This window comes from Hyphomicrobiales bacterium (assembly GCA_017642935.1).
In the GTDB taxonomy this organism is placed as follows: domain Bacteria; phylum Pseudomonadota; class Alphaproteobacteria; order Rhizobiales; family MH13; genus MH13.
In genome coordinates this window covers 862875-919383 of record JAEPOK010000001.1, presented here as the reverse complement: position 1 = coordinate 919383, position 56509 = coordinate 862875, and the positions used below count along the sequence as shown (strand labels likewise).

The 56509-nt window shown below is 59.1% G+C and carries 61 protein-coding genes (2 of these 61 only partly in view); 19 read left to right on the top strand and 42 right to left on the bottom strand.

Annotation, left to right across the window (positions count from 1 at the left end; all coding sequences use genetic code 11):
* The 3 genes in view from ntrC to dusB are tightly spaced (at most 17 nt apart) and all read right to left on the bottom strand, a layout consistent with a single transcriptional unit that may run on beyond the window.
* Nucleotides 1-856: the 5' portion of a nitrogen regulation protein NR(I) gene (ntrC, locus tag JJ917_04385; GenBank protein ID MBO6698051.1), read on the bottom strand. The gene continues 602 nt to the left of window position 1, outside the view; the window shows 856 of its 1458 coding nt (coding positions 1-856); it begins with the start codon at nt 854-856; its stop codon lies beyond the left edge, outside the window.
* Between the two features lie 17 nt (nt 857-873).
* Entirely contained in the window at nt 874-2034 is a 1161-nt protein-coding gene (locus JJ917_04380) for a two-component sensor histidine kinase (GenBank protein MBO6698050.1), read from the bottom strand.
* A complete protein-coding gene (gene dusB, locus JJ917_04375) occupies nt 2031-3158 on the bottom strand; it encodes a tRNA dihydrouridine synthase DusB (protein MBO6698049.1) in 1128 nt (375 codons plus the stop codon). Before dusB ends, JJ917_04380 begins: the two co-directional genes overlap by 4 nt.
* A gap of 153 nt (nt 3159-3311) precedes the next feature.
* On the opposite strand from dusB, the gene JJ917_04370 reads away from it, so the two are divergent.
* Both JJ917_04370 and JJ917_04365 read left to right on the top strand, forming a co-directional pair.
* The gene (locus JJ917_04370; protein ID MBO6698048.1) at nt 3312-4568 is read left to right on the top strand and encodes a bifunctional 2-C-methyl-D-erythritol 4-phosphate cytidylyltransferase/2-C-methyl-D-erythritol 2,4-cyclodiphosphate synthase; all 1257 of its coding nucleotides are present in this window, start codon (nt 3312-3314) and stop codon (nt 4566-4568) included.
* A complete protein-coding gene (locus tag JJ917_04365; protein MBO6698047.1) occupies nt 4561-5043 on the top strand; it encodes a CinA family protein in 483 nt (160 codons plus the stop codon). The genes JJ917_04370 and JJ917_04365 overlap by 8 nt, the downstream gene beginning before the upstream one ends.
* On the opposite strand, the gene JJ917_04360 is transcribed toward JJ917_04365, so the two are convergent.
* A complete protein-coding gene (locus JJ917_04360; GenBank protein ID MBO6698046.1) occupies nt 5040-5504 on the bottom strand; it encodes a type II toxin-antitoxin system RatA family toxin in 465 nt (154 codons plus the stop codon). The two genes, JJ917_04365 and JJ917_04360, sit on opposite strands and share 4 nt — an antisense overlap.
* Nucleotides 5505-5702: 198 nt before the next feature.
* Between JJ917_04360 and JJ917_04355 the strand changes: the two genes are divergently transcribed.
* Nucleotides 5703-6560 (top strand): class D beta-lactamase, encoded by an 858-nt coding sequence (locus tag JJ917_04355; GenBank protein MBO6698045.1) that lies wholly within the window; start codon nt 5703-5705, stop codon nt 6558-6560.
* Here the strand turns inward: JJ917_04355 and lipA are convergent.
* From lipA to JJ917_04275, 16 genes are all read right to left on the bottom strand, one after another.
* Nucleotides 6557-7534 carry a lipoyl synthase gene (lipA, locus tag JJ917_04350; GenBank protein ID MBO6698044.1) on the bottom strand — a complete coding sequence of 326 codons (978 nt, stop codon included), beginning with the start codon at nt 7532-7534 and terminating at the stop codon, nt 6557-6559. The two genes, JJ917_04355 and lipA, sit on opposite strands and share 4 nt — an antisense overlap.
* Nucleotides 7535-7563: 29 nt before the next feature.
* Nucleotides 7564-7812, bottom strand: a complete 249-nt coding sequence (locus tag JJ917_04345) for a GlsB/YeaQ/YmgE family stress response membrane protein (protein ID MBO6698043.1) — start codon at nt 7810-7812, stop codon at nt 7564-7566.
* A 65-nt stretch (nt 7813-7877) separates the two neighbouring features.
* Nucleotides 7878-8294: a hypothetical protein gene (locus tag JJ917_04340; protein ID MBO6698042.1), complete on the bottom strand. Its 417-nt coding sequence runs from the start codon at nt 8292-8294 to the stop codon at nt 7878-7880.
* Between the two features lie 41 nt (nt 8295-8335).
* On the bottom strand, nt 8336-9775 hold the full coding sequence (gene lpdA, locus JJ917_04335) for a dihydrolipoyl dehydrogenase (GenBank protein ID MBO6698041.1): 1440 nt from the start codon (nt 9773-9775) through the stop codon (nt 8336-8338).
* Between the two features lie 51 nt (nt 9776-9826).
* Complete coding sequence (locus JJ917_04330; protein ID MBO6698040.1) at nt 9827-10069, bottom strand: YdcH family protein; 243 nt, start codon at nt 10067-10069, stop codon at nt 9827-9829.
* Between the two features lie 108 nt (nt 10070-10177).
* Nucleotides 10178-11521 (bottom strand): pyruvate dehydrogenase complex dihydrolipoamide acetyltransferase, encoded by a 1344-nt coding sequence (locus tag JJ917_04325; GenBank protein ID MBO6698039.1) that lies wholly within the window; start codon nt 11519-11521, stop codon nt 10178-10180.
* A gap of 12 nt (nt 11522-11533) precedes the next feature.
* The gene (locus tag JJ917_04320) at nt 11534-12913 is read right to left on the bottom strand and encodes a pyruvate dehydrogenase complex E1 component subunit beta (protein ID MBO6698038.1); all 1380 of its coding nucleotides are present in this window, start codon (nt 12911-12913) and stop codon (nt 11534-11536) included.
* 15 nt (nt 12914-12928) lie between these two features.
* Nucleotides 12929-13984, bottom strand: a complete 1056-nt coding sequence (gene pdhA, locus JJ917_04315; protein ID MBO6698037.1) for a pyruvate dehydrogenase (acetyl-transferring) E1 component subunit alpha — start codon at nt 13982-13984, stop codon at nt 12929-12931.
* Between the two features lie 239 nt (nt 13985-14223).
* Complete coding sequence (locus tag JJ917_04310; GenBank protein MBO6698036.1) at nt 14224-14532, bottom strand: septum formation initiator family protein; 309 nt, start codon at nt 14530-14532, stop codon at nt 14224-14226.
* A 185-nt stretch (nt 14533-14717) separates the two neighbouring features.
* A complete protein-coding gene (gene eno / locus JJ917_04305) occupies nt 14718-15989 on the bottom strand; it encodes a phosphopyruvate hydratase (protein ID MBO6698035.1) in 1272 nt (423 codons plus the stop codon).
* 109 nt (nt 15990-16098) lie between these two features.
* Nucleotides 16099-16932: a 3-deoxy-8-phosphooctulonate synthase gene (gene kdsA, locus JJ917_04300; protein ID MBO6698034.1), complete on the bottom strand. Its 834-nt coding sequence runs from the start codon at nt 16930-16932 to the stop codon at nt 16099-16101.
* 2 nt (nt 16933-16934) lie between these two features.
* Complete coding sequence (locus tag JJ917_04295; protein MBO6698033.1) at nt 16935-17813, bottom strand: VOC family protein; 879 nt, start codon at nt 17811-17813, stop codon at nt 16935-16937.
* A 45-nt stretch (nt 17814-17858) separates the two neighbouring features.
* Nucleotides 17859-19490: a CTP synthase gene (locus tag JJ917_04290; protein ID MBO6698032.1), complete on the bottom strand. Its 1632-nt coding sequence runs from the start codon at nt 19488-19490 to the stop codon at nt 17859-17861.
* 119 nt (nt 19491-19609) lie between these two features.
* Complete coding sequence (locus JJ917_04285; GenBank protein ID MBO6698031.1) at nt 19610-20497, bottom strand: LysR family transcriptional regulator; 888 nt, start codon at nt 20495-20497, stop codon at nt 19610-19612.
* A gap of 512 nt (nt 20498-21009) precedes the next feature.
* Nucleotides 21010-21384: a preprotein translocase subunit SecG gene (gene secG / locus JJ917_04280; protein MBO6698030.1), complete on the bottom strand. Its 375-nt coding sequence runs from the start codon at nt 21382-21384 to the stop codon at nt 21010-21012.
* A 200-nt stretch (nt 21385-21584) separates the two neighbouring features.
* Nucleotides 21585-22367, bottom strand: coding sequence for a triose-phosphate isomerase (locus tag JJ917_04275; GenBank protein ID MBO6698029.1), 783 nt, complete (start codon nt 22365-22367; stop codon nt 21585-21587).
* A 184-nt stretch (nt 22368-22551) separates the two neighbouring features.
* Here JJ917_04275 and JJ917_04270 point away from each other — a divergent pair, with 184 nt between their 5' ends.
* The 15 genes from JJ917_04270 (at nt 22552) to JJ917_04200 (ending at nt 38423) form a co-directional block, all read left to right on the top strand.
* Nucleotides 22552-24468, top strand: coding sequence for a SurA N-terminal domain-containing protein (locus JJ917_04270; GenBank protein MBO6698028.1), 1917 nt, complete (start codon nt 22552-22554; stop codon nt 24466-24468).
* 23 nt (nt 24469-24491) lie between these two features.
* Nucleotides 24492-26009, top strand: coding sequence for an anthranilate synthase component I (gene trpE / locus JJ917_04265; GenBank protein ID MBO6698027.1), 1518 nt, complete (start codon nt 24492-24494; stop codon nt 26007-26009).
* A gap of 1 nt (nt 26010) precedes the next feature.
* Nucleotides 26011-26628, top strand: a complete 618-nt coding sequence (locus tag JJ917_04260) for an aminodeoxychorismate/anthranilate synthase component II (protein MBO6698026.1) — start codon at nt 26011-26013, stop codon at nt 26626-26628.
* A complete protein-coding gene (gene trpD, locus JJ917_04255) occupies nt 26628-27662 on the top strand; it encodes an anthranilate phosphoribosyltransferase (protein ID MBO6698025.1) in 1035 nt (344 codons plus the stop codon). Before JJ917_04260 ends, trpD begins: the two co-directional genes overlap by 1 nt.
* 3 nt (nt 27663-27665) lie before the next feature.
* Nucleotides 27666-28457, top strand: a complete 792-nt coding sequence (trpC, locus tag JJ917_04250) for an indole-3-glycerol phosphate synthase TrpC (GenBank protein ID MBO6698024.1) — start codon at nt 27666-27668, stop codon at nt 28455-28457.
* Nucleotides 28454-28945, top strand: a complete 492-nt coding sequence (gene moaC, locus JJ917_04245; GenBank protein ID MBO6698023.1) for a cyclic pyranopterin monophosphate synthase MoaC — start codon at nt 28454-28456, stop codon at nt 28943-28945. The genes trpC and moaC overlap by 4 nt, the downstream gene beginning before the upstream one ends.
* Before the next feature lie 5 nt (nt 28946-28950).
* Entirely contained in the window at nt 28951-30132 is a 1182-nt protein-coding gene (locus JJ917_04240; protein ID MBO6698022.1) for a molybdopterin molybdotransferase MoeA, read from the top strand.
* A 116-nt stretch (nt 30133-30248) separates the two neighbouring features.
* A complete protein-coding gene (gene lexA / locus JJ917_04235) occupies nt 30249-30959 on the top strand; it encodes a transcriptional repressor LexA (protein ID MBO6698021.1) in 711 nt (236 codons plus the stop codon).
* A gap of 298 nt (nt 30960-31257) precedes the next feature.
* Nucleotides 31258-32274, top strand: a complete 1017-nt coding sequence (locus JJ917_04230; protein ID MBO6698020.1) for a tripartite tricarboxylate transporter substrate binding protein — start codon at nt 31258-31260, stop codon at nt 32272-32274.
* A gap of 150 nt (nt 32275-32424) precedes the next feature.
* Nucleotides 32425-32976 (top strand): tripartite tricarboxylate transporter TctB family protein, encoded by a 552-nt coding sequence (locus JJ917_04225; GenBank protein ID MBO6698019.1) that lies wholly within the window; start codon nt 32425-32427, stop codon nt 32974-32976.
* On the top strand, nt 32977-34515 hold the full coding sequence (locus tag JJ917_04220) for a tripartite tricarboxylate transporter permease (protein MBO6698018.1): 1539 nt from the start codon (nt 32977-32979) through the stop codon (nt 34513-34515).
* The gene (locus tag JJ917_04215; GenBank protein MBO6698017.1) at nt 34508-35224 is read left to right on the top strand and encodes a TetR family transcriptional regulator; all 717 of its coding nucleotides are present in this window, start codon (nt 34508-34510) and stop codon (nt 35222-35224) included. Before JJ917_04220 ends, JJ917_04215 begins: the two co-directional genes overlap by 8 nt.
* A gap of 46 nt (nt 35225-35270) precedes the next feature.
* On the top strand, nt 35271-36422 hold the full coding sequence (locus JJ917_04210) for a Gfo/Idh/MocA family oxidoreductase (GenBank protein MBO6698016.1): 1152 nt from the start codon (nt 35271-35273) through the stop codon (nt 36420-36422).
* A gap of 3 nt (nt 36423-36425) precedes the next feature.
* Entirely contained in the window at nt 36426-37586 is a 1161-nt protein-coding gene (locus JJ917_04205) for a dihydrodipicolinate synthase family protein (protein MBO6698015.1), read from the top strand.
* 3 nt (nt 37587-37589) lie between these two features.
* Nucleotides 37590-38423: a sugar phosphate isomerase/epimerase gene (locus JJ917_04200; GenBank protein MBO6698014.1), complete on the top strand. Its 834-nt coding sequence runs from the start codon at nt 37590-37592 to the stop codon at nt 38421-38423.
* Nucleotides 38424-38425: 2 nt separating this feature from the next.
* Here the strand turns inward: JJ917_04200 and JJ917_04195 are convergent, their stop codons facing one another.
* Entirely contained in the window at nt 38426-40468 is a 2043-nt protein-coding gene (locus JJ917_04195) for an acetyl/propionyl/methylcrotonyl-CoA carboxylase subunit alpha (protein ID MBO6698013.1), read from the bottom strand.
* Nucleotides 40469-40517: 49 nt separating this feature from the next.
* Here JJ917_04195 and JJ917_04190 point away from each other — a divergent pair, with 49 nt between their 5' ends.
* Nucleotides 40518-41264 carry a DUF1624 domain-containing protein gene (locus JJ917_04190; protein MBO6698012.1) on the top strand — a complete coding sequence of 249 codons (747 nt, stop codon included), beginning with the start codon at nt 40518-40520 and terminating at the stop codon, nt 41262-41264.
* A gap of 5 nt (nt 41265-41269) precedes the next feature.
* Here the strand turns inward: JJ917_04190 and JJ917_04185 are convergent, their stop codons facing one another.
* The 21 genes from JJ917_04185 to rplE form a co-directional block, all read right to left on the bottom strand.
* Nucleotides 41270-42799, bottom strand: coding sequence for an acyl-CoA carboxylase subunit beta (locus JJ917_04185; protein ID MBO6698011.1), 1530 nt, complete (start codon nt 42797-42799; stop codon nt 41270-41272).
* A 111-nt stretch (nt 42800-42910) separates the two neighbouring features.
* Nucleotides 42911-43714, bottom strand: coding sequence for an ATPase (locus tag JJ917_04180; protein ID MBO6698010.1), 804 nt, complete (start codon nt 43712-43714; stop codon nt 42911-42913).
* The gene (locus tag JJ917_04175; GenBank protein MBO6698009.1) at nt 43707-43937 is read right to left on the bottom strand and encodes a hypothetical protein; all 231 of its coding nucleotides are present in this window, start codon (nt 43935-43937) and stop codon (nt 43707-43709) included. The genes JJ917_04180 and JJ917_04175 overlap by 8 nt, the downstream gene beginning before the upstream one ends.
* Nucleotides 43934-44959 (bottom strand): RluA family pseudouridine synthase, encoded by a 1026-nt coding sequence (locus JJ917_04170; protein ID MBO6698008.1) that lies wholly within the window; start codon nt 44957-44959, stop codon nt 43934-43936. Before JJ917_04170 ends, JJ917_04175 begins: the two co-directional genes overlap by 4 nt.
* Nucleotides 44956-45369 (bottom strand): CrcB family protein, encoded by a 414-nt coding sequence (locus tag JJ917_04165; protein MBO6698007.1) that lies wholly within the window; start codon nt 45367-45369, stop codon nt 44956-44958. The genes JJ917_04170 and JJ917_04165 overlap by 4 nt, the downstream gene beginning before the upstream one ends.
* A 5-nt stretch (nt 45370-45374) precedes the next feature.
* Nucleotides 45375-46709 (bottom strand): replication-associated recombination protein A, encoded by a 1335-nt coding sequence (locus tag JJ917_04160; GenBank protein ID MBO6698006.1) that lies wholly within the window; start codon nt 46707-46709, stop codon nt 45375-45377.
* The gene (locus JJ917_04155; protein MBO6698005.1) at nt 46709-48184 is read right to left on the bottom strand and encodes a Do family serine endopeptidase; all 1476 of its coding nucleotides are present in this window, start codon (nt 48182-48184) and stop codon (nt 46709-46711) included. Before JJ917_04155 ends, JJ917_04160 begins: the two co-directional genes overlap by 1 nt.
* 140 nt (nt 48185-48324) lie before the next feature.
* On the bottom strand, nt 48325-48753 hold the full coding sequence (gene rplQ, locus JJ917_04150) for a 50S ribosomal protein L17 (GenBank protein ID MBO6698004.1): 429 nt from the start codon (nt 48751-48753) through the stop codon (nt 48325-48327).
* A 28-nt stretch (nt 48754-48781) separates the two neighbouring features.
* Nucleotides 48782-49798: a DNA-directed RNA polymerase subunit alpha gene (locus JJ917_04145; protein ID MBO6698003.1), complete on the bottom strand. Its 1017-nt coding sequence runs from the start codon at nt 49796-49798 to the stop codon at nt 48782-48784.
* A gap of 135 nt (nt 49799-49933) precedes the next feature.
* Nucleotides 49934-50323, bottom strand: coding sequence for a 30S ribosomal protein S11 (gene rpsK, locus JJ917_04140; protein ID MBO6698002.1), 390 nt, complete (start codon nt 50321-50323; stop codon nt 49934-49936).
* A 112-nt stretch (nt 50324-50435) separates the two neighbouring features.
* Nucleotides 50436-50804, bottom strand: coding sequence for a 30S ribosomal protein S13 (rpsM, locus tag JJ917_04135; GenBank protein ID MBO6698001.1), 369 nt, complete (start codon nt 50802-50804; stop codon nt 50436-50438).
* Between the two features lie 291 nt (nt 50805-51095).
* The gene (locus tag JJ917_04130; protein ID MBO6698000.1) at nt 51096-51680 is read right to left on the bottom strand and encodes an adenylate kinase; all 585 of its coding nucleotides are present in this window, start codon (nt 51678-51680) and stop codon (nt 51096-51098) included.
* Nucleotides 51677-53011, bottom strand: a complete 1335-nt coding sequence (gene secY / locus JJ917_04125; protein ID MBO6697999.1) for a preprotein translocase subunit SecY — start codon at nt 53009-53011, stop codon at nt 51677-51679. The genes JJ917_04130 and secY overlap by 4 nt, the downstream gene beginning before the upstream one ends.
* A 79-nt stretch (nt 53012-53090) precedes the next feature.
* A complete protein-coding gene (locus JJ917_04120; protein MBO6697998.1) occupies nt 53091-53600 on the bottom strand; it encodes a 50S ribosomal protein L15 in 510 nt (169 codons plus the stop codon).
* A 104-nt stretch (nt 53601-53704) separates the two neighbouring features.
* On the bottom strand, nt 53705-53896 hold the full coding sequence (gene rpmD, locus JJ917_04115; protein ID MBO6697997.1) for a 50S ribosomal protein L30: 192 nt from the start codon (nt 53894-53896) through the stop codon (nt 53705-53707).
* A gap of 29 nt (nt 53897-53925) precedes the next feature.
* Nucleotides 53926-54483 (bottom strand): 30S ribosomal protein S5, encoded by a 558-nt coding sequence (gene rpsE / locus JJ917_04110; GenBank protein MBO6697996.1) that lies wholly within the window; start codon nt 54481-54483, stop codon nt 53926-53928.
* A gap of 152 nt (nt 54484-54635) precedes the next feature.
* Nucleotides 54636-54995 carry a 50S ribosomal protein L18 gene (gene rplR, locus JJ917_04105; GenBank protein ID MBO6697995.1) on the bottom strand — a complete coding sequence of 120 codons (360 nt, stop codon included), beginning with the start codon at nt 54993-54995 and terminating at the stop codon, nt 54636-54638.
* A gap of 82 nt (nt 54996-55077) precedes the next feature.
* Nucleotides 55078-55611 carry a 50S ribosomal protein L6 gene (gene rplF, locus JJ917_04100; GenBank protein ID MBO6697994.1) on the bottom strand — a complete coding sequence of 178 codons (534 nt, stop codon included), beginning with the start codon at nt 55609-55611 and terminating at the stop codon, nt 55078-55080.
* A gap of 56 nt (nt 55612-55667) precedes the next feature.
* Complete coding sequence (gene rpsH, locus JJ917_04095) at nt 55668-56066, bottom strand: 30S ribosomal protein S8 (GenBank protein ID MBO6697993.1); 399 nt, start codon at nt 56064-56066, stop codon at nt 55668-55670.
* A gap of 14 nt (nt 56067-56080) precedes the next feature.
* Nucleotides 56081-56386: a 30S ribosomal protein S14 gene (gene rpsN / locus JJ917_04090; GenBank protein MBO6697992.1), complete on the bottom strand. Its 306-nt coding sequence runs from the start codon at nt 56384-56386 to the stop codon at nt 56081-56083.
* Between the two features lie 26 nt (nt 56387-56412).
* A protein-coding gene (gene rplE, locus JJ917_04085; GenBank protein ID MBO6697991.1) for a 50S ribosomal protein L5 crosses the window boundary here: on the bottom strand, nt 56413-56509 show its end. It continues 458 nt past the right edge of the window; 97 of the gene's 555 nt are visible here — the last part of the coding sequence; its start codon lies off the right edge, out of view; it ends in the stop codon at nt 56413-56415.

Here is a 56509-nt window from a genome sequence, read left to right as displayed (position 1 = left end):
CTTTGTTCGTTGCGGCCACGATACGAACATCCGACCGTATCGCCGTGCGTCCGCCAACTGTTGTGTATTCGCCTTGCTGCAAGACGCGCAAAAGACGGGTCTGCGCGTCCATGGGCATGTCGCCGATCTCATCGAGAAAAAGTGTGCCGCCTTCGGCCTGCTCGAAACGGCCGACCACCCGAGTCTGTGCGCCAGTAAACGCACCCTTCTCGTGGCCGAATAGTTCTGTTTCGATCAGATCACGCGGAATGGCCGCCATATTGATAGCGACAAACGGCCCTTTGGCGCGCCGCCCAAACTCGTGCAGTGCCCGCGCCACCAGCTCCTTGCCAGTGCCCGACTCGCCAGAAATCGTGACCGTCAAATCGGTCTGCATCAGCCGGGCGAGGACACGATAAATCTCCTGCATGGCCGCCGAACGCCCGACCAGCGGCATGTTCTCCGCGCCCTCTTCCACCGTCGGAGCACCAATCGCCTTGCGCTTTGGCTCGGCCATGGCGCGTCCGACGATGGCGATCAGCTCTTTCAAGTCAAACGGCTTGGGCAGATAATCATAGGCACCCTTTTCCGAGGCCCGCACGGCGGTCATGAACGTGTTTTGCGCGCTCATCACGATGATCGGCAGGTCCGGCCGTGCCTTTTTCATCCGCGGCAACAGATCAAAGGCGTTCTCATCGGGCATCACCACGTCGGTGATCACCAGATCCCCCTCGCCTTCGCTCACCCAGCGCCATAGCGAGGTGGCATTGGACGTCACGCGAACCGAATACCCTGCTCGAGTCAGCGCCTGGTTGAGGACGGTGCGGATGGCCGCATCATCGTCGGCAATCAAAACCGTCTGGCTTCTTTGAGGCATTGGGGCTTCCTAGTCGATCAGGCGTTTAAGTCTTGGGATAGGTACTGTGCGGCTTCGTCGGTCGGCCGGTAGATCGGCATCATCACCTTGAAGGTCGCGCCGCGTTCGTGGTTCTCGCATTCCACTACGCCGCCATGGTCACGGATAATCTTCGCGACCAGCGCCAGACCCAAGCCGCTGCCATTGGATTTAGTGGTTACAAAGGGATCAAAAAGATTGGGGACCAGGTCGCGCGGGATGCCGCCGCCATTGTCGTGAACCGCAAATTCCAATGGTAAGGTAAGACGTTTGGCGCTTCCCGGCACCGACAGGCGGATGCCCGGCTTGAACCCGGTTGAAAGCACAATTTCGCCATTGGACGCGGAACCGATGGCCTCGCAGGCGTTCTTCACCAGGTTGAGAAAAACCTGCACCATCTGGTCACGATTGGCGAAGATCGCCGGCAGCGACGGATCATAGCGCTCAACGAAATGAATGTGGCTGCCGAACCCGCTTTCCGCCAGCCGCTTCACATGTTCCAGCACCGTATGAATGTTGACCGGTCCGCGCTCCACCGGACGTTCATCGGAAAAGACTTCCATCCGATCGACCAGTTTGACGATCCGATCCGCCTCGTCCGTGATGAGCTGTGTCAAGGCGCGATCATCATCCTCGACACTGCCCTCTAACAATTGGGCGGCACCACGGATGCCTGACAGTGGGTTTTTGATTTCGTGCGCCAACATGGCAGCCAACCCACTGACCGATCGCGCCGAAGACTGCGATGTCAATTGCCGATCCAGTTTGCGCGTGCGCGCTTGCGGGTGGAGTGTCAGCGCAATGGCCGAGACCGGACCGCCTTCGCCGTGCGCGTCGGCCGGCGCATCGACAATCGGCACGGCATAGACATCAACAAGCATGTCATCAGGCTGGCGAGGGCTGGAAAGGTCCACCCCATAGGCAGTCAGCGGAGCACCATCGGCCACGACTTGATCGATAGTGGCGAACACCGGGCTGCCGAAGGGCACAAAATGCTTCAGGCCTTCGCGCTGCATGATCGCGAGCGAGGTGCGAAAAAAGACTTCAGCCGCATTGTTCGCTTCGAGGATGTTGAAACCCTCATTGACCAAAAGCGCCGCATGCGGCAACGCGTTAAGCAGTTGAACCTGCCGACCACTGTCCGGCTCTTGGACCGTCATGCTGCCCGCGCCTTGTACATGTCGCCGGATAGATCGATGTTGGCGCCGGACTCCCGTCCCACGGGGCGCTGCCAAACCGCGTCGGCCCAAACCTCCTGGATGGCACGGCTCACCTGACCGGGATCGTCGCTGCCGAACAGCACATCGCGTTGATCCATCGGGAGCGGACGCTGCAAATCGGTCGTGTCGAGATACCAGCCGAAATGTTTGCGCGCGATGCGCACGCCGAGCGGAACGCCCTTATGGACGGCATGGTGGGACACCAGCGCTGCGTAGTGTTCTGCAATGAGATCAACTGGCGCAGGCAGGTTTGCTAAAAACCGGTCGGGATCAGCGCTCGCCAAATAACCAGGCAGCCAGGGACGCCCATAGGCGCCGCGCCCGGCCATCACAGCATCGCAGCCGCTTTCTTGCAAGATGCGCCGCGCATCAGCGATAGAGACGACATCACCGTTGGCGACCACCGGGACGTGAACGGCCTGTTTGACGGCGGCGATAGCCGGCCAATCCGCCAAACCCTTGTAGAACTGGCAGCGAGTGCGTCCATGCACGGTAATCATCTGAACACCTGCGTCGCAGGCCCGCCGCGCCAACTCCGGCGCATTGATGCTGGTTTCATCCCACCCTAGGCGCATTTTCAGCGTTACGGGTACAGAAGAGGCCGCGACGGTTACTTCGACCAAAGTGAGAGCGTGATCAAGGTCGCGCATCAGCGCCGAGCCGGAATAGCCCGACGTCACTTTTTTGGCCGGGCAGCCCATATTGATGTCGATGATACTGGCGCCCGCCCCTTCGGCGATTTTGGCCGCTTCGCCCATCCAATTGGCCTCGCGACCAGCCAGTTGCACCACGGACGTCTCCAACCCACTGACATCCATCCGCAAGCGGGAATCGGGATTATCGACCACCAGTTCCTGACTTGCGACCATCTCGCTCACCACCAGGCCAGCGCCAAAACGATTGGCCAGGCGCCGAAACGGCAGATCCGTCACGCCGGACATCGGCGCCAAGATGACGCGGTTGCGCGCCGATGCCTCAGCGATAGGCAACGGCACGCCGATTTCCGCTGTCGGAGGCTCACTGGACGGGTCGTTGGCGACAACTTGTGGCGCGAAATTGATCATAATCCATGCATGGCTAATATTTCATCATAATGCAATGCTCTTGATGGCCAAAGCCGCCTGGAAAAGCGCCAGAGTTAACAAGCCAGCCCTTGTGCGAGCCTAGATCGCAGGTCGCCCTTTTCGCTCGACCGGCATCGGGATAAGGCTGCGGTCATGACCAAAACATGGCCAACGCCGCACCTTTCCCCAAACACCTGCGCCATCCTTTTGGCGGCCGGGATAGGGACCCGCGCGCGCCGGGCAGGCCAACCCGATAAAGCTGCCAAACAGTTCGTGAACCTTCGCGGCAAACCGCTGCTCGCTTGGAGTTTGGAAACCCTTTCTTCACACCCGAACATCTCGATGATCGTGCTGGTCTTGCCCGAAGGCGAGGACCAAACGGCTCTCTGGCACGACCATGTGTCGCAGCATGTTGACCTGCTCACGACAGTCGGTGGGGCAACGCGGCGGGAGAGCACATTGGCCGGCCTGGAGGCATGGGCTCGTTCGAACGCCTTTGAACCAGACACACGCATCTTGATCCACGATGGTGCGCGGCCATTTGCCTCGCATGCTCTGATCGATCGATTGCTGGACGGGCTTGAGCGGGCGCCGGGTGCCATCCCCTCGCTGCCAGTGACTGACACCCTAAAAACCCTTGACCAAACGGTCATCGCCAGCGGACCAGACCGCAGCGGCCTCGTGACGGTGCAGACCCCGCAAGCCTTTCACGGCGACACCATTCTCGAAGCGCACAGGGCTGTCGACGCCGCGCAACCCGACATCCTGTTCACGGACGATGCGAGCATCACCGAATGGGCAGGGCACAATTGCGTCGCCGTTCGGGGTGACATCGACAACATCAAGATCACCACGCCGGACGATTGGCAGCGCGCGGAGGCGATCCTAGAACAAAGGGAGAGGCGCATGTTGGAGCCGCGAACCGGTATCGGCTATGATGTACATCGCCTGGTGCCCGGCGACGGCGTCTGGCTTTGCGGCCATTTCATCGAGCACCACAGTCGCTTGGACGGCCATTCGGATGCCGATGTTGGCCTTCATGCCCTGACCGACGCGCTGCTTGGCGCCATCGGCGAGGGTGACATCGGCACCCATTTCCCCCCCTCCGATCCGCAATGGAAAGGCGCAGCTTCGCATCAGTTTTTGGCGCACGCCGCCGAGTTGGTGCGCGCTCGCGCCGGCAAGATCGTCAATGTCGATGTAGCGATCGTCACCGAGCAACCGAAAATCGGACCGCACCGCGCGGCCATGGTGGCTGCAATGGCAGAGACGCTCCAAATCGCGCCAAGCCGTGTTTCAGTGAAAGCCACCACAAATGAGCGCATGGGTTTCACCGGTCGCGAGGAAGGCATCGCCGCCTTGGCAAGCGTTTCCGTGCTGGTTCCGGATCCGGACTCAGACGATGGCTGACCTCTCGCTCCAAGCAAGCGCACTGCTGGACACGTTAAAGGCAGCCGGGCTGATGGTGGCGACCGCCGAATCCTGCACAGGCGGGATGATCGCCGCCGCGCTGACCGACATTGCCGGGTCTTCAGCAGTCGTTGATCGCGGCTTCGTCACCTATTCCAACGACGCCAAAACTGAAATGCTTGGTGTGCCACCGGACCTCATCGCTACTCATGGCGCGGTCAGCGAACTGGTCGCGCGTGCCATGGCAGAGGGTGCTTTGACGCGTTCCAATGCCGACATCGCAGTGTCGGTGACCGGCGTTGCCGGCCCGGACGGTGGCAGCGAGGACAAGCCGGTCGGCACTGTCCATTTCGGCTGTGCCCGCAAGGGGCGTGCAACGGTTCATAGCCACAAGCTGTTTGACGGCATGAGCCGCTCAGAGGTGCGCCAGGCCAGCGTCGCGCACGCATTCAAATTGATTGAGGATACCCTTTAGGCAGGGCTTTCGGCCCCATAGAGTTGGTCGGCCCGAGCTTCGAAAGCAGACGAGAACTTGCGGAAGGCTCGATCGAACATAGCCCCCATCAGCGAGGCCAAAGCCCGCGACCGGAACTCATAGTCGATGAAAAACTCAACAATGCAGTGGCGTTCGCCGACCTCTTCGAAGCGCCAGCGGTTTTCCATCTTCTTGAACGGACCATCGAGATAGGTCACCAGGATTTCGCGCTTGTCCGGATCGAGCTCGACACGCGATGTGAACGTCTCTTTGAACATTTTGTACGCCACGGTCATATCGGCAACGACAACGGATCTGTTGCCGTCCAGCGGTGATTCTCCGCGGACACGCAAACTTTGACAGAGCGGCACAAATTCCGGGTAGGACCGCACGTCAGCGACCAGCGCAAACATGTCTTCGGCACTGTGCGCAACGCGATGGCGAGTCGTGAAATGCGGCATATCGAATTCCAAAAGGCGAACGTTCAGGGCAGCGAGCGGGTCACAGACGTGATAGAAATTAGCATCTAGGCGGCAACAATCCTATGCGCCATGCATGAATAGATCGTTTGATACCTCCGCCCGTTCAACTGTCGCACCTTGGTCATAGTGTCTCATCATAGCGGGGCATCCGCACCCCACTCACACCATGAGTCTTTAATGAAACACTACAGAATTCCCTTGGCCCTCTTACTGGTCTCCTTTGCATTGCTCGCTGTCGCACAGGCACAAACACCAGACGTCACCACCCTTGTGCTCGAACCGTACGAGCAGGCTATTGGGTCACGTAGCGTCTCGTTTCTAGCGCACGATCTGGAAACAGACACACGCTATGTGTTGGATGGCAGTGACCTGCAGAGTCGGCACGCGCCCTGGTCTACTTTCAAGATACCTAACCTAATCATTGCCTTAGAGAGCGGATTCACTCCCGATCTCGACACCTTGCGCTCCTGGGATCGCCAGGCGCGTCCTGCCAGCTTTTGGTGGCCCGAAACCTGGCGACAGGACCAAAGCCTTCGGACGGCGTTCCAGCGATCCGCGGTCTGGTACTTCCGCGATGTGGCCCAACATGTCGAAGCGCCAGCCTACCGCGAGCAATTGACGGCGTGGGATTACGGCAATGCCAACGCCCCCGACGGCTCTGATTCCTTTTGGCTGGCCGGCGGCCTGGAAATATCGGTTGAAGAGCAAGTTTCTTTTCTAACCCGCCTCATGACCGGCGACCTGGGTGTGCAAGAATCGCTGCTTGCCGCGCTATCGGAAGCAAGTTTGGCACAGCAGGTCGATGAGTATGCGTTGCACGGGAAAACTGGCGGCGGGGCCGTCATTCCCGGAGATTTCTCCGGACTATTCGACGGCTGGTATGTTGGCTTTGTAGAGCGGCAGGACGCCCTGCCAGTGATCTTCGCGCTCCATACTGAAGGTCCGAGTTGGGACTCCATACGCGAGTTCAGGCAATCGTTTGCTACACGACTGTTGGTTGACGCGGACCTTCTGCCCGCAGCCTTTGCCAACTAGAAACCTTGAGTCTTCAACCGCGCATCACGCAGCTTGGCAAAATCGTCGCCTGCGTGGTGCGAAGAGCGTGTTAAAGGACTCGACGAGACCATCAGAAACCCCTTGGCATACGCAATCGTCTCGTAGGCTTTGAACTCTTCGGGCGTGACGAATTTTTTCACCGGATGGTGCTTGCGCGTCGGCTGAAGATACTGGCCGATGGTGAGGAAATCGACGCCAGCGGCGCGCAGATCATCCATCACCTGCAGGACTTCGTTTCGCTCTTCGCCCAAGCCAACCATGATGCCGGACTTGGTGAACATGGTCGGATCAACTTCCTTCACCAGTTGCAACAACCGGATCGAATGAAAGTACCGGGCGCCAGGCCTCACGGTGAGATAGTTCGACGGCACAGTTTCCAGATTGTGATTGAACACGTCCGGTTTGGCCCGCGCCACTTGCTCGATGGCGCCGTCTTTACGCAAAAAGTCTGGCGTCAGAATCTCGATCGTCGTCTCTGGCGAGGTCTCGCGGATGGCGTCGATGACCTCGACGAAATGCTGGGCACCGCCATCATCCAGGTCGTCGCGATCCACCGATGTGATCACCACGTGGTTGAGCCCCATTTGTTCAACCGCATTGGCAATGCGCCGTGGCTCATCTGAGTCGAGCGCCGTCGGCACACCGGTTGCCACATTGCAGAAGGCGCAGGCTCGCGTGCACACCTCGCCCATGATCATGAACGTGGCATGCTTCTTGTCCCAGCACTCACCAATGTTGGGACATCCTGCCTCTTCGCACACGGTAACAAGCTTGTTCTCGCGCACGATCTCGTTCGTCTCGTGAAACCCCTTGGAAACCGGCGCTTTGACACGGATCCAAGAAGGTTTCTTCAAGACGTCGCTGTCGGCGCGATGCGCCTTTTCCGGATGCCGCGGCTTGGCTTTGGCGGCTGGCGAGGCATCCGGTGATGTGCGGTCGATAAGCGTGACCATGAGGTCTCCAGGCAGGCTTGCTGTGAGGGCTATCTGCGGCCCTTGATGAGGCCAAGCAGGAAGAGAAAGACGATGGCACCAATGGTGGCGATCACAAGGCTACCCAGGAACCCACCAAAGCTGATGCCGATAAGCCCAGCCAGGAACGGTCCGAGATACGCGCCGATGATACCGACGATGAGGTTGGTGAGCAGTCCGTGGTTGGAGTTCATCACTTTTTCCGCGATGAAACCGGCCAACAGACCAATGACTAGAAATCCAATAAGGCCAACGTCCATTGGCACCCTCCAAGGTTTGTGTGAGCGCTTCAGGTAAGCGCCCTACCCTTGCCGATCAAGGTCGATCAACAATCCCGTACATAGGTGAAAACAAGTGTGTCGGTAACCAGATTGCCTGTATTGCGGCATTGCTGGTTGGCATCGCGCGTCCCTCGCATGGTGATCCGCAGCGGATTGCGCGTCACCGGCCCCTCCACATAATACTCCAGTGGATTGCCCGGGCAGAAGCGGGAAAACACCCGCGCTGTGCCTGCATAATAGTCACCGGCATTGCGACCATCGAAAAGCAGCGTTCCCCGCGTTACGCCAGCATTGGCCAAGGCCTGGCGCGGATTTTCATAATAAAACCAACGCTGTTGACCCTGATCGGTCAGCCGCATCAATGAACCATTGTGGTCCCAGCAGCTATCGGCATGAGCTTTGACCGCCGAACCGAACGACACAGGCGTCGCCAGTAGCATTGCAGCCAGTATCAGTTTCATCAGGCGCATAGATTTGCCTCGCCGGTTCGTGGATCCTGACCCTATGTGTGGATCACCCGATCATAGGCGTCCAGCACGCTTTCATGCATCATTTCTGAAAGCGTCGGATGCGGGAAGACTGTGTGCATGAGATCTTCCTCGGTCGTCTCCAAGTTCATCGCGACAACATAGCCTTGGATGAGTTCCGTTACTTCCGCGCCGACCATGTGCGCGCCAAGCAACTGACCGGTTTTCTTGTCAAACACCGTTTTCACCAAACCATCGGGCTCGCCCAGCGCAATCGCCTTGCCATTGCCAACAAACGGGAAGCGTCCGACCTTGACCTCGTGCCCGGCTTCCTTAGCTTTGGCCTCGGTGAGACCAACCGACGCCACCTGCGGATTGCAATAGGTGCAGCCAGGGATTTTCTTTTTGTCCATCGGATGGGCATCAAGACCGGCGATCTTCTCAACGCAGATCACGCCCTCATGCTCAGCCTTGTGGGCGAGCATCGGCGGTCCAGCGACATCGCCTATGGCATAGACGCCTTTGACAGATGTGTTGCCATAGCCATCGACGGAGATGATGCCCCGATCGGTTTTCACGCCAAGCTTTTCCAAGCCAAGGTTTTCAATATTGCCGACGACCCCCACAGCCGAGATCAGTTTCTCAGCTTCGATGACCTGAGATTTGCCGTCCTTCGTCTCAACGGTTGCCTTGATGCCAGCACCGGCTTTTTCGACCTTGGAGACGTTGGCACCGGTGATGATGTTCATGCCCTGCTTTTTGAACTGCTTGGCAGCCAGGGCTGAGATTTCAGCGTCTTCGACCGGCATCACCTGGTCCATCATCTCAACAACGGTCACATCGACACCCATGGTCCGGTAGAACGAGGCAAACTCTATGCCGATGGCACCCGAGCCCATGACCAGCAGGCTTTTGGGCATGGATGGCGGAACCATCGCCTCAAAATAGGTCCAGATCGTTTTGCCGTCCGGCTCAATGCCTGGGATAACGCGCGGACGCGCGCCCGTCGAAATGACGATGTGCTTGGCGGTGTAGGTGCCTTCGCCCTTTGTGCCCTTGGGCGCAGGGTGCGCCGGTTCCATAGCCGCTTTGGTTGGCTTGCCGACTTTGACCTCGCCAGGTTTGGTGATCGTGGCCTCGCCCCAGATCACATCCACCTTGTTCTTCTTCATCAGGAAGCCGACACCGCCATTCAGCTGCGCCGACACACCGCGGGAGCGCTTGACGACGGCTGACGCATCAAAGCCGATCTTGTCCGCCGACAGACCGTAGTCTTTGGCGTGCTCCATGTAGTGGTAAATTTCGGCTGACCGCAGAAGCGCCTTGGTTGGGATGCAGCCCCAGTTGAGGCAGATCCCACCCAGATGCTCGCGCTCGACAACGGCTGTTTTCATGCCGAGCTGGGAGGCGCGAATGGCGGCGACATAGCCACCTGGCCCGCCGCCAATGATAATGATGTCGTAAGCGTCTGCCACCGATTGTCTCCCGTCTTTGCGTCCTGCTGGGAGACTGGCAGCTTGGAGGTATTAGCTCGCCGCGCTCAGCATCCCGTAGATTTCATCTTTGAGCTGCATCCGTTCCTTGCGCATGGTCTCCATGTGCAAATCATCGGTTGGCTCAACATTTGTTTCGGCGCGGTGAATAGCCCGGTTCACATCATGGTAAGACTCAAACAGCTTGGCAAAATGGGCATTGCCTTGCTTCAGTTCGTGCATCTTATCGGTGTGCTCGGGAAACTCCTCGGCCAATTCGTGGGGCACATGCGACACTAAAATTCTCCCTTTTCATGGTGCTCAATCATGTCCCGACTGAGCCTTCATCTCAAGGGTTAGCGTGCGCCCCACCGTGCTCCTTTGATCGCGCTCAAACGCCGCCGACTAAACCAACATCGACATCGGATTTTCAATGTAGCTCTTGAACGCGCTCAACAGTTCCGCGCCCAGCGCTCCATCGACGCAGCGATGGTCGGTCGAAAGCGTCACGGTCATCACAGTTGCGATGGCCAACGCGCCATCTTTCACCACAGGGCGCTGCTCACCAGCACCGACGGCCAAGATGGTCGCATGTGGCGGGTTCACCACGGCGGCGAAGTCCGACACGCCCATCATGCCCATGTTGGAGACGGCCGTCGTGCCACCTTGATACTCCTGCGGCTGCAGTTTGCGGTCCTTGGCGCGTTTGCCGAGGTCCTTCATCTCGTTGGAGATGACCGACAGCGGCTTTTCTTCGGCACGGCGCACAATCGGCGTGATCAATCCACCTGGGATCGACACAGCCACGCCGACATCGGCATGCTTGTGCTTGACCATGTCGCTGGCCGTCCAAGAGACGTTGGCATCAGGCACATCGCGCAGGCCCAAGGCCAGCGCTTTGATCACCATGTCGTTCACTGACAGCTTGTAAGCTGGCTTCTCGTCTTTCACCGGTGCAGACTTGTTCAGCTCACTGCGCAGCTTGAGAAGCGCATCCAACTGGCAATCCACCGACACGTAGAAATGCGGGATGGTCTGCTTGGACTCGGTCAGGCGCGCGGCAATCGTCTTGCGCATACCATCGTGTGGAACCAGTTCGTAGGACCCTTCCTCGAACAGCTTCAACACAGCATCATCGGACATGCCTTTGGCCGGTGCAGACGCCGCCTTCGAGGGGGCGGATGCATCCGATGATGGCGCTGCCTTTCCAGTTCCACCGGCGATGGCCGCGTCCACATCGGCTTTGATGATGCGCCCACGCGGGCCGGAGCCGCTGACGGCGGCCAGATCGATCCCATTTTGCTTGGCAATGCGCCGCGCCAACGGGGAAGCAATGATCCGCGAACCATCGGCACGAGGTGCAGGCGGCGTTGGGTCGGAAGGTGCCACGCTGACATTTGCCGGGATCGCTGGCGCCGGGTCAGAGGCCGCACCGGGCGCTGGTTCCTGCGCGCCTGCATCGGGTGGCGGCGCAGAAGCCGACGTGTCGATAGAAGACGCGTCTTCACCTTCTTCCAAGAGAACGGCGATCAGCTCATTGACCTTCACGCCAGACGTACCGTCCGGCACGACGATCTTGCCGACCGTGCCCTCGTCAACGGCTTCCACTTCCATGGTCGCTTTGTCGGTTTCGATTTCGGCCAGAACATCACCGGAGGTGACGCTGTCGCCTTCTTTGACCAGCCATTTGGCAAGGTTGCCCTCTTCCATCGTCGGAGACAGGGCGGGCATCAGAATATTGATGGGCATCGCACGTGCTCCTTAGGCTTTGTAGGTCACAACTTTGACGGCTTCGATCACCTCAGCCACCGTGGGCAGGGCAAGCTTTTCAAGGTTCGCCGCATAAGGCATTGGCACGTCCTTGCCGGCGATCCGCAGAACCGGGGCATCGAGATCGTCAAACGCCTTTTCCATCAGCTGGGAGGAAATCTCCGAGCCGATCGAGCAAACCGGGAACCCTTCTTCGATGGTTACGCAGCGGTTGGTCTTGCGCACCGAGGCGATCACCGTATCGATATCCATGGGACGCAGTGTCCGCAGATCGATGACCTCCGCCGAAATGCCCATCCCGGCCAATTCGTCGGCGGCCTTGGTGGCATAAGACATGCCAATGCCGAAGGAGACGAGCGTTACATCCGAGCCTTCACGGGCGATGCGCGCCTTACCAATCGGCAAAACGTAATCATCCAGTTTCGGAACATCGAAGGTTTGTCCGTAGAGAATTTCGTTCTCCAGGAACACGACCGGGTTTGGATCGCGGATCGCCGCCTTTAGGAGGCCTTTTGCATCTGCTGCCGAATAGGGCTGGATAACCTTCAGACCTGGAACGTGGGAATACCACGCCGCATAATCCTGGCTATGCTGCGCGGCAACGCGTGCCGCAGCACCATTGGGACCACGGAACACAATCGGCGCGCCAAGCTGACCGCCGGACATGTAAAGCGTCTTAGCGGCCGAGTTGATGATATGGTCAATCGCCTGCATCGCGAAGTTGAACGTCATGAACTCAACAATCGGCCGCAGGCCGGTCAGAGCCGCACCGACACCGACGCCGGCAAAGCCATGCTCGGTAATCGGTGTGTCGATCACACGGCGCTCGCCGAACTCCTGCAGCAGGCCCTGTGTGATCTTGTACGCACCCTGATACTCGGCCACTTCTTCGCCCATGATGAAAACATCATCGCTGGCGCGCATTTCTTCAGCCATGGCATCGCGAAGCGCTTCACGAACCGTCGTCGGCACCATTTCGGTGCCGGATGGGATGTCCGGATCGGATGGTGCCACGCTTTCAACTGGTGCAGCGGGTGCGGATGGTGCCGGCGCCGGTGAAGGCGTTGCCTCTGAAGCGGTTGTCGCTTGCGATGAAGCGCCAGAGGACGAAATGGCCGAGGCATCCTCGCCATCTTCCAACAGAACGGCGATGACCTCGTTCACCTTCACCGCGTCCGTGCCTTCGGCAATCATGATCTTGCCAAGCACGCCTTCATCAACGGCTTCGACTTCCATGGTCGCTTTGTCGGTTTCAATCTCGGCCAGCACGTCGCCTGAGGTAACGCTGTCGCCCTCGGCTTTCAGCCATTTGGCCAGTTTGCCCTCTTCCATCGTTGGCGAGAGCGCAGGCATCAAAATATCAATCGGCATGGATACACCCTCCCCTTAAAGCGTGATGTCTGTGTAGAGCTCAGAGACGTCCGGTTCCGGATCGCTCTGCGCAAATTCAGCGGCGTCGGTGACGATTGCGCGTACATCTTTGTCAAGCGCCTTCAGATCGTCTTCGCTGGCCCATTTCTTATCCAGCAAGCGTACCTTGACCTGCTCGATGGGGTCGTGCTCGGCACGCATCTTCTGCACCTCATCTTTGGTGCGGTATTTGGCCGGATCGGACATGGAGTGGCCGCGATAGCGGTAAGTCAGCATTTCGAGAATGTACGGGCCTTTGCCGGAGCGCGCATGCTCAAGCGCCTTCTCACCGGCGGCAAAGACGGCGCGGACATCCATGCCATCGACCTGCTCTCCAGGGATGCCGAAGGAAAGACCGCGCTGCGAGAGATCAGTCGTCGAGGACGACCGCTCGATCGACGTTCCCATGGCGTATTTGTTGTTTTCGATGATGTAGACAATCGGCAGGCTCCAGAGCTTGGCCATATTGAAGCTCTCATAGACCTGGCCCTGGTTGGCCGAGCCGTCGCCGAAATAGGTCACCGAAACATTGCCATTGTCGCGGTAGCGATTGGCGAACCCGAGCCCGGTGCCGAGTGATACCTGAGCGCCAACGATGCCGTGGCCGCCATAAAAGTTCTTCTCGCGGGAGAACATGTGCATCGACCCGCCCTTGCCGCGGGAGTATCCACCCTGACGTCCGGTGAGCTCGGCCATCACGCCGCGGCTTTCCATGCCGGTGGCCAGCATATGGCCATGATCGCGATAGCCGGTGATGACCTGATCACCTTCGACCATTGCCATCTGCATGCCGACAACGACAGCCTCTTGGCCAATATAAAGGTGACAAAACCCGCCGATCAGGCCCATGCCGTAAAGCTGGCCTGCTTTTTCTTCAAAGCGGCGAATAAGAAGCATTTCGCGGTAGGCGTCGAGCTCTTGTTCCTTGCTAAACTCAGCCACCTTGGGGCTCGCTTTGGAAGCGCGCCGACTTGTGGTCTTTCGAGCGGTTTTGGTGGTGGATTTGGATGCGGAACTGGCTGCACGCGCCATAGACGGGCTCCTTGGTTTTCCTCGATACCGAATGGAGACCGGTCCCGCGCTCATTCAGCGGCGCGAATTACAACCCCCACGAAGGGTAAGTTGTAACTGGTTTTTTTGAGAAACAAAAGGCCACATTTCGTGCGGCAAATTGCGCATGTTTCGCTTTAATATCAACGCGGTATGATTGATTAACTCAATACAAGTTAAGTTGGCTCTGCGGCCCGTTGAAGTGATGCTTGCAACAGGCGCTAGTCGCGCAAAATGCGCTCGCCTTGCCCAATCAGCGCCAATGTCTGGCGGGCGCGCTCATCAATCAGATCACCATCCATCGCCTCATCGCGCAAGGCCCCAACACGTGCCTTCAACAGATCACGCCGTGTTTGGAGAGCTTGCCTCTCTTGCGTCAGATGCGCAACCTCGGCGCGCACATTTGCATAGGCGAGCAGGCCATGATTGCCGTGAAAAGCGTGATAGGCGAAGTAAATGCCGAAAAGAACAAGCGCAACGCGGAAGGCATACAGCGTACGGCGGTTGCGGGGTTTATGGCGCTGGAGCATATCAACGGGCTTTGGTGGCGATGTCCGCACATCACCACACCACAGTTAGTGCGCGCTTAAACGGCATGGTTAACGAGCTCTTCCAGCAACCCTGCCTTGCTCTGCGGACACAAAAAACCCGGCGCCGCTCTTTTTCAGCAGGCCGGGTCATTGTTCGACAAACTGTCGTGCGTTTCGCAGGCCGCTTAGGCTTTCAGCACCGCACGGCCACGATAGAGCGCGGTAGCGCCAAGCTGCTCTTCAATACGGATCAGCTGATTGTACTTGGCCAACCGGTCGGAGCGCGCCAACGAGCCAGTTTTGATCTGGCCGCAATTGGTGGCCACTGCCAGGTCGGCAATGGTTGCGTCCTCCGTTTCACCGGAGCGATGCGACATCACGGCGGTGAACGAGGCGCGGTGCGCCATATCGACAGCGGTTAGTGTCTCCGTCAGCGTGCCGATCTGGTTGACCTTCACCAGGATCGAGTTAGCTGATTTCTTTTCGATGCCGGTGGCAAGGCGCTCAGGATTGGTCACGAACAGATCATCACCAACAAGCTGCACCTTTTCGCCGATCTTGGCGGTGAGCGCGTTCCAGCCGTCCCAATCATCTTCGGCCATACCGTCTTCGATCGAGATGATGGGATAGTTAGCGGTTAACTCGGCCAAGAAATCGACCATATCTTCGGGCGAAAGCACCTTGCCCTCGCCCTTCATGTTGTAGCTGCCATTCTCGAAGAACTCGGTGGACGCGACGTCCAGCGCCAGCATGACATCGTCACCAGGCTTGTAACCGGCGTCTTCCACAGCCTTCATGATGAAGCCCAGCGCACCTTTGGTGTCTAGGTTCGGCGCGAAGCCCCCTTCGTCACCGACATTGGTGTTCTGGCCGGCTTCAGAAAGCGCCTTCTTCAGCGTGTGGAAAATTTCCGTTCCCATTTGCACGGCGTGGCTCAGGCTCTCCGCGCCGACTGGCATGATCATGAATTCTTGGAAATCGATCGGGTTGTCCGCGTGCTCGCCGCCATTGATGATGTTCATCATCGGCACGGGCAGAACGCGGGCCGAGGGTCCGCCGACATAGCGGTAGAGCGGCAGGTTTGATGCCATCGCGGCTGCTTTAGCTGTCGCCAACGACACACCGAGAATGGCATTGGCGCCAAGACGGGCTTTGTTGGGCGTGCCATCCAGCTCGATCATCGTCGTGTCGATTTCGATCTGATCTTCAGCGTCGAGACCAAGAAGCTCTTCGCAAATGTCTGTGTTGACGTGATCGACCGCCTTGGTGACGCCCTTACCTTTGTACGCTTCGCCGCCATCGCGCAGCTCGACAGCCTCATGAGCGCCAGTCGAGGCCCCAGAGGGAACAGCAGCCCGGCCAACGATGCCGTTTTCCAGTTCGACATCAACCTCAACGGTTGGATTGCCGCGGCTGTCAAAAATCTGGCGTGCGTGAATATCGACGATGGCTGTCATGGAATTCCCCCGAAACGGATGTTGACGATCTGCACATGGCAGGATCTGAAGGCGTTTTCGCGCTTCTAACCTGAAAGTTGCAGCACCGCTAGTCCGTCTTGGCGCCTGTTTAACCCGACATTTTAAACGCCGTATCGATGGCCATCAGTCGTTCGAGCATAGCCTCCATCTGGTCCAGCGGTATCATGTTCGGCCCGTCTGATGGTGCGTTATCAGGGTCTTGATGGGTTTCTATGAACAGACCCGCGATGCCGGTGGCGAGTGCGGCCTTGGCGAGCGGTTCAACGAATTCGCGCTGACCACCAGTGGATCCGCCCTGCCCGCCTGGTTGCTGTACAGCGTGTGTCGCATCGAAGATGACCGGAGCTCCTATCGCCGCCATGGTCGGCAGCGACCGCATGTCGACCACCAACGTGTTGTAGCCAAACGATGATCCGCGCTCGGTCAGCAGCACATTCGGGTTGCCGGAGCCCGTCACCTTGTCGAGCACGTTCTTCATGTCCCAAGGCGCAAGAAACTGGCCTTTCTTGATGTTGATCACCGCGCCAGTTTCGGCGGCAGCCACCAGCAGATCGGTCTGCCGGCACAGGAACGCTGGGATCTGCAGAACGTCCACGACCTCGGCAACCGGTGCGCATTGGTTGGGCAGATGCACATCCGTTAGGACCGGCAGACCAAGATCGGCCTTCAAATCGGCGAAGACTTGTAAGCCTTTGTCAAGACCAAGGCCGCGCTTGCCGGTAAGGCTGGTTCGGTTCGCTTTGTCGAAGCTGGTTTTATAGATCAGCCCAATATCAAGCTTGACGCAAATCTCCTTCAGCGCGCCTGCCATGTCGAAGGCATGGTCTCGGCTCTCCATTTGGCAAGGGCCAGCAATCAGCGAGAACCAGGAATCGTTTGAGAACTCCACATCACCGACAAAAACGTTGTGCTTGGGCCGCATCGCTAGGTCTCCCGCGCCACGATGGTCAGCGCGAAGTCCTCATCCCTGTGGATCACCAAATCCTGACCTCGCTCCTCGAAGGCAACGCCCGCCTCGCCCAATCGGGCGCGCAGAACACCAAGATCGGCAAACAGCATTTCCACAGCCTCAATGCGTGGTCCCCGGCCGCGCGGCGCGAGCGCTTCATCCGTCATGGCGTGATAGCCGGTGGGCGAGACAACGCTGACCAGAGCATTGGGTAAATCGAACTCCATACCGAATGATGTGGTGCGCACATCCCGGTCGCCAGTGACCGTCTGGAAGAGATATTGGAAGTCTGACGGATTGGCTTCGACCACGATCAACCGCGCGATGCCTTTCGCGCTATTAGGGTGCACCACACGCTCAGGTTGCCACAACACGCCGCGCGACAGGTGCTCGCAGCAGAAAAGCGTGATGTCCGGCGCCCGCTCATTGACCGAAACGGCCAGGTGCACACCGATGGTCGTTTCCGATCCATCGGGCATCGCCTGCTTGCGCGTAAACGACAGGATGTCACCGGCACTGATGCCATTGTCGGCAAACGCCTGGTTCATGCGCTCGGCGCTGTCGGTGGTGAAGGCCGCCATGACAGGGCCATAACCATGCCGAAACCGATAGGCTTGAAATCGCTTCACGAAAGGATTGGTTGTCTTCAACGCCGCCAGCTCCGCATCGCGGTCAGTGACGGCCAGCGGTTCGAAATAGGTGCCGTTCTCGAAAAAGACGTTGCAGTTGCCGGTACCAAATGGGTGGTGTGCGTCCGGCTGCACCTGAAAACCGAGCGCTTTGAGGCGGCCACGCGCCGACACCAGATCAGGAACGCCGACAACGACGTGATCGAGAGCATTTTTAGTGGTCATAAAAGAGCCTTCACCGCACGCAGGCAGGACAGTTAAGGTCGCCTGCTAGACAAGTCTGCTCTGTTCAATAGCCGCTTCAATGAAGGAGGCAAACAGCGGATGCGGTTCAAACGGCCGCGACTTCAGTTCTGGGTGATACTGAACGCCGATGAACCAGGGGTGGTCAGGATATTCGATCGTCTCGGGCAACACCCCATCCGGCGATAAACCGGACACAACAAGCCCAGCCTTTTCTAAGGTGTCGCGATAATCGATGTTCACTTCGTAGCGATGCCGGTGACGCTCTGAAATGTCCGTATCACCATAGATGTCGGCAATCCGTGTGCCGGAAGACAGGTGCGCGTGGTAAGCGCCGAGCCGCATTGTACCGCCAAGATCGCCTTCGGCAGCGCGTTTTTCCAATGCATTGCCCTTGAGCCATTCCGTCATCAGACCGACGACGATCGGCCCCTCGGAGTTATCAAATTCGCTGGATCGCGCGTCTTCAACGCCGGCCAGATTGCGCGCCGCGTCGAGAACGGCCATCTGCATGCCGTAGCAAATCCCGAAATACGGGACCTTGCGGTTGCGCGCGAAACCGGCGGCGGCAATCTTGCCCTCAGCGCCGCGCTTGCCAAATCCGCCTGGCACCAGAATGCCGTGTACGCCTTCCAAATAGGGGCTTGGATCTTCGCGTTCGAAGATTTCGGCTTCTAGCCACTCGATGTCCACTTTCACCTTGTTGGCGATCCCGCCATGGGTAAGTGCCTCGATCAGCGATTTGTAGGCATCTTTGAGGTCGGTGTACTTGCCGACAACGGCGATTTTCACTGTGCCATCGGTGTTCTTCACCCGATGGGAAATCTCTTGCCAGCGTTCCAAATCGGGTGCTGGTGCGCCGGTGATGCCAAAGGCCGCCAAGACTTCATCGTCCAGGCCCTCATCATGATAGGCGAGTGGCACATCATATATGTGCGGCACGTCGAGCGCGGGAATCACGCTTTCTTCGCGCACATTGCAGAACAGTGAGAGTTTGCGTCGTTCGCCCGGTGGAATCGGTCGGTCGCAACGGACCATCAGAATGTCTGGCTGAATGCCAATCGAGCGCAGTTCCTTGACCGAGTGCTGCGTCGGCTTGGTCTTCAATTCACCGGCGCTTGGAATGTAGGGCATCAGTGTCAGGTGCATGTAGATCGCATCGCCACGCGGCAGCTCATTGCCGAGCTGGCGGATCGCTTCAAAGAACGGCAAGCCTTCAATGTCACCCACAGTGCCGCCGATTTCGCAGATCACGAAATCATAGTCGTCATTGCCCTCGATCACGAAGGCTTTGATCGTATCCGTGACGTGCGGAATCACCTGGACTGTTGCGCCGAGATAGTCGCCGCGGCGCTCCTTCGCGATGATGTCCTGGTAGATCTTGCCGGTGGTGATGTTGTCGCGCTGATTGGCCGAACGCCCCGTGAAGCGCTCATAATGACCAAGGTCGAGATCGGTCTCCGCGCCATCGTCAGTGACGAAAACTTCGCCGTGCTGAGTCGGCGACATGGTCCCCGGATCAACATTCAAATAGGGGTCGAGTTTGCGGATGCGTACCTTGTAGCCACGGGCCTGCAAAAGCGCGCCGAGAGCCGCTGCTGCAATGCCTTTGCCAAGGGAGGAAACCACGCCGCCGGTGATGAAGATATATCGCGCCATGGGACCCACCCTGTAACCGAAGGCTCACGACTGAACAAGCGCTCATGCGCGCCGCATTGCGCATGACAGCCATGCGGAACGCCCTAAATTCGCTTGTCCCCAAAAAGTGTCGTTTGCATTCAGCGCGACATCGAGCGTGCCGGAGACCGTTCGCCGGCGAAAAGGTCGGCATTGCGGGTGAACAGTCCAACCAAACGATCGACAAACATGCGGATTTCCGGGCGTTTGCGCTCATCATCATGGATCACGATCCAAGAATCATGGGTCAGTTCGTCGATGATGTCACCGAGACGAACCAGATTCGGGTCGGCGTCACCGATGTAACAGGGTAAGACCGTGCGTCCTGCCCCAGACCGCACAATGTCCAAAAGAATGCTCGGACTGTAAGTCCAAGCGGTGATCCAAATGCCAGGTTTGCTTGACGCCCAGTTTGCCCAAGGCGCGTCCAGCTCGCCGCGACCGATGGAAACCCAATGCTCCTTGGTCGAGGCATCAAAGTCCTTGGCGCAATAGACCGCATACTTCACGGTTGGGGCACTGCGCATGGCGACATTGCCACTCTGCGGTCGCTTGTCGCTCACCGTAATCGACACGCGTCGGTGCCAGATGTCGGCAAGACCGCTATTGCCCTCAATGCACACTTGGAACGGATCGTCAGGCGTCCACAGCGATGCCAGGTTTGCCGATACGAAGTTGGCCATCCAATGGTCGAGCGAGATGTCGACCCCGGGTAATGGAACCGCTTCGAGCCGCCAATCCTCGACGCTCTGGGCGCCATCGCGCATCAGCAACACGCGGTCGAACAGCTGTTTTCCATCCGGAGCCAATGCATAACCCGTTTGGCGGCGGATAAAGAGCTCCCGCTGCAACACCCGCTCAAGGTCGTGCATCCGCCGTCCAATCGTCGGCGAACTGATGCCCGTGTGGGCCGACGCGGCCGCCAGGCTGCCAAGGCTGGCGACCTTGTAGAACAGCCGCAAATCCTCCCAGTCGAGTGCATCGTTCATTTTTGAAAATCCCCTTTCAGAATGTCGTCTACTTCAGCCGGGTCGGTGCTCCTATTTTCGTTTCATCCAATCCCCCAATGGAAGGAACTAAACGATGTACGACTATGCCCTTCTGGGCACCCACGCCCTCTGCCGCCAACCAAAGCCCAATGACGGCAACCATGATGTCCTCGACCGACCCGAATGGGAGAGCTTCGTGCCCTTGTTTGCTATGTTGGCTGCTTGGAGCACGGCCCATCGCAAGGCGGCTCTAGCCAGCACCAAACGTGAGCAGATCAGGCTGCCAGAGGCCTTAATGAGGCCCGTGACTCGCCCCGTCTGTTAGGCCAATAGCCTATCGAATGTCGGCGGGCATCAACCGGAAATGAAACACGTCATTTGTCGGTGAAAGAAGTAGCGAGAACCAATCGCAGATACGACGACCGGTGCAAGACGACCCGGTCATGACCACACGAAAAAGCCGCGCGGATCGCATGCCCGCGCGGCTTTCGCATTTTCAGACCTTACTTGATCTACTGTGTCGTCGGGATCTGCGGCTCGGCAGGTGTGTCAGCCGCTGGTGTTTCGCCCGGAACCTCGCCACCGATTTGCTCGAGCAAAGTCGTCCCCTCGCCCGATGGCTGAGCGTCCGGAATCCGATCAAGAATCGAAGATGGTCCGGCCCCAGTTTGTGCCAACACTGTGAGCGAGATCGATGTGATGAAAAAGCCAAGCGCCAAAAACGCCGTTGCACGGGTCAACACATTGGCCTGACCACGGCTCGACATGAAGTTGCCACCGCCACCGCCGCCAATGCCAAGCGCGCCGCCTTCTGAGCGCTGCAAAAGCACCACGGCGACGAGCGCAACCACGACCAACAGGTGCACGACGATCAGGACTGTTTCCAAGGTTTCCATAGTGATTCCGTATTTGCGGACATAAGCAAGACGATGCTGCCGTCGAAGCAGCTCAAATGATGTCCAGCCATGCTTGGATCAAGGGGGAGCGTTTGAAGCGCCAAGCGTCAAACCTCTGTGCAGGTCCCTTACACCAAGAGGACGCGCCCTGCAAAGACCCATCATGGATCGTTATCGGACGCTGACACGCATCAACTGTCGGCTTTGACCAAGCCGGCGACGGCCTCCGCGATATCCATGAAATCGGTGGCAGAAAGGCTGGCCCCGCCGACGAGCGCGCCATCGACATTGTTCGGCGCGAGCACCTCGCCCGCATTGCTCGGTTTCACTGACCCGCCATAAAGAATGCGCATCTTGGCGCCCGCATCATCAAAGCGTTTGGTGAGTTCGGCGCGAATGGCATCATGCATAGCTGCGATATCATCGACGGTCGGCGTCAAACCGGTACCGATCGCCCAGACTGGCTCGTAAGCGATAACAGTATTTTCAGCGGTTGCGCCATCGGGAACCGATCCCGCGATCTGACCGGCGACAACGGAGATCTCTTGGCCCGCTTCGCGCTCGTCCTTGGTTTCACCAACGCAGACAATCGCACATAGACCCGCACGCCAGGCGCCCAGCGTCTGCGCGTGCACATCGCCATCGCTTTCCTTGTGGTCGGTGCGGCGTTCAGAATGGCCGGTCAAAACATAGTCTGCCCCCAAATCGCACAGCATTTCCGGTGCTATATCGCCGGTGTGCGCGCCGCTCTCAGCTGGATGACAGGTTTGACCGCCGATATGGATCGGTGCCGTGTCGATGGTTTTTACGGCCAGCGCGACCAAAGTGGCCGGCGGACACACAAGCATGTCGATGCGTTCCAAGACGCCTTCCTGGGCGCGAGCTTTCAGGGCATCAATGGTGTCAACGCTGCGACGCAGCCCGTTCATTTTCCAATTGCCCGCAACAAGCGGACGAATACCGTCGGTTGGCATAACTGGTTCCAAATGTTCGATGGAGATGGCGGCCTGCTAGCAGGTTTGCCGCCCTGGCTCAATCGATCAATCAAAGCCAATCGGGTGTTTCGGTTGTGCTTGCACCGCACCAAAGGGCTGACTATAGTCCCGCCCGACCGCGCGATTTGCGTTATTTTCTAACAAAAACAAAAGCTTAATCACGATGCTGACAGCCTTACGACAGGGCGCAAGAACCACCGTTGCCAAAGTCTTTCTGATTATCGTCTCCGTTGCGGTCGTCGCCGGCCTCGGCTTTGGCGGTTTCATCGGCAATATCGGGCAACGCACGGTGTTGGCCGTCGGCGATGCTGAGATCAGCGCTGAGACGTTCCAGATCGCTCTGCAACGCCAGCTCAACCGATTGAGCCAACAACTCGGGACGGGTCTGACGCTGGAACAGGCGCGGCTTTTCGGCCTTGATCGCCAGTTGTTGAGCCAATTGGCTTCCGAAGCGGCGCTGAACTCCGAAGCTGAACGGTTGAACATCGGCGTGTCCGACGACCGCCTGGCCGAACGTATCGCCAGTGATCCAATCTTTCTGCAGACCGGCGGATTCAATCGCCAGTTCTTCCAGCAGGTTCTGCGCTCCTACGGCATCACCGAGGATGAGTTCGTTGCCGACACGCGCTCCTTTGCGGCACGCCAGCAGTTAGCGCTTGGCCTGGTCGGCGGCATGCAGCCGGCCAACGCCATGCTTGAAGTCGCCAACATTTATGCCAACGAGCTGCGCACAATCTCTTTTCTTACCATCGATGAAGCCGCCCTTGGCGAGCGTCCCGACCCGACCGAGGAAGACCTGCGCGCCTTCTACAATGAGCGCAGCGGCGACTATCGCGCGCCAGAATTCCGCAGCATCGTCTACATGGCGTTGTCCGAAGCTGATCTTGCCGATCCAAGTGCAGTCAGTGCCGCCGAGGTTCAAGCCGCTTATGAAGCTGAGCTGGATGAACTGACCAGCGCTGGTGAGCGCGACATCACACAGCTGCTTTTCCAAGACGCCGCCCAAGCATCGACGGCACGCGGCCGTCTGGCCGCCGGTGAAACGGTTTCCGATCTATTGGCGGATAACGCGCTTGAATTCACGATTACAGAGCTTGGTGCCGTCCAGCGCTCAGCCATTCTCGATCAAGCTGCAGGCGATGCCGCCTTTGCCCTTGATCAGGCCGGCCCGACCGACGTGATCGACGGGCGGTTTGGCAGTGTCATTATGCTGGTCAATGAACTTGTCGATGACAGCGTCACACCGCTGGCAGGTGTTGAAGACCGTCTGCGCCAAGAACTTGCCAACGCGGCTGCGCGCGATGAAATCTTCTCGCTCTACGATGCCATCGAGGATGCGCGTGCCGGCGGCGATCCGCTCGACCAGATCGCACCACGCTTTGAGCTGGAACTGGTGACCGTCGATGCGTTGGACGCCAATGGGTTTGGCCGCGACGGTGAACCGGTCGATCTGCCGGACACCGACTCGCTGATTGCTGAAACCTTTGAAAGTGATGTCGGTCTTGAAAACGATACCCTGGACACTGCCGATGGCGGGTTTGTCTGGTTCGAGGTCACCGGCGTTGAAGACGCCCGTGATCTGACCTTTGAAGAAGCCCGCGAACGTGTGCTCATCGATTGGCGCGCCGAACAACTGGATGAAATGCTACGTGAACGCGCCGGCGAGCTTGTCGGTGAATTGGAGCGCGGCCGGTCCATCGACACGCTGTCCATAGCGCTCGACTTGCCGATCACGACAACCGCGCCTTTCACACGTGGCGAAGCGCCCGACGAGATGGGTGGCCCCGCGACTGTCGCGGCCTTTGAAGGTGGTGAGGGCCATTTCGGCGATGTCGAAGGTCCGCCAAACGCCGAGGGCGAAACGCTCACGCGCCTGGTGTTTGTGGTCGACGATGTGACGCGCCCGGCCTTCTTTGAGGAAGCAGCGGACGTCCAGCAATTGGCCGAGGAACTCGGTCCAGCGCTTGAGGATACCGTGCTGACGCAATATGTCGGCGCACTGCAAACCTCACTTGGCGTGCAGGTGAACCAGACACTGGTCGCCGAACTCACCGGTGGCGGCAACCCGTCACGCCAATAGGCAGCAGCCTGGAAGCGTAAACGATGCAGGTTCTTCCGTCTTCTGACGCCTTCGCGGCCTGTTACGACACCGGCAAAGCCCAAGTCGTCTACACCCGTTTGGTGGCCGACTTGGAAACGCCGGTTTCGGCCATGCTGAAGCTGTCGGGCACTTCAAAAAACGCCTTCCTTCTGGAGTCGGTTGAAGGTGGAGCCGTGCGTGGCCGCTATTCGATGATAGGCCTTGCGCCAGACCTTTTGTTCCGCGCCGACGGAGACCGCGCCGCCCAAGCTGAGGTTGGCGCCGACGGCATCACAGCACCGTTTGAAGAGTTCGACGCCCCTGCCCTCGACGCGCTGCGCACATTGATCGAAGACAGCCGCATCGATCTGCCCGACGACCTGCCGCCCATGTCGGCGGGCGTTTTCGGGTATCTCGGCTACGACACAGTGCGGCTCATCGAGAAGCTGCCCAACCAGAACCCTGATCGGCTTGGCACACCGGATATCCTGCTGATGCGTCCGACCATTATCGTGGTCTTCGATGCGGTGCGCGATGAGATCACGGTTGTGACGCCGGTGCGTCCATCATCTGATCAGAATGCCGAAACGGCCTATGCCCGCGCCATCGATCGGTTGACATCGGCTGTCGACAAGCTGGAAACACCGTTGGGCCAGAGCGCTGCGCCCATCGACGTTCCCATGCCAACGATGATGTCAAACACCTCGCCGGACGAGTACAAGACGATGGTCGCGCGTGCCAAACAGTACATCACCGCTGGCGATATCTTTCAGGTCGTCCTGTCCCAGCGGTTCGAGACGCCGTTCCCGCTGCCTGACTTCGCGCTTTATCGTGCGCTACGGCGAACCAATCCTGCGCCGTTCCTCTATTACCTTGCCTTCGATGGCTTCACCCTGGTCGGATCGAGCCCGGAAATACTAGTGCGCGTGCGCGATGGCGAGGTCACCATCCGCCCAATTGCCGGTACCCGCAAACGCGGAGCGACGCCCGCCGAAGACCAGGCACTAGCCGACGAACTTCTTGCCGACCCCAAGGAGCGCGCTGAGCATTTGATGCTGCTCGATCTTGGTCGCAACGATGTTGGGCGCGTCGCGAAGCTCGGCACCGTCAAGGTCACAGACCAGTACTTCATCGAGCGCTATTCCCACGTCATGCACATCGTCTCCAATGTGGTCGGTGAACTCGACACCGACCGCTTCGATGCTCTCGATGCACTCGGCGCGGGTTTTCCAGCAGGAACGGTGTCCGGGGCACCGAAAGTGCGGGCCATGGAAATCATTGACGAACTGGAAAAGGACAAGCGCGGCATCTACGCCGGATGTGTGGGTTACTTCGACGCCAATGGCGCGCTCGACACCTGCATTGTGCTGCGCACGGCCATCGTCAAAGATGGCGTGATGTATGTCCAAGCAGGGGCAGGCATCGTGGCCGACAGCGATCCAGATTCAGAACAAGCCGAATGCGAGAACAAGGCCCGCGCGCTCTTCCGTGCTGCCGAAGAAGCCGTGCGCTTCGCCGCCACATCGCAGCGAGGCCAGTAAGATGGCTGGCACGTATCTCGTCATCGATAACTATGACAGCTTCACCTACAATCTGGTGCATTGCCTCGGCGCGACCAGCGTTACCATGGATGTGGTACGTAACGACGCAATCACCGTCGACGAAGTGGCCGAACGGCGCGCCTCAGGTGAACTGGCCGGCCTTGTGCTCTCACCGGGACCTTGCACACCCGACGATGCGGGCATCTGCCTTGACCTGATCACGCGTCTCGGCGCCAATACGCCCATCTTTGGAGTCTGTCTTGGCATGCAATCTATGGGGCAGGCTTATGGCGGCAAGGTCGTCGGCGCGGCCAAACTGATGCACGGCAAGGTTTCCTCTGTCACGCCATCGGTCGAGGCGCCCATATTTGCCGGCATCAATGGCCCGTTCGAGGCAACGCGCTATCATTCACTGGCCGTTGAGACGACGTCGCTGCCGCCTGATATCGTAATCACCGCGCGGACTGATGATGGAGAAATCATGGGTCTCTCGCATCGCACCGATCCGGTGCATGGTGTTCAGTTTCACCCCGAAAGCATAGCCTCGCAACATGGCGAGCGCATTCTTGCCAATTTCGTGGCCATAGCCACCCGCTTCAACGATCAGCAGGCTTCATGATGTCTGACGCAATCAAACCGCTTCTCACCAAAGTCTGTTCCGGTGGTGCGCTGAGCCGTGAAGAGTCTGAGTCGGCTTTCACGCACATTATGTCCGGTGACCTGACCAGTGCGCAGATTGCTGCGTTTCTGATCGCCCTGAAGGTGCGCGGCGAAACGATCGATGAGATTGCCGGCGCCGTTTCGGTCATGCGCGCGAAGATGACGCCGGTCGAGTTGCCCGAGCCGCTGGCTTCCAACGCGATGGACATTGTCGGTACCGGTGGCGACGGCAAGGGCAGTTTTAATGTGTCGACCACGACGGCGTTGACCGTCGCCGCCTGCGGCGTTCCCGTCGCCAAACACGGCAATCGGGCTGTCTCCTCGCAGTCAGGTGCAGCCGATGTGTTGAAGGCACTTGGCGTCAACATCGACATCGGACCGGACCAGATCGCGGCCTGCATTGAGCAAGCAGGCATCGGCTTTATGTTCGCGCCCATGCACCACGCGGCCATGAAGCATGTTGGCCCGACGCGCGCTGAACTCGGCCAGCGCACTGTTTTCAACTTGGTCGGACCGCTTTCCAACCCGGCGCGCGTGACCCGCCAACTGGTCGGCGTTTACGACGAACGCTGGCTCGTGCCTGTCGCTGAGACACTCAAAGCGCTTGGATGCGAAGCCGCCTGGGTTGTCTACGGTATCGATGGCATGGATGAAATCACCACGACGGGCATTACCCATCTTGCCAAGCTTGAAGAAGGCGAGGTCAGCCTTGCCGCCATCGATCCGCGCGATCACGGTATCGATCTGGTGGATGAACGCGAGCTGGTTGGTGGCGACGCCGAGCACAACGCCAAAGCGCTGCGCAAGGTATTGGACGGCGATCAAGGTGCCTACACCGATATTGTTTTGATGAATGCGGGTGCCGCGCTCTGTGTGGCCGGCGCCGTGACGACGCTCGACAAAGGCATTGTCAAAGCTCGCGATGCCCTGGCGTCCGGCAAAGCAATGGCAACGCTCGACAAGCTGATCGCCGTTTCAAACGCCAAAGGCTGACCGATGGCTGATATCCTCGACAAGATCGAAACCTATAAGCGCGAAGAGATCGCTGCAGCCAAACAGGCCGTGTCGTTTGCCCAACTGGAAGAGGCGATCAAGACGCAAGGCACGCCGCGTGGTTTTCTGGCAGCCCTCAAAGCCAAACGCGCCCAAGGTCTCTATGGTTTGATTGCCGAGATCAAAAAAGCCTCGCCAAGCAAAGGGCTGATCCGCGAAGCCTTCGATCCACCCGCCCACGCACTTGCCTATGAAGCGGGCGGCGCAGCTTGCCTCTCCGTTCTGACCGACGGTCCATCGTTTCAGGGCCATCCCGATTTCATGATCGCGGCACGTGGAGCGGTGTCCTTGCCGGTTCTGCGCAAGGACTTTCTCTACGACACCTATCAGGTCGCCGAGGCCCGCGCCTGGGGCGCCGATTGCATCCTGATCATCATGGCAGCCGTCGACGATGAGCTTGCCGCTGACCTTCTGGCGGCAGCGACCGGCTACGGCATGGATGCGCTGATCGAAGTTCACGACGCGGCCGAGCTTGACCGCGCTCTAACCCTCGATGCGCCACTGCTTGGCATCAACAACCGCAACCTGCGCACCTTTGAGACCCGGCTTGAAACCAGCGAGGAACTGGCCAAAAGCGTGCCCGATGATCGCCTTCTGGTCGGCGAATCCGGGCTTTTCACCCGCGCCGATCTGGACCGCATGGCGGCCGCCAACATCACCACCTTCCTGATCGGCGAAAGCCTGATGCGGCAAGCCGATGTGGAAGCGGCAACACGCGAGCTGCTGGCGGCATGAGCAGCAAAGATCGTTTGACTCATACCGACCAGGCCGGAAAAGCCTCCATGGTCGATGTATCTGATAAACCCGTCACGCCGCGCACGGCCAGCGCCTCGGGCTCGATCCTCATGCAGACCGATACGCTCGCCGCCATTCGCGACAACCGCCTGAAAAAAGGCGACGTGCTCGCCACGGCACGTATCGCCGGCGTCATGGCCGCTAAGCGCACCCACGATCTCATCCCGCTCTGCCATCCGCTGGCACTCAATGATGTCCAGGTGGAAATCACCGAACGCGAGGATGACAATGGCTTTGTCGTTGCGACATCAGTGCGCACGAGCGGCAAAACCGGCGTTGAGATGGAAGCGCTTACCGCCTGCAGTGTCGCGCTTCTCACGCTCTATGACATGGCCAAAGCCATCGATCGCCACATGGTGATGACTGACATCAAGGTAACGTCGAAGGCCGGCGGCGCATCAGGCGACTGGAGCCTTGGCAAAAAATGACGGGCATGGTGCCACTGGAAACGGCGCTCGAGCGCGTGGTGACTTCCGTTGAACCACTTGCGTCGCGCACCCTGCCCTTGTTGGACGCCGATGATTGTGTCCTGGCCGAAGACTGCATCGCCATGCGCACCAAACCGCCTTTTGCCGTTTCGGCCATGGATGGCTACGCCGTGGCATCTGCTCCCTTAGCAGGGGACCAACTTGAGGTCGTCGGCGAAGTGCCCGCCGGTTCGCAGTATTCCGGCAAGGTCGGCGTAGGCCATGCTGTGCGCATCTTTACCGGCGCGCCTATCCCAGATGGCGGGACACACGTGTTGATCCAGGAAGAAACGGAACGAACTGGCGACATTATCACGGTTTCAGACGATCCGGGACGTAACGCCAACATTCGTCCCGCCGGCGGGGATTTCACCAAGGGCGACACGCTGATTGCCGAAGGCACGCAGTTGACGCCACAGCATTTGGCGCTCGCGGCCTCAGGTAATCACGCAGAACTTTTGGTTCATCCAAAGCCAAGCGTCGCTGTTATGATGAACGGCGATGAGCTGGCTTGGCCCGACAAAGATGCCCCTGATGATGCCATCATTGCTTCCAACGGGTTTGCCTTGGCGACCTTGGCACAGCGCTATGGGGCGAAACTGCATGACCTAACTCTCATTCGCGACGATCAGGGGGAGCTGGAAGCCTATATCGCGCAATGCGAGGCCGATGTGCTGGTCACGATCGGCGGCGCCTCGGTTGGCGACTACGACCTGATCCGTCCGGCGCTGGAGGCCCAAGGCTATGCGCTCGATGTCCCCAAAGTGGCGCTGCGTCCCGGCAAGCCTACCCTGTTCGGCCGCAAAGGTGCCAAAACCGTGCTTGGCCTGCCCGGCAACCCGGTGTCATCGATGGTGAGCGCCATGCTGTTTTTGCGGCCGCTCATCGATCGCCTTGCGGGGCGCAATCCAGCGCCGCTGCTGCCGCTTCAAAAAGCCCGTCTGGCCGTCGGTGTTCCCGCCAATGGCAACCGTGCCCATTTCATGCGGGCAATAAGCAATGACGAAGACGGCATTCGGCCTGTATCTAGCCAGGATTCCTCACTTCTGCGGTTGCTCGGCAATGCGGACGTTCTGCTCTATCGATCTGCCCATGCGCCGGCCCTAGAGGCCGGATCAACCTGCGAGACGCTTCCCTTGCCACGTTGATCGCTACGGCACTTGAAGAACACACCAAGAACAGGTACAACATGTTCATCTTGTGTTCCGATGAGTCGGAAAGGCCTCGCGCCACCACTCATGTCCATTGAAGCGGGGGAATTGCCGTGCTGACACCCAAGCAGCATGAACTGTTGATGTTCATTCACGAACGCCTACGCGAGTCGGGTGTGCCGCCCTCCTTTGATGAAATGAAAGATGCCCTGGACCTGAAATCTAAGTCCGGCATCCACCGTCTCATCACTGCTTTGGAAGAGCGCGGCTTCATCCGTCGCCTGCCCAACCGGGCCCGCGCCATGGAGGTCGTTCGCCTCCCAGATTCACACAACCCGCGCTTGGGTGGCCGCGAAGGTGGATTCGTGCCGAGCGTCATTGAAGGCTCCGGCGGAAAATCCAAACCAGCCGATACCTCTCCTGATATCGGCGCTTTGGGAGATGTTGTAACCATCCCCGTGATGGGACGGATCGCGGCCGGTACGCCGATTTCAGCCATCCAGCAAGAAAGCCACTCGGTTTCGGTGCCAGCCGAACTGATTGCTGGCGGCGAACATTTCGCCTTGGAAGTGCGTGGTGACTCGATGATCGAAGCCGGCATTTTTGACGGCGACACGGTCCTCATCAAACGCTCCGACAGCGCCGACAATGGCGAGATTGTCGTGGCCCTTGTTGACGAAGAAGAAGCGACGCTGAAACGGCTTCGCAAGCGCGGCGGATCGGTCGCGCTGGAAGCGGCCAACCCGACCTATGAGACGCGAATTTTTGGTCCAGACAGGGTGAAAATCCAGGGCAAGTTGGTGGCGCTTTTCAGGCGCTATTAGGCTCCCGCTTCAAGGATTAAGAGAGTTCGAGCCCGGTGCACGCGCGCCGGGCTTTTTTGTTGGCCACCGCGTTTTGCTGTGTCGCTATCCCGTGACGTTTTGGGGCAAAGCCTTTGCATTGCAGCATGCAATGTTGCACCGGCGAAGAACCGCAATTGCCCTTCTCGTTTTGGCGACACCCTTCAAATCCATTGAAAACAATAGATATTTTCGATCGATGCAAAGTGCGTTTGGCGATTGACACGGTGCGATTTTGTTTATTACCTACTAGTCAGTAACAACGGGAGGAAAGAGACATATGAAGCTCTCTACAATCGCATTCGCGTCCGTCGCAGCCCTTGCGACAACAGGTCTTGCCACCAGTGCTATGGCGCAATGGCAGCCAGATCGCCCCATCAACATCATCGTGCCCTGGTCAGCTGGCGGTTCCACCGACCAGGTAACGCGCGTCGTTGCGCCCTTGCTTGAAGAGGCGCTCGGCACAGAAATCGTTGTCGTCAACCAGCCAGGTGCGTCGGGCTCAATCGGCACCGCCGCGGCGCTTGCGGCACCACGTGATGGTTACACATGGACAGCCAACGCCATCGCCAACAACGCTACCTATGCCGTCACCGGCCTGATCGAAGACACCTCGATTGAGGATTATGTCGTCTATCTGCACGTCGCCAACGTGCCGGTCGTTTCGGTCAATGTGGATTCGCCCTACCAGGATTTTGGTGAGCTTCTCGATGCCATGAAGATGGACAGCGTTACGGTCGGCACCGCCGGCGTGAATTCATCCGGCGGCATGGCGCTGGCTGCTATTCAAGAAGCAGCAGGCGAAGAGCTGAACGCGCGCATGGTCACCTATGACGGCGGCAACCCGGCCGTGATCGCGGCAGCTTCTGGCGAGGTGATTGCGACCACGCAGCTTGCGGTGGAACAGACCGAAATGATCCGCGCCGGACGCTTGCGTGGTCTGGCGGTACTTTCCGATCAGCCGCTGGTGGTCGAGGGCATCGATCCGATCCCACCGATCACCAACTATCTGCCGGATATGCCGATCGCTGCGGACTATTTCGGCGTCTTCATTCCTGCCGGTGCCCCGCAGGAAGTTTACGACACGGTCGATCAGGTTTGGCGTGATGTGATCATGAGTTCACCAGAACTCCAAGCCTATGCCTCCGATCGTGGCGCTGTGTTCGCGCCAAGCTATGGCGAAGATGCGATGGCCGCCGCGATGCCGGTGGTGATCGCTGAAGCCTGCGCGCGGGTGACCCGCGGCGAAGCCGTTGTCGATCCGTCCGAGATCGGCATCGACTGCCCTGCCGAGTAAAAATGCAATCAGGTCGCGCTCGAACGGGGCGCGGCCTGCGATCTTTAAACATGAGCGCGGGTCAATATGACGACTGCGTGTTCAGCCTAGAAACATCCTGCCCGCGTCTTCCCCCAGACACCGCGCATTCAAAACAAAGACCTGACTGAAATGACCCTAGACAGTGCAACGGCCGACCGCTGGACCAGCCTTGCCCTATTCGCCATTGGGCTCGCGATGCTTGTCGGTGGCTACACGATGGATCGGCTTGAAATTCGTCAGATCCATCCCGCTTCGATCCCTGGCTTGGTTCCGATGATCTTGGGAGCAGCGATGATGCTCTGCGCCGTCTTGTTGTTCCTGGCCGCGCGCGCTGCACACATTGCGCGCAACGCCGAGCTAGCCAACCTCGCAGGCCCATCCACGGCTGCCCAATCGGACGATGCGCTTGGCGAAACTCAACAGGCGACCACATCCAACCGCGATCTCTTTTTCGCTGCCGCTTACAGCGTGCTCTATGCCTTAGCGCTGGTCGGCTCGCTGCCCTTTGCGCAGGCCACCGCCATCTACATCGCGTTGTTTTACACCCATTTCACTTGGCAACGGTCCGCGACAACAGGCGAGCATCTGAAGCGCATTGCGATCGCGATCGCTTTCGGCGTCATCGGCGCCTACGCCATCGCCAGCCTCTTCCAATACGGATTCCTGGTGCGGCTTCCCTAGATGGATGGCCTCCTCGCCCTTTCCCAAGCCTTCCAGCAAATGGCCACAGGCCAGATGCTGTTTCACGTTGTCTGGGCGACGTTGCTTGGCATTTTTGTCGGCAGCCTACCCGGTCTGACGGCGACCATGGGCGTGGCGCTGCTGACGACCCTCACCTACACGCTCGACCGCGACGCTGCGATCACGGTTCTCATCTGCATGTATGTCGGCGCGATCTATGGCGGCTCTCGCAGCGCTATCCTGCTGAACATTCCCGGTACGCCGGCCAGCGCCGCGACCGCGCTTGATGGCTATCCGCTTGCTCGCGCCGGGCGCGCTGGTTACGCGATGGCGCTTGCCACGGCTGGATCGGCCATCGGCACCATGGTCGGCATCTTACTGCTCGTCATGCTCGCCCCTCCCTTAGCAGAAGCCGCGCTCAATTTCGGTTCGTTTGAATTTTTCTGGCTCGCCGTCTTCGGCATCGTGATCTCGGGTCAACTTACCGGCGGCATCAGCCCGCTCAAAGGCTACATCGCCGGCTTGATCGGGCTGATGGTGGCAATGATTGGTTCCGAAGGCATCCACGCCCATATCCGCTTCAATTTCGGCATGCCGGAACTCAATGGCGGCATTGGGCTGATCCCCGCCATGGTCGGGGCGTTCGGGTTTGCCGAGGTGCTCACCGTCATGTGGAGGGCGAAGGCCAAGGTGGTCAACGCCACAGGCGAGCGCGACCGGATCTTGCCAAAGCTCGTCGATCTCTGGCGCTACAAATTCACCATTGCTAGGTCCGGCGTCATCGGCACGCTTGTGGGGATTATTCCTGGCGTCGGCGAAGACATCGGCGCCTGGGCCTCCTACGCGGCAGCAAGACGCACGAGCAAAGAGCGGGCAGACTTTGGCAAAGGCTCCTATGAAGGCTTGACCGCAGCCGAAACCGGCAACAGCGCGGTGGTGCCAGGTGCGCTCATCCCAGCCCTCACTCTGGCCGTTCCTGGCTCGGCGCCTGCGGCGGTCCTCATTGCGGCGCTTTTCATCCACGGCGTGCGCCCCGGCCCGATGATCATGATCGAGCAGCCTGATTTCATTTACTCGGTCGCCGTGATGCTCATCTTTGCAACCATCGCCATCGCCGTGTTTGGCCTGTTTCTGACGCGTGTTTTCGTCCTCGTACTCAAAGTGCCACGCGAAATATTGATGCCGCTGGTGTTCACCCTTTGCGTCATCGGACCCTACGCCCTCACGCAGCGTACCTTCGAAATCTGGGTGATGGTGGTCTTCGGCCTGGTCGGCTTTTTGCTGCGGCAAATGAACTATCCGATGGCGCCGCTGGTTCTCGGGATCATTCTTGGTGCCCTACTCGATAAAAGCCTACGCCGTGGCCTGACGCTCAGCGATGGCGATCTCACGCCCTTTTTCACGCGGCCCATCTCGGCGGTGTTTGTCGTGATCATCGTCGTCAGCATCGCGGTCGGCATTCCGGCGGTGCGCAACGCCATCAGCCGCAGCCTTGACCGGCTCCTGAAGCGTGAAGCTGAGAGGTCAACCGATGGCTAGAAACCTACCGCTCAGCGAGCGACAGACCCGCACCGCAGCGCACCGCAAGACACTCGCGCGGACCGCACGCAAAACCGAGCCGACGCCCAAGCGCGATGCGGCCCGCTCGAAACGCGCCATCCTTGATGCCTCGCTCATCGAGTTTTCCACCTATGGCCACGCCGGGGCGCGCATCGACATGATCGCTGAGCGCGCTGGCGTCTCCAAACCGCTGATCTACAGCTATTTCGGCGACAAGGACCAACTTTACGCCGCCGCCCTACGCGAAGCCTATGTGCAAATCCGTCAGGGCGAGCGTGACCTTCACCTCGACCATAAGGACCCGGAAACCGCCATTCGTGATTTGGTGGATTTCACCCTACGCCACTTCCAGCAGAAGCCCTGGTTCATCTCCATGTTGAACACCGAGAACCTGCGTGGCGGTGAAACCATCCGCCAGATCAAGGACGTCGGCGATATTCAGTCCCATTTGATGGATGAGCTGGGTAGCCTGCTCGACCGCGGCGTGGCCATGGGCGTTTTTCGACCCGGCATAGCGCCAACCGACCTCTACATCACCATTGCATCGCTTTGCTATTTCCCGATTTCCAACATGCACACGCTACGTGCCGTTTTTAACGCGCCAATTGACGAGGATTGGCTGACGCAGCGCAGCGCTGACATCGGCGAGATGGTGATCCGTTTTTTGCGCCCCGATCCAGTCACCTAGACCCTTCCCCCCGAGACAACCCAACGCCTTTCAAGAGGAGCCCCCAATGAGAACGCAGCGTATCGGCATCATCATGCACGGCATTACCGGCCGCATGGGGATGAACCAGCATCTCATCCGCTCGGTTCTTGCCATTCGTGATCAAGGCGGCATGCAACTCGCCGATGGTTCATTTCTGGTTCCTGATCCCATTCTGGTCGGCCGCAGCGCCGACAAGGTCGAAGCGATCGCCAAGGCGCACAATGTCGAGCGCTGGACCACTGACCTCGACGCCGCGCTGGCCAACCGTGAAGACACACTGTTTTTTGACGCCGCTTCGACAAAGCTGCGCCCGGCCTTACTGAAAAAGGCTATCGACGCCGGCAAAGACATCTATTGCGAAAAACCGGTGTCTGAGAGTTTGGCCGAAGCCCTCGACATCGCCGCCTACGCCAAATCCAAGGGCGTCAAGAACGGCATCGTCCATGACAAACTCGATCTACCGGGCCTGAAAAAGCTACAACGCCTGCGCGATTCTGGATTTTTCGGGCGCATTCTCTCTGTGCGCGGCGAGTTCGGTTACTGGGTGTTTGAAGGCGATTGGATGCCCGCCCAGCGCCCCTCCTGGAACTACCGCGCGGCCGATGGCGGCGGCATCATCTCCGATATGCTCTGCCATTGGCGTTACGTACTCGACAATGTTGTTGCGCCGGTCAAAGCGGTCTCGTGCCTCGGTGCGACCCACATTCCCGAACGGTGGGACGAAAACGGCAACGCCTACAAGGCAGATGCCGACGATGCGGCCTATGCAACCTTTGAGCTTGAAGGCGGGATCATTGCCCACATCAACTCAAGTTGGTGCGTGCGTGTGCGCCGCGATGATCTGGTCACGTTCCAAGTCGACGGCACCCATGGCTCGGCCGTCGCAGGCCTGCATTCCTGCTATTCGCAGCATCGGGTAAACACGCCAAAGCCGGTCTGGAACCCCGATCAGCCACAGACCATGAACTTTTTCGATGATTGGGAAGAAGTCCCGGACAACACGATCTTTGACAATGGTTTCAAGGTTCAGTGGGAAGAGTTCTTGCGCCACATCGCCGATGACGCGTCCTGGAGCTATACGCTGCTTGAAGGCGCAAAAGGCGTGCAACTAGCCGAACTGGGCGTGCAAAGCTGGAAAGAGCGGCGATGGCTCGATGTTCCGGCGCTTGAGGTGTAGCCGGTGACAACACTCAACCTGCCCACTTCGACCGGAAATCTCGAACCGGTCAAACTTGTCGCCGGTCCGCAACTAACTCGGTCGCCACAGGGCTGGAACCGGATCGCTTATGCGGCCGCTCACGTAGTCGCCGACCCTCTGGCCGACAACGATCCGTGGCTTGAAGCCGCCATCGATTGGGACCGCACACTCGCCTTTCGTGACCATCTCTGGTCCCTTGGCTTTGGCGTTGCTGAAGCCATGGACACGGCACAACGCGGCATGGGGCTGAACTGGGCACAGTCGCTTGAACTGATTCAACGGTCCGTTGCCGCCGCCAAATCCGGTGGGCATCTGATCGCCTGCGGTGCGGGCACCGATCACCTGACACCCAGCCCCAAAGTGACGATCGACGATGTTATCGCGGCCTATGAGATGCAGTGCGATGCAGTTGAGGCCACAGGTGGCCGCGTGATCCTCATGGCCTCCCGGGCTTTGGCGAAAGTGGCCAAATCGCCGGACGATTATGCCCGCGTCTACACGCGCGTTTTGGGCGGACTTCAGCAGCCGGCCATCCTCCACTGGCTGGGCGAAGTGTTCGATCCGGCGCTTGAAGGCTATTGGGGATCAAAGGACCATTGGCAGGCGATGGACACATGCCTTGATGTGATCGCCGCCAACGCGGCAAAAACCGACGGGATCAAGATTTCACTTCTCTCAGCCGAAAAAGAAGTTGCCATGCGCCGGCGCTTGCCGGACGGCGTCAACATGTACACTGGCGATGATTTCAACTACCCGGACCTGATCGCCGGCGATGATAAAGGCTTTTCCCATGCGCTGCTCGGCATCTTTGATCCAATTGCGGGCGCAGCGGCGCAGGCTCTCGGAGCGCTGAGCACCGATGATCAAGCCGCCTATCACGCCGTCTTCGACCCGACGGTTCCCCTTTCGCGCCACATCTTCAAAGCGCCAACCAGATTCTACAAAACCGGGGTAGTCTTCATGGCCTATCTGAATGGCCATCAGGACCATTTCACGATGATCGGCGGACAGGAATCCACGCGTTCAACCATCCATCTTGCCGACATCATCCGCCTTGCCAATAATGCCAAACTCTTCACCGATCCGGAGCGAACTGTGGCGCGGGCCCGCCCAGTCTTTGCTGCACGCGGCGTGGAGATCTGAGCCGTGCCAAATGCTGAGCAGCTCTCACTGAACACCGCCACGGTCCGTGTGCAATGGGATTTGCGTCAATGCGTGGAGGGATGCGTGCGCCATGGCATAGGCGGCATTGCCCCCTGGCGCGACAAGCTTCACGATGTTGGCGTCGATGAGGGCGCGCGCATGATTAAAGATGCCGGGCTGGCCGTTTCAGGCCTCTGTCGCGGCGGCATGTTCACCGTCGATGGCGCACTCAGCCAAGCTGTGATCGACGACAATCGCCGCGCTGTCGACGAGGCCGTCGCAATTGACGCTGATTGCCTTGTCATGGTCGTCGGCGGGTTGGCCGAGGGCTCAAAAGACCTTGTCGGCGCGCGCGCGACCGTGACCGAGGGCCTTTCCAAAACGCTGGACTATGCGCGCACCGTGGCGATGCCAGTTGCGATCGAGCCACTGCACCCGATGTATGCCGCAGACCGCGCCTGCGTGAACACGATGGGCCAAGCGCTCGACATTTGCGATCAACTCGACCCGGAAAGAACCGGAGCAATCGGGGTCGCGTGCGATGTCTACCATGTCTGGTGGGACCCGAACCTCGCCGCTCAAATCAAGCGCGCCGGAAAAGAGCGATTGCTCGCCTTTCACATCTGCGATTGGCTGGTGCCAACAAACGATCTGCTGCTCGATCGCGGCATGATGGGCGACGGCATCATCGACATCAAAGGCATCCGACAGCAAGTTGAGGCAGCGGGATTTTTGGGTCTCAATGAAGTAGAGATTTTTTCCGCCGAAAACTGGTGGAAACGCGATGCGGACGAAGTCCTTGCTACCATGGTCGAGCGCGGACAAACGGCCAGCTAGACCTAGGCGAACTCGATCATAACTTGATCAACAGCCAGGCTCTGCCCGGCTTCCACTTTGATGCTCTTCACGGTGGCTTCGCGTTCTGCGCGCAGAATGTTCTCCATCTTCATCGCTTCGACGATGGCGAGCTGCTGACCAACTTGCACGCTCTCCCCCTCTGACACGTGAACAGAAACAACCAGGCCCGGCATCGGGCAGAGCAGATATTTCGATGTGTCCGGCGCGACTTTCTCCGGCATCAATTCGGCAAGCTCTGCGTTGGCCCTTGGCATGGTCTGCACCTGAACCACGGCGCCACGCCGTTCCAGCGTCCAGCTGTGACCATTACGCTTCAAACGGACGGCGACCGGCGCACCGTTCACCGTGCCAAGCCACAGGCTCTCGCTCGGCGTCCAGTCCGAGGTGATCTGCATGTCGGCGCCGTCGAGCTTCACACTGAGATCAACCGGCGGCTTGGTCTTCCCAGCCAAACCGTCGGCATCGAAGCGCGTGCCGTTCAGGAACACCGTCCAGCTGTCGCGCATCCCACCCTGATGGGGCCGCAGCCGCCCTGTGAGATGATCAAGCCGCTTGCGTTCTACCACTTCGATGGCAAGCGCGACACTGGCCAGCACCAGCGCTTCTTCGCGGTTCGGTTCCACAGGCGCGAAGCCATCGGGAAACTCCTCGGAAATGAAATTGGTCGTCAACGCGCCGGACTTCCAGCGCGGATGGGTCATTAACGCCGACAAGAACCCCATATTGTGCTGAATACCGTCGATCTGGAACCGGTCGAGCGCCTCTTCCATAGCGGTGATCGCCGAATCGCGATCGGGCGCATAGGTCACCAGCTTTGCGATCATCGGATCGTAAAACATCGAGATTTCCGAGCCCTCGACCACACCGGTATCGACGCGCACCGTTTGTTCTGGATCGGATGTTTCCTGTGGCGGCGCATACCGCGTCAGCCGGCCGATGGAAGGCAAAAACCCGCGAACCGGATCCTCGGCGTAAACCCGCGATTCCACCGACCAGCCGGTCAAGGTCACATCATCCTGCGTCAAGGCGAGCGGCTCACCAGCGGCCGAACGGATCATCTGCTCAACCAGGTCTACGCCGGTGATGAGCTCCGTCACCGGGTGTTCCACCTGAAGGCGGGTGTTCATTTCCAAGAAATAGAAGCTCTTGTCCTGGCCGACGACGAACTCAACCGTGCCAGCCGAATCATAATCGACCGCCTTGGCGAGCGCGACCGCCTGCTCACCCATCCGCTGGCGGGTTTCAGGGTCCAGCAGCGGCGATGGTGCCTCTTCGATCACCTTCTGATTGCGCCGCTGGATCGAACATTCACGCTCACCCAGATAGATGCAGCTACCATGCTTGTCGCCGAGCACCTGGATCTCGATATGGCGCGGGTTCTCGATAAATTTCTCGACGAACAGCCTGTCATCGCCGAAGGAAGACGCCGCCTCGGACCGCGAGCGCTCAAACCCTTCGCGCACCTCGTCTTGCGAATAGGCAATGCGCATGCCCTTGCCCCCGCCCCCGGCGGAAGCCTTGATCATCACCGGGTAGCCGATGTCATTGGCGATGCGAATGGCGTCTTCGGGTGTGTCGAGAATGCCAAGATAGCCAGGCACCGTGGAAACACCCGCTTCGGCCGCCACCTTCTTGGAGGTGATCTTGTCACCCATCGCTTCGATGGCGCCAGGGTTCGGGCCGATGAAGGTAATGCCGGCGTCGGCCAGGTCTTTCGCAAAGCTGGCGCGCTCCGACAGGAACCCATAGCCGGGATGCACCGCGTCGGCACCGGTCGCTTTACACGCCTCGATGATCTTATCGGCCAACAGATAGGATTGGGCGGCCGGTGGTGGACCGATATGCACCGCCTCGTCCGCCATCTTCACGTGCAGCGCGCTGGCATCCGCATCGGAGTAAACCGCAACCGTCTTGATCCCCAAGGCCCTGGCACTCTTGATGACGCGGCAAGCAATTTCGCCGCGATTGGCGATGAGGATGGCATTGAACACGAGGCAGCTCCCAGCTAGGCAGATGCACCTCATTACGGCGTTGCACAACGCCGGGCAACTTGACCGAAAGGTGAGGAAAAACGTGACGTCGCAACCACCTTTGGCGCGGTTCGGTTTGCTCGACCAGGCGCGTGGCTTGGCGCTGGTCGCGATGATCATCTATCACGGGCTTTGGGACGGGCTTCAGTTCGGCCTCTTGATCTGGACGCCCGAGCGCGACGCGGCGATGCGCCTTGCCGCGCAGATCATTGCCGGGTCGTTCCTGACGATTAGCGGTCTATCGCTAGCCCTTGCTGCCGTGACGCGATCCGAGCCAATTTTGCAGAGCCGGTCCTTTTGGAAGCGCAACGCTATCGTCGCCGGTGCCGCCGTCTTGGTGTCCGCCGCCAGTTTCATTGTCTTGCCACAAGCACCGATCTATTTCGGCATTCTACACCACATCGCGCTGGCAAGCGTCGTGATCGCGCTGGTTGCATCCCATCATGCGTTTCTTGCCGCGACGGTTGCCGCTGCTGTGCTCATCACCAACGCTTATGTGGCTGAACCGGTTCTTAATCACCCAGCAACCATCTGGCTCGGGCTCGGCACGCAGACACCGGTCACCGCCGATTGGGTGCCGGCATTTCCCTGGCTTGCCGCAGGCTTGCTGGGGTTTGCCATCGGCAAGCAGGTTCTGATCCCCTGGCTAAGGTCACGCCCACCATCGGAAAAGTCAGAAATCAGACCCCGCGACCCGCTCACCTGGATGGGGCGCCGCAGCCTGATCATCTACCTCATCCATCAGCCGATCTTAATCGGTTTAATTTATCTATATCAATGGATTACATAATTTTCTTAAAGCGGAATATTATCATGCTTCTTCCAAGGAATATCGACAGCCTTGGACTTCAGAAGCTTCAAACCACGGGCGACGCGCCGCCGGGTTGAGTGCGGCAGGATCACATCGTCGATGAACCCACGCTCGGCCGCGACAAAGGGGTTGGCAAACCGCTCTTCATAATCGGCAATGTGAGCGGCCAGTTTGTCGGGCTTATCAAGGTCCTGCCGATGAAGAATTTCAGCGGCCCCTTTGGACCCCATCACGGCAATCTCCGCCGATGGCCAGGCATAGGTGATGTCGCCACCGATGTGTTTCGATGACATCACGACATAGGCCCCGCCATAGCTCTTACGGGTGATCACCGTGATCTTGGGGACGGTCGCCTCAGCGAACGCATAAAGCAGCTTGGCGCCATGCTTGATGAGCCCGCCATACTCTTGTGCAGTGCCGGGCAGAAAGCCTGGAACATCGACAAAGGTAACGATCGGAATGTTGAAACAGTCGCAAAACCGCACAAACCGTGCCGCTTTGCGGCTGGCGTCACTGTCCAGCACGCCTGCCAACACCATCGGTTGGTTGGCAACCACGCCCACAGGCGCACCCTCGATCCGGCCGAAGCCGGTGATGATATTGCCGGCGAAGCTCGCCTGAAGTTCGTAGAAATCGCCGTCGTCCAGCGTTTTGAGCACCAGCTCTTTCATATCGTAAGGCTGATTGGGGTTGCTCGGCACCAAGGTGTCGAGACTGTCGTCCTGCGCGTTCACATCGTCATAGCAATGCACTTCGGGTAGATCGGCCGTGTTGGAAGCCGGCAGAAAGTTCACCAACCGCCGCACTTCAAACAGCGCGTCCATATCATTGTCGAATGCGCCGTCGGCGATGGACGATTTCGTGGCGTGCACACTTGCCCCGCCCAACTCCTCAGCGGTCACATTTTCATTGGTGACGGTTTTCACGACATCTGGACCGGTGACGAACATATAGCTGGTGTCGCGGACCATGAAGATAAAGTCCGTCATCGCCGGCGAGTACACATCGCCACCAGCACATGGCCCCATGATCACCGAAATCTGCGGAATGACACCTGAGGCCTGCACATTGCGGTGGAACACGCCACCATAACCGGCCAGGGACGCCACGCCCTCTTGAATGCGGGCGCCGCCAGCGTCAAACAGGCCAATGATCGGTGCACGATTGCGCAGCGCCATGTCCTGAACTTTGTGAATTTTCTCAGCGTGCGCCTCGGAGGTTGAACCACCCAGAACCGTGAAATCCTTGGCGAAAACATAGACCACGCGGCCATTGATTGTGCCCCAGCCGGTGACAACGCCATCGCCGGAAACCTTACTGTCCGCCATGCCGAAATCGACGCAACGGTGCTTAACGAACATGTCGTATTCTTCGAACGAACCTTCATCCAGGAGAACCGACAGACGCTCGCGCGCGGTCAGCTTGCCTTTTTTGTGCTGGTTTTCGATACGCCGTGCACCGCCGCCTTGCCGGGCCTGGTCGCGCCGCGCTTCCAACTCATCAAGCACACTCATGAAACAGCCCTGCCTCCGGTAAGAACACTACGGCTCTACCGCTTACCAGTGCACCGCAACATGTCCAGCCATCCGAAGGGCGCAACCTTTCCACGTGATCCGCCGGTCGGCTTAAGACCGTGTCACTGAAAGAACGAAGGCAGCCGCCTCGAAATCGCGCCATCGGGACTGGCGCAAGGCCGCCGCTTCGGCATCTTCGCCCCAAAGCTTGCGGTTCCAGTCCTCATCGACATGCGCCGCTTGCCAGACTGTTTTCGCGCGCCCCTCATCGACACCCGGTTCGGTGAGCGCCAGCGCCAGAATTGCCGAACCGGTGAGCGTTGTGGCCAGCGTCAAGGCGGCTGCGGATTCGGCATCGGCGGCGCGCTTGTCGGCCAAAGACCGGATCGCGTCCAGGACAACTTCATCTTGCGAAACCGGCATGACGCCCGCGGCCTGTTTCATTGTAATGCCGTGATGGGTCTTCAGCCGGTCCAAATAAGGATTCCAGACTGTGTTCTGGCGCTCGACGAGCCCGTGCGGATGATCCGCGCGGTAACACAGCAGGTCGCTGCCAGCATAAGACCGAACTTCATCCAACAAGGCCTCGCGGTGAATGTCGCCGCCATCCAGAGCTACATTGACGAGCTTTGTCAGCGGCAGATTGGCTGGGTCGAGGCGCTCGCCAACGGCATCCCATTCCGCCACCATGCGCTCGGCCACCGCCTTATGGCGCGACGCCAGCGCCGATCGCCCCGGTGTCTTCGCCGATCGACCATCGAGCAGGATATGGAAGGCACCCTCGCGTTCGTCCAGCGTGACCTCTTCCCAGAAGCGTCTGGGCAAATCTGGCCGCATGGTGCGTTGCGCGGCCTCGTTCGGGTCGAGGCCGGTCTCGGTGAAGATCGCATCAAAAGGCGAGAGTTTGTCACTCATTGGCCTGGCTTCTGCCCGGCTCATCCACCAGGCGCTCCAAATTCGTGTTGAGGCGGCGAAGCTCAACAATCAGTTCCGCCATTTGCTTGTCCTGCGCCACCGATTTGCCGCCTGGACCCACAACGCCGAGCGCATGCAGCCCGCGGCGCCCTGCCCAAACGGCAAGCACCATAAGCGCAATGAGCACAGCCAATGCACCCCAAAGGATCAACTCATTGATCACTTTTTGGACCCGCGCATGGCCTGGGTTTCCCAGTCATCATCTTCGTCACGGCCCATGCCGTCGGTTGAGAAACCGAGCAAGTTCCAGCTTTGCTGCATGTGGGGTGGCAGCGGCGCGGTCACGTCGATCTGCCCGCCTTTCGGATGGGGGATCAACAGGCGGCGCGCATGCAGGTGCAGCCGGTTCTGAATGCCACCAGGCAGCTCCCAATTCTCCACATCGAAATATTTCGGGTCGCCTATGATTGGATGGCCGATATGATTGCAATGGGCGCGCAGCTGGTGCGTTCGACCCGTTACCGGGCGCAGCGTCACCCAGGTTAGCCCCCTGCCCGCCGTTTCCAGCACATTGTAAAGGGTTAGCGCGTGGTCAGCGCCGCTATCGCCATGCTTGGCGATGCGCATGCGTTCTTTGAGGTCGGGGCCCGCCTCTTCATCGCCCTTGGCCAGATAACTCGAAATCCGCCCCTGCTTGGGTTTCGGAACGCCGCGCACCAAGGCCCAATAGACCTTTTTCGTCGTACGGGCCCGAAACGCCGCCGCCAGCGAAGAGGCAGCGCCCTTGGTCTTGGCAACGATCAAGACGCCGGACGTGTCCTTATCCAACCGATGAACCAGCCGTGGCTTGCGTCCTTGCTTGTCGCGCAGCGCCTCCAACATGCCATCGACATGCTTGGATAGGCCCGGGCCACCTTGCACGGCCAAGCCAAACGGCTTGTTGAGAACGAGCACCATGTCGTCCTCAAACAGCGTCATGTCTTTGAGCGCTTGAACGGTCTCGTCATCGGCTCGCGCCGGCGCGGCCATCTGCGCCTCCGCTTCCATCGGCGGCACACGGATCATCTGGCCGGCTTCCAGGCGGGCATTGGACTTCGCCCGCCCACCATCGACACGGATCGAACCTTTGCGCAGCAGCTTGTTCAGCGCTCCGAAGGCGAGACCCGGATAATGCTCCTTGAACCATCGATCGAGGCGCATGCCATCTTCTTCGCCTGCAACCTCTCGGGTTTGGACACCGCTCATGCGAGCACACCCCGTGCGACCATCAAACCGGCAACCAACGCTGCCACCGCGAGCACAACACTTAAGGCCACATAGGCAAGCGCGGCGCCATGCGATCCTGTCTCCCAAAGTCGAACAGCATCCAAGGAGAACGCAGAGAACGTGGTGAAGCCGCCAAGTAGCCCGGTTGCCAGCGCCGCTCTGGCGGCATCATGGCCCGACATGTCGAGAAACGGCCCAAAGCCGCCGCCACGCGCTACCAACCACCCGGCAAGCAACCCCATTAGAAACGAACCAAGGACGTTTGCGGCAAAAACCCCATAGGGAAACGATGTGCCTAGCGCGCTTTCAGACGCGCGCACAAGCCCGTAGCGGGCGAGCGCACCGCACCCGCCGCCGACAAACACCAAGGCTGCTGCGCTGAACGCCAACGCCTCTATTCCTCATCTTGCTTCAGTTGGCGTAAGCCCTGCCAGTATCGCAAGCGCTTGACAAGCTCGCGCTCAAAACCGCGCTCCGGCGGATCGTAAAGCGTGTGGCGACCGAGCTGTTCTGGGAAATAGTCCTGGCCGGAAAAAGCCTCAGGCGTGTCGTGGTCATAGATGTAGCCCGCACCACGCCCAATATCCTTCATCAGCTTTGTCGGCGCGTTGAGGATCTCCGATGGCGGTGCCAGGGAGCCGCCTTCTTTGGCAAGCTTCCGCGCGCCTTTGTAGGCGGTGTAGACGGCGTTCGACTTCGGCGCGGTCGCGACATGGACAACCGCTTGAGCAATGGCAAGTTCGCCTTCCGGGCTGCCAAGCACGTGATAAGCCTCGCGGGCCGCCAGAGCGGTTTGCAACGCCGTAGGATCGGCCATGCCAATATCTTCGCTCGCCATGCGAATAATCCGGCGGGCAAGAAACAGCGGGTCTTCGCCGCCTTCCAACATGCGCGCAAACCAATAGAGCGCCGCATCAGGGTCGGAACCACGGACCGCTTTGTGCAACGCCGATATCAGGTCGTAATGGCCGTCGCGATCCTTGTCATAACGGGCTAGCGCCATGCCAAGCCGTTCGGCAATGGACGTCGCCGTGTAGGCCTTCTGATCATCACCTTGGCCAGCAATCACCAATTCGGTCAGCGCAATCGCGCGGCGCCCATCGCCGTCGGCTCGTTCGGCAATTACCCGCCGAGCATCTTCATCAACCAGTTCGGCCTTACCTAGAGCGTCCAAAGCGCGGCCAACCAATATCGCGAGGGTCTCTGCTTCCAGCGGTTGAAGGATGAGAACATCGCAGCGTGAGAGCAGCGCTGGATTGAGTTCAAAGGACGGGTTTTCCGTCGTGGCCCCGATCAATGTGATTGTCCCGTCTTCCATGACGGGAAGAAAGCTATCCAATTGCGCCTTGTTGAAACGGTGAATTTCGTCGACGAACAAAACCGTGCCCTGCCCCTGGCCACGCGCCATCCGCGCGGCGTCAAAAGCCGCCTTCAGGTCTTTCACGCCACTGGTCAGCGCCGAAAGCTGAACGAACTGCGTCGCGTCACCAAGGTAAGAGGCGATGAGGCGGGCCAGCGTCGTCTTGCCCGTTCCTGGAGGTCCCCAAAGAACAAGCGACGGAAGAGCGCCGCCCTGCTCTACACTGGCCAGCAGGCGTGTCAGCTTGCCGTCTGCGCCCAGCAGCGCTTCTTGGCCGACAACCTCGTCAAGCGTGGCCGGACGAAGGCGCTCTGGCAACGGAACGCGGGCGGGCGCTGTCTCCTCCGGTGCGCCAAACAGATCGGCCATCAGAACCGCAGCATAGCGGACCGAATGCGGCCATTGCGCTCAAACACGATCTGCCAGGAACGGCTGCGTAGATTGGCGATTTGCTCAAGGTCAAACGTGTTGCCGACACGGCGATCATTGACCTGCATGATCATATCGCCCTCGCGAAAGCCGACCTGATTGGCCACCGATCCAGGTTGAACCGAAACGATCATCACGCCTTCGGTCTGATCGAAACCGAACTCTTGCGCCACAGCGGGCGAAAGATTGATGACCTCCACGCCCGCAAACGGCGAGCGCCCTTCGATAAGCCGCAGATCACGCGGCACGGTCTCTGGTGGACCAACGAGAAAGATCGTCAGATCGCGCCGCCGGCCATCGCGGATGACGCGTACGCTGGTGGTGCCGCCGATGCCCTTGGTGGCAAAGCGATAAGCGAACGCATCGGGATCTTCGATTTGAACGCCGTCAATCGACACCACCACATCGCCGCGCCGAAGCCCGGCCTGATCCGCCGGACCACCGCGCACCAGATCAGCCACCAAAACACCGCGCGGGCGCCGCATGCCAAGGCTCTGGGCGATGGCAGGCGTAACAGCCTGGACTTCGGCCCCGAGATAGGGGCGTGCCACAAACGATGCGCCACTGGCCGCCTCACCAAGCACGACATTGACCATCTCGGTTGGGATCGCAAAGCCAATGCCGTTCGAGCCGCCGGAGCGGGAAAAGATCGCTGTGTTGATGCCCACCAGACGGCCAGAAAGATCAACAAGGGCACCGCCGGAATTGCCTGGATTAATCGCCGCGTCGGTTTGAATGAAGAACTGAAAATCCGTCACGCCGACCTGCGTGCGAGCAAGCGCGGAAACGATGCCTTGCGTCACCGTCTGGCCAACGCCGAACGGGTTGCCGATTGCAAGGACCACATCGCCGACGTCTAGGTCGTCCGAGGCACCAATCGACAAGGCTGGCAATGGCTCGTCCAGATCGCGCACCTGCAGCACCGCCAAATCAGTGCGTTCATCGCGGATGAGAATATCGGCGGCAAACTCACGGCGATCCGACAAGGACACCCGAACATCGGTTGCCTGTTCGATCACGTGATTGTTGGTGACGATCAGCCCGCTGGCATCGACGATCACACCGGAACCAAGCGAGGACGCCATACGCTCTCGCGGACGCGGGCGCATCTGATCGCCAAAGAACCGACGAAAGAACGGATCCATGTTGGCGAAGGGATCGCGCACTTGCTCGGTACGCGTGGCGTAGACATTGACCACCGCCGGCGCGGCCAGTTGCACCACAGGCGCAAAGGAAAGTTGCACCTGTGCCAAGTTCTGTGGCGCCTCGCGGGTCAATTGCGTTGGCTCGCCAGCCTGATCCTCGTTGAGTTCCTCAAGCAGGATGGGCGCGTTGTTGATGAACAGATCAAGCAGCCGTTCGGGCAAATCGTTCTGGGCCTGAGCTTGTAAAACAAAGCCAAACCATGCGGCCATCACGGCGATGGTGAATGTGCGGATCGCACCCATATTGGTCTCCTTGGACGTCGCGAGTCGTGATGCCCTGTCGGCCAAATCTAGGCAAAAAGAAGGGCGGCTCCAAGGCCGCCCCTCTGCATTCCAATAAAGAACCGTCGTTACGCTGCGACGGTTTCTTCAGCTTCCTCGGCCTCGACGCGCGCGCGGTCTTCAGCGCCCTTGGCGTCCACGTCGCGATCAACCAATTCAATGATCGCGACCGGCGCGTTGTCGCCAAAGCGGAACCCGGCTTTCAAAACGCGGGTGTAGCCACCCGAACGCTCGGCATAACGCTCGCCCAGAACGCCGAACAGTTTGCGCACGGCCGCTTCGTCGCGAACTTGGCTAAGCGCCTGACGGCGCGCATGCAAATCGCCACGCTTGGCGAGGGTCACGAGCTTATCGACGATCGGCTTCAGCTCTTTGGCTTTCGGCAACGTCGTTTTGATCTGCTCATGGGTGATCAGCGAAGCTGCCATATTGGCGAACATCGCTTTGCGGTGGCTCGATGTGCGGTTGAGCTTGCGGCCTTGTTTGGCGTGACGCATGGCTCGTCTCCTTCTCTGACCGAGGTCCTTAGACCTGGTGTTCCTCGTAGCGCTTGGAAAGCTCGTCGATGTTTTCAGGCGGCCAGTTGGGCACGTCCATGCCCAAATGCAGACCCATCGAGGCAAGCACTTCTTTGATCTCGTTCAGCGACTTGCGACCGAAGTTCGGCGTGCGCAGCATTTCTGCTTCCGTCTTTTGGATCAGGTCACCAATGTAAACGATGTTGTCGTTCTTCAGGCAGTTCGCCGAACGCACCGAAAGCTCCAACTCGTCGACCTTCTTCAGAAGCTCCGGCGAGAATGGGAAATCGGGCAGCTCTTCTTCGACCTGCTCTTTTTCAGGCTCTTCGAAGTTCACGAAGATCTGCAACTGATCCTGAAGAATACGCGCCGCATAAGCAATTGCATCTTCGGCCGTGACAGCGCCGTTGGTCTCAATGTCGAGCGTCAGCTTGTCATAGTCGAGAATCTGACCTTCGCGGGTGTTTTCCACCTTGTAGGCCACGCGCTTGACCGGCGAGAACAGCGCATCGACCGGCACCAGGCCAATCGGTGCATCGTCTGGGCGGTTACGCTCGGCTTCCACATAGCCCTTGCCGGTGTTGACGGTGAACTCGATGCGGACTTCAGAGTCTTCATCAAGCGTGCAAAGCACGTGATCAGGGTTCAGAATTTCAACATCGCCCACCGTCTGGATATCACCGGCGGTCACGATGCCTGGGCCCTGCTTGCGCACGATCATGCGCTTGGGGCCCTCGCCTTCCATGCGCAGCGCGATCTCTTTGACGTTGAGCACGATGTCGGTGACGTCTTCACGCACGCCCGGAATGGACGAAAACTCGTGCAACACGCCATCAATCTGCATGCCGGTCACCGACGCGCCCTGGATGGACGAGAGCAGGATACGGCGCAGTGCGTTACCAAGCGTCAGGCCATAGCCACGCTCAAGCGGTTCAGCAATAACTTGAGCGATCCGACCGTCTTCGCTGGTCTTCACTTCAAGTTTGCTCGGTTTAATCAGGTTCTGCCAGTTCTTATGAATCATGGGTGCACCCCTTTGGGTCTTGCGCATCCAACGGCTGGAATTGGGGGGCCAGCCATGCGCCTGAAGGGAAAGCTTGGACCGTGGATGCCGCCACCCGTTTGTCCAAGCCGATGATGATGTTGAGGCGTCTGCCCCTTACACCCGGCGCCGTTTCGGCGGACGACATCCATTGTGCGGGATCGGCGTCACATCGCGGATCGATGTGATCGTGAACCCAGCAGCTTGGAGCGCGCGCAGTGCCGACTCACGGCCCGAACCTGGACCGGAGACTTCAACTTCCAGCGTTTTCACGCCGTGTTCGGAAGCTTTCTTGGCAGCGTCTTCCGCGGCAACCTGTGCCGCATAAGGGGTCGATTTACGCGAGCCCTTGAAACCCATCGTGCCGCAAGACGACCAGGAGATCGCATTGCCCTGCACGTCCGTGATGGTGATCATGGTGTTGTTGAAGGACGAGCGCACATGCGCCACGCCCGACGTAATGTTTTTGCGTTCGCGGCGGCGAACGCGTCCAGCTTCTTTAGCCATTTTGGTCCTTTGTCGATCTCACCGCCAACCGTTGCCCGGAGCCCACATGGCACCCGTGAAAGCCCGGTTGGCTCCACCGAAGGCAAAGCGCGGATTGGCCCGCGCCTACCTGTTACTTCTTCTTGCCGGCAATCGCCTTAGCCGGACCCTTGCGGGTGCGGGCATTGGTATGGGTACGTTGACCGCGCACCGGCAAGCCACGACGATGGCGCAGACCGCGATAGCAGCCCAAATCCATCAAGCGTTTGATGTTCATGCTCGTCTGGCGACGCAGATCCCCTTCGACCATGTAGTCGCGGTCGATGATCTCGCGCACCTGGATCACGTCAGAATCCGCCAGCTCGTTGACCCGTTTGCTCGGATCGATGCCAGCTTTTTCGATGATCTCAGCAGCTTTTGCCGCGCCGATGCCATGAATGTACTGAAGCGCGATGATCGCGCGTTTGTTCGTAGGAATATTGACGCCTGCAATGCGGGCCATATCACTTCTCCATCTAACAGGGCACGACATGCGTCACGCCAAAAAACCTGCCCTCAGCGAGGGTGCCTCACAACGAGGCTCAACCGCGTCCGGTGGAGGCCGGCCCGTGCGGGTTCTTCATAGGACAACTGGTTCGCCACAAAGACGCCGCCAGACTTTTTGTCGGGAAGAGACATGCGGTTATTGCCTGATTGACGATTTGTCAACAGGTCGAACTTGCATTCCTACGCGAAAGAGGCGCCACCAGCGCAGCGCCTCGGAAATTCGCACTTTTGGTCCAATTTTTGCGCCCTAAAGCGCCTTCAAGACCGAGTTGATCTCAGCGGTGACCTCGTCGATCGAGGCCATGCCGTTCACCGTCTTCAGATTGCCTTTGGCGTAATAGTAGCCGGTCAGCGGCGCGGTGCTTTTGTAATAGGCCCGCAAGCGCTCATCGAACACTTCGGGCGTATCATCTTTGCGCACCGGTTGACCGGCCGCCTTGGCATCTTCGGCGCGTTTGACAATCCGTCCCACCAAGGCCCGGTCATCAACGACCAGTTCAAGAACGGCATCCAGACGGCGGCCCTTCTTCTTCAGGATCTCTTCAACCGCATCCGCCTGCTGAAGCGTCCGCGGATAGCCATCCAAGATGAAACCGCGCGCGCAATCGGGCTCAGAGATACGATCCGAAACGATCTGATTGACGATCTCATCGGACACCAGATCACCGGCTTCCATGACCGCCTTCGCCTTCAGGCCCGTTTCGGTGCCGGCTGCCACAGCCGCACGCAGCATATCGCCGGTGGAAAGCTGCGGAATGTTATAGGTCTCAACAAGGCGCGCGGCCTGGGTTCCCTTGCCCGCACCTGGCGGTCCAAGAAGGATCAATCTCATCTACGTTTCCCCCGGAGTTTCGACTTCTTCACCAGCCCCTCATACTGGTGCGCAAGCAAATGCCCTTGCACCTGTTGAACGGTATCCATGGTCACCGAGACCACGATGAGAAGCGATGTGCCTCCGAAATAGAAGGGAACGCCCGAATAGGAAATGAGGAATTCGGGTATGAGACATACGATGGTCAGATACGCCGCACCGGCCACCGTGATCCGCGTCAACACAAAATCGATATAGTTCGCCGTGCGTTCACCGGGACGAATGCCGGGGATGAACCCGCCATGCTTGCGCAGATTGTCGGCGGTATCAGCCGGGTTGAACACGATAGCCGTGTAGAAGAACGCGAAGAAGATGATACCAGCCGCATAAAGCAGCATGTAGGCCGGCTGCCCGTGGCCAAGTAGGGCCGTGAGCGTGGTGATCCACCCGGTCGCTTCTGTGCCATCAGAGAAGCCCGCCAGCGTCGCCGGCAAGAGCAGCAACGAGGACGCAAAGATCGGTGGGATAACACCAGCGGTGTTCAGCTTCAGCGGCAGGTGTGAGCTTTCGCCCTGCGTCATCCGGTTGCCGACCTGGCGCTTGGGATACTGAATGAGAAGCCGGCGCTGGGCACGCTCAACGAACACGATGAACGCAATCACGACGATTGCCAGAACGATGATGGTCAGAATGATTCCGGTGCCAATGGCGCCCTGACGACCCAGTTCAAGCGTCTGTGCCAACGCACGGGGCAGCTCGGCAACAATGCCAGCAAAGATAATCAGCGAGATACCATTACCGACGCCGCGCGCCGTGATCTGCTCACCGAGCCACATCAGGAACATCGTGCCGCCAACCAACGTGATGACGGTCGTCAGACGGAAGAACCAGCCCGGATCGGTGACGATCGTGCCGGAGGATTCCAGACCAACCGAAATGCCGTAGGCCTGGATCGCGGCCAGAAACACCGTGCCGTAGCGCGTGTACTGGTTGATGACCTTGCGGCCCGCCTCGCCTTCTTTCTTCAAGGCTTCAAGCTTCGGCGACACCGTCGTCATCAGCTGAATGATAATCGAGGCGGTGATGTAGGGCATGATGCCCAACGCAAACACCGCCATGCGCTCCACGGCACCGCCAGTGAACATGTTGAACAAGCCAACAACGCCCTGCGCTGCCTGGTTGAAAGCCGCAGCAAAAGCATCCGGCTCGATACCAGGCATCGGGATGTAGGTTCCCAACCGATAGACCAAAAGCGCACCCAGCGTGAACCAGATGCGCTTTTTGAGCTCTTCGGCCTTACCGAACGCTTTGAGGGAGAAGTTTGAAGCTAGCTGCTCAGCTGCTGATGCCATGCGTCTTCAATTCCTTTGGCCAAACCGCGGCTACCAACGCGACGGTGGCCCGCCTCTGACGGGCCACGACGGCTGGTGTTTACTCTGCGGCGGCTTTGCTCGCCCCGGCTTTGCCGGACGCTTCTTTGGTTTCTTCGATGTGGACCTTGCCGCCAGCCTTTTCAACCGCTGCGATGGCCCCTTTTGAGGCACCGGCAACGCTGATCTCGATGGCAGCTTTCAACTCTCCGTTACCAAGCAGCCGCACACCATCTTTTTCAAGCTTGGTGATAACACCAGCATCAACGAGAGCAGCAGCATCGAGCTTGGCTTTGGCGTCGATCTTGCCGGCATCAACGGCCTGCTGAATCCGGCCGACATTCACTTCCGAATAGGCCTTGGAGAAGATGTTGTTAAAGCCGCGCTTGGGCAGGCGGCGATACATCGGCATCTGGCCGCCTTCAAAGCCCTTAATGGCAACGCCGGAACGCGCCTTCTGGCCTTTGACACCGCGACCAGACGTCTTGCCCTTGCCCGAACCGATACCGCGACCAACGCGTTTTTTCGTTTTTGCAGAGCCTGGCTTGGGGGAAAGTTCATTGAGTTTCATGGGTCTGTCTCCACTTGCGCGACGGGGATTTTTGGCAATCTGCCCTGCCCGCGCCGCTCGCTTTTAGACGAAGCAAAGGCCGCCTTCTTGGCGACCTTGGCGTGTTACTTGTCGTCGACGACGCGCACCAGATGGCGCACCTTGTCGATCATGCCGCGCACCGCTGGGGTATCTTCCAGCGTGCGCTGGCGGCGCATCTTGTTGAGACCAAGGCCGACAAGCGTGGCGCGTTGGTCAGGCTGACGGCCAATCGGGCTTCCGATCTGCTCAACCGTGATGGTCTTGGACTGTGCCATCGTTCTTTTCCTTGCTCTTGATCGATCGCTTAGGCGTCAACCGCAGCGACATCGCCACGTCGTGCCTGGAGGACCGAGACTTTCAGGCCGCGGCGTGCCGCCACTGAACGGGGGCTGTCTTCTTCGCGCAGAGCGTCGAAGGTTGCGCGGACCATATTGTAAGGGTTCGACGTGCCTTGCGACTTGGCAACGATATCCTGGATGCCAAGCGTCTCAAAAACGGCACGCATCGGGCCACCGGCAATGATGCCGGTACCTGCCGGTGCTGCGCGCAGCAGAACTTTGCCGGCGCCGTGGCGGCCTTTAACGTCGTGGTGCAGCGTGCGGCCTTCGCGCAGCGGCACACGGATCATGCCACGCTTGGCCGATTCGGTTGCCTTGCGGATCGCCTCAGGCACTTCGCGCGCCTTGCCGTGGCCAAAGCCGACACGGCCCTTCTGGTCTCCGACAACAACGAGAGCGGCGAAACCAAAGCGTTTACCGCCCTTCACCGTTTTTGAAACGCGGTTGATGTGAACCAGCTTGTCGACGAATTCGCTTTTTTCTTCGTCGCGATTGTGACGATCACGAGATGGGCGCTGTGCCATGTGTCTATCCTAGTGTTTGTCTTGCAGGGACCCCAAGATGGAGCCAGCTGCTAAGTGCGATCAGCGACTAAACTGATCGGGAGGAAATTGCGGTTGTGCCAAAGGCACAGAGCCACTGAGAGTTTCGGGCGCTTAAACGCCCTCGCTTAACGTTAGAAGTTCAGGCCGCCTTCGCGGGCCGCATCGGCAAGTGCCTTCACCCGGCCATGATAGCGATAGGCGCCACGATCGAAGACGACATTTTCAACGCCAGCTTCTTTGGCGCGCGATGCAACCAGTTTGCCAACCTCGGCCGCGGCATTGGTGTCAGCACCGGTTTTCAGGCTGGAACGCATGTCTTTTTCCAAAGACGAGGCGGCAGCCACGGTGCGGCCAGCCAAATCATCGATGATCTGCGCATAGATGTGACGACCGGAACGGTACACCGAAAGACGCGGACGACCGTTTGCAACTTTGCGAACCTGTCGACGCACGCGCTCGCGGCGTCGCTCGGTGGATGTTTTGTGTGCCATTGTTTCTGCCTTTTAGAAGTGGAGCACCGCACGGACGTCTCCCAAGCAGTTTGGGACGGCCAAAAGCGGCAACCCAAATGCCTTACTTGTTCTTGCCTTCTTTGCGGAAAATGTACTCCTCCGCATATTTTATGCCTTTGCCTTTGTAGGGCTCGGGCGGACGGAACTTGCGGATTTCCGCTGCCGCCTGGCCGACGCGCTGCTTGTCGATACCCGACAGCACGATCTCAGTCGGTTTTGGCACAGCCACGGACACGCCGTCCGGCAAATCGTAGATCACATCGTTGGAATAGCCGAGCGCCAGGGTCAGTTTCGATCCCTGCGCCTGGGCGCGGTAACCAACGCCGTTCAGTTCCAGCTTCTTCTCAAAGCCTTCCGAGACGCCGACCACGATGTTGTTCACCAGCGTGCGCGACATGCCCCACATGGAGCGTGAACGCTTGTCCTGGCCGCGCGGGCTGACTTCGATACCGTCGTCGCCCAGAGCAACGTCGCACTCCGAAACCACCGTGACAGCCAACTCGCCTTTCGGGCCTTTGACCGAGACGGTCTGACCGTCGATGTTGGCCGTGACGCCACTTGGCAGCGCGACCGGTTTCTTACCGATACGAGACATCAATCTCTTCCTTTTCTTGGGCCGGTTTCCCTAAGCCAAATCCTTGATGGACCTGCTTAGAAGACCTGGCACAAAACCTCGCCACCAACATTTTCTTCGCGTGCCTGATGATCCGCCATCACGCCCTTCGGCGTCGACAGGATCGAAACACCCAGCCCGTTGTTAACGGTCGGAATGTTGCGCACAGAAGCGTAAACGCGGCGGCCCGGCTTGGACACGCGCTCGATGCGGCGGATCACCGGCGCACCATCGAAATATTTCAGCTCAATGCTGATTTCGGATTTGCCGTCACCAAGCTCTGTCCGCGAATAGCCGCGAATGTAACCTTCGTCCGCCAAAACCTGCAGAACGCGCTCGCGCAGCTTGGAAGCTGGCGCAATAACGCTTGTTTTGTTCCGCATCTGCGCATTACGAATGCGCGTCAGCATATCACCAATCGGATCTGTCATCGCCATCGTTGAAGATCCTCCTACCAGCTTGATTTCACGAGGCCGGGGACATCGCCCCGAAGGCCCAACTCACGCAGCGCGATACGCGACATACCCAGCTTACGATAGTAAGCGCGCGGGCGGCCGGTTACGTTGCAGCGGTTGCGAATGCGCGTCTTCGACGATGAACGCGGCAACTGCGCCAGCTTCATCGTCGCATTGAAGCGCTCTTCCGGGCTTGCACTCTTGTCGTGAACGATTGCGTTCAATTCAGCGCGCCGAGCAGCATACTGGTCGACCAATTTGCGGCGGCGGTTGTTCTTTTCAACGGCGCTTTTCTTAGCCATCTGTCATCTATCCTTTGAAAAACGCGTCAGTTCGTACGGAACGGGAAATTGAAGTGCTTGAGCAGGGCTCGCGCTTCATCGTCATTGTCCGCCGTGGTGCAAACGATCACGTCGAAACCCCAA

Excerpts from the sequence above, each read along its gene's own strand:
- JJ917_04380 (MBO6698050.1), bottom strand. The coding sequence starts at position 2,034 with ATGACGGTCCAAGAGCCGGACAGTGGTCGGCAGGTTCAACTGCTTAAC.
- dusB (MBO6698049.1), bottom strand. The coding sequence starts at position 3,158 with ATGATCAATTTCGCGCCACAAGTTGTCGCCAACGACCCGTCCAGTGAG.
- JJ917_04370 (MBO6698048.1), top strand. The coding sequence starts at position 3,312 with ATGACCAAAACATGGCCAACGCCGCACCTTTCCCCAAACACCTGCGCC.
- JJ917_04365 (MBO6698047.1), top strand. The coding sequence starts at position 4,561 with ATGGCTGACCTCTCGCTCCAAGCAAGCGCACTGCTGGACACGTTAAAG.
- JJ917_04360 (MBO6698046.1), bottom strand. The coding sequence starts at position 5,504 with ATGCCGCATTTCACGACTCGCCATCGCGTTGCGCACAGTGCCGAAGAC.
- JJ917_04355 (MBO6698045.1), top strand. The coding sequence starts at position 5,703 with ATGAAACACTACAGAATTCCCTTGGCCCTCTTACTGGTCTCCTTTGCA.
- lipA (MBO6698044.1), bottom strand. The coding sequence starts at position 7,534 with ATGGTCACGCTTATCGACCGCACATCACCGGATGCCTCGCCAGCCGCC.
- JJ917_04345 (MBO6698043.1), bottom strand. The coding sequence starts at position 7,812 with ATGGACGTTGGCCTTATTGGATTTCTAGTCATTGGTCTGTTGGCCGGT.
- JJ917_04340 (MBO6698042.1), bottom strand. The coding sequence starts at position 8,294 with ATGAAACTGATACTGGCTGCAATGCTACTGGCGACGCCTGTGTCGTTC.
- JJ917_04325 (MBO6698039.1), bottom strand. The coding sequence starts at position 11,521 with ATGCCCATCAATATTCTGATGCCCGCCCTGTCTCCGACGATGGAAGAG.
- JJ917_04320 (MBO6698038.1), bottom strand. The coding sequence starts at position 12,913 with ATGCCGATTGATATTTTGATGCCTGCGCTCTCGCCAACGATGGAAGAG.
- pdhA (MBO6698037.1), bottom strand. The coding sequence starts at position 13,984 with ATGGCGCGTGCAGCCAGTTCCGCATCCAAATCCACCACCAAAACCGCT.
- JJ917_04310 (MBO6698036.1), bottom strand. The coding sequence starts at position 14,532 with ATGCTCCAGCGCCATAAACCCCGCAACCGCCGTACGCTGTATGCCTTC.
- eno (MBO6698035.1), bottom strand. The coding sequence starts at position 15,989 with ATGACAGCCATCGTCGATATTCACGCACGCCAGATTTTTGACAGCCGC.
- kdsA (MBO6698034.1), bottom strand. The coding sequence starts at position 16,932 with ATGCGGCCCAAGCACAACGTTTTTGTCGGTGATGTGGAGTTCTCAAAC.
- JJ917_04295 (MBO6698033.1), bottom strand. The coding sequence starts at position 17,813 with ATGACCACTAAAAATGCTCTCGATCACGTCGTTGTCGGCGTTCCTGAT.
- JJ917_04290 (MBO6698032.1), bottom strand. The coding sequence starts at position 19,490 with ATGGCGCGATATATCTTCATCACCGGCGGCGTGGTTTCCTCCCTTGGC.
- JJ917_04285 (MBO6698031.1), bottom strand. The coding sequence starts at position 20,497 with ATGAACGATGCACTCGACTGGGAGGATTTGCGGCTGTTCTACAAGGTC.
- JJ917_04275 (MBO6698029.1), bottom strand. The coding sequence starts at position 22,367 with ATGCCAACCGACGGTATTCGTCCGCTTGTTGCGGGCAATTGGAAAATG.
- JJ917_04270 (MBO6698028.1), top strand. The coding sequence starts at position 22,552 with ATGCTGACAGCCTTACGACAGGGCGCAAGAACCACCGTTGCCAAAGTC.
- trpE (MBO6698027.1), top strand. The coding sequence starts at position 24,492 with ATGCAGGTTCTTCCGTCTTCTGACGCCTTCGCGGCCTGTTACGACACC.
- JJ917_04260 (MBO6698026.1), top strand. The coding sequence starts at position 26,011 with ATGGCTGGCACGTATCTCGTCATCGATAACTATGACAGCTTCACCTAC.
- trpD (MBO6698025.1), top strand. The coding sequence starts at position 26,628 with ATGTCTGACGCAATCAAACCGCTTCTCACCAAAGTCTGTTCCGGTGGT.
- trpC (MBO6698024.1), top strand. The coding sequence starts at position 27,666 with ATGGCTGATATCCTCGACAAGATCGAAACCTATAAGCGCGAAGAGATC.
- moaC (MBO6698023.1), top strand. The coding sequence starts at position 28,454 with ATGAGCAGCAAAGATCGTTTGACTCATACCGACCAGGCCGGAAAAGCC.
- JJ917_04240 (MBO6698022.1), top strand. The coding sequence starts at position 28,951 with ATGGTGCCACTGGAAACGGCGCTCGAGCGCGTGGTGACTTCCGTTGAA.
- JJ917_04230 (MBO6698020.1), top strand. The coding sequence starts at position 31,258 with ATGAAGCTCTCTACAATCGCATTCGCGTCCGTCGCAGCCCTTGCGACA.
- JJ917_04225 (MBO6698019.1), top strand. The coding sequence starts at position 32,425 with ATGACCCTAGACAGTGCAACGGCCGACCGCTGGACCAGCCTTGCCCTA.
- JJ917_04220 (MBO6698018.1), top strand. The coding sequence starts at position 32,977 with ATGGATGGCCTCCTCGCCCTTTCCCAAGCCTTCCAGCAAATGGCCACA.
- JJ917_04215 (MBO6698017.1), top strand. The coding sequence starts at position 34,508 with ATGGCTAGAAACCTACCGCTCAGCGAGCGACAGACCCGCACCGCAGCG.
- JJ917_04210 (MBO6698016.1), top strand. The coding sequence starts at position 35,271 with ATGAGAACGCAGCGTATCGGCATCATCATGCACGGCATTACCGGCCGC.
- JJ917_04195 (MBO6698013.1), bottom strand. The coding sequence starts at position 40,468 with ATGAGGTGCATCTGCCTAGCTGGGAGCTGCCTCGTGTTCAATGCCATC.
- JJ917_04185 (MBO6698011.1), bottom strand. The coding sequence starts at position 42,799 with ATGAGTGTGCTTGATGAGTTGGAAGCGCGGCGCGACCAGGCCCGGCAA.
- JJ917_04180 (MBO6698010.1), bottom strand. The coding sequence starts at position 43,714 with ATGAGTGACAAACTCTCGCCTTTTGATGCGATCTTCACCGAGACCGGC.
- JJ917_04170 (MBO6698008.1), bottom strand. The coding sequence starts at position 44,959 with ATGAGCGGTGTCCAAACCCGAGAGGTTGCAGGCGAAGAAGATGGCATG.
- JJ917_04160 (MBO6698006.1), bottom strand. The coding sequence starts at position 46,709 with ATGGCCGATCTGTTTGGCGCACCGGAGGAGACAGCGCCCGCCCGCGTT.
- JJ917_04155 (MBO6698005.1), bottom strand. The coding sequence starts at position 48,184 with ATGGCCGCATGGTTTGGCTTTGTTTTACAAGCTCAGGCCCAGAACGAT.
- rplQ (MBO6698004.1), bottom strand. The coding sequence starts at position 48,753 with ATGCGTCACGCCAAACAAGGCCGCAAGCTCAACCGCACATCGAGCCAC.
- JJ917_04145 (MBO6698003.1), bottom strand. The coding sequence starts at position 49,798 with ATGATTCATAAGAACTGGCAGAACCTGATTAAACCGAGCAAACTTGAA.
- rpsK (MBO6698002.1), bottom strand. The coding sequence starts at position 50,323 with ATGGCTAAAGAAGCTGGACGCGTTCGCCGCCGCGAACGCAAAAACATT.
- rpsM (MBO6698001.1), bottom strand. The coding sequence starts at position 50,804 with ATGGCCCGCATTGCAGGCGTCAATATTCCTACGAACAAACGCGCGATC.
- JJ917_04130 (MBO6698000.1), bottom strand. The coding sequence starts at position 51,680 with ATGAGATTGATCCTTCTTGGACCGCCAGGTGCGGGCAAGGGAACCCAG.
- secY (MBO6697999.1), bottom strand. The coding sequence starts at position 53,011 with ATGGCATCAGCAGCTGAGCAGCTAGCTTCAAACTTCTCCCTCAAAGCG.
- JJ917_04120 (MBO6697998.1), bottom strand. The coding sequence starts at position 53,600 with ATGAAACTCAATGAACTTTCCCCCAAGCCAGGCTCTGCAAAAACGAAA.
- rpmD (MBO6697997.1), bottom strand. The coding sequence starts at position 53,896 with ATGGCACAGTCCAAGACCATCACGGTTGAGCAGATCGGAAGCCCGATT.
- rpsE (MBO6697996.1), bottom strand. The coding sequence starts at position 54,483 with ATGGCACAGCGCCCATCTCGTGATCGTCACAATCGCGACGAAGAAAAA.
- rplR (MBO6697995.1), bottom strand. The coding sequence starts at position 54,995 with ATGGCACACAAAACATCCACCGAGCGACGCCGCGAGCGCGTGCGTCGA.
- rplF (MBO6697994.1), bottom strand. The coding sequence starts at position 55,611 with ATGTCTCGTATCGGTAAGAAACCGGTCGCGCTGCCAAGTGGCGTCACG.
- rpsH (MBO6697993.1), bottom strand. The coding sequence starts at position 56,066 with ATGGCGATGACAGATCCGATTGGTGATATGCTGACGCGCATTCGTAAT.
- rpsN (MBO6697992.1), bottom strand. The coding sequence starts at position 56,386 with ATGGCTAAGAAAAGCGCCGTTGAAAAGAACAACCGCCGCCGCAAATTG.